Genomic DNA, 56,446 nt, shown 5'->3' on the forward strand with positions numbered 1-56,446 from the left:
GCGACTTCGAACTGCTGGCGGAGCAGAGCATTTTCATTGACTACCAGAAAATCGAGATCCAGGAGTCATTGGAGAACATCAAGGGCAACGAGCAGGCGCAGAACATAACAATTTACGTTTCAAACGACATGGTGAACAGGGTAACGGCGGGAGACAGGACGCTTTTTGTCGGAATGCTGAGGCTCTCCCATCCGGACGACAAGAAAACCATTTACGGCAGGTTCCTTGACGCAACCTATTTGGAGGAAACCCAGAAGGAATTCATGGAAGTCGAGGTTTCGCCTGAAGAGGAAAAGGAAATCAGGGAGCTTGCAAAGGATCCGAAGATTTACGACAAGCTTATTGCATCGCTTGCGCCCGGGATTTACGGCCACGAAATGGTCAAGGAAGCGATTGTCATGCAGTTGTTCGGCGGAGTCAAAAAGGTTCTGCCCGGCCAGCAGCAAATCAGGGGAAACATCCACGTCCTGCTGGTAGGCGACCCGGGCGCGGCAAAGTCGACAATACTGCTTGCAACCAACCGCATTGCGCCAAAATCTATTTACGTTGCGGGAAAGACAGCGACCGGCGCGGGCCTCAGTGCAACGGCAGTCAAGGACGAATTCGGCGAAGGCGGCTGGACTTTGAAGGCAGGCGTATTGGTTCTGGCTTCGGGTGGGTTGGCAGCAGTGGACGAGTTTGACAAGATGGAGACAGAGGACAGGAGCGCAATGCACGAAGCCCTTGAACAGCAGCAAATCAGCGTGGCAAAGGCAGGCATTGTGACAAGGTTCAAGTCCGACACAAGCGTTCTTGCCGCGGCAAACCCCAAATTTGCAAGGTTCGACCCATATCAGCCGTTCATCTCACAGATCGACCTGCCGGCAACGCTCATTTCACGGTTCGATTTGTTTTTCATGATCCGCGACGTCCTGGACAGGCAGCGCGACGAGGAAATCACGGCGCACATACTCAAAACCCATCATGCAGGCGAGGCCCTGCTGCAGGCGAAATCAAAGGGCGAATCGCTTGCAAAATCCGAGCTTGAGGAAATCGAAAAGGTTTCAACCCCGCCCATCAGCGGCGAACTGTTCAAAAAATTCGTTTCATACGCGCGCCAGACAATGTTCCCTGTGCTGTCAAAGGACGCGGTTGAAATGATTTCAGAGTTTTATGTCAATTTGAGGAGCGAAGGCAAAAAGGACGGCAGTTATACCGCAACGCACAGGCAGTTGGAAGGCCTTGTCAGGCTGTCGGAGGCATCCGCAAAAATCAGGCTGTCCGACACCGTCGACAAGGAGGATGCGGCGCGCGCAATCAGGCTGGTGCGCACAAGCCTTGAAAACGTCGTGACTGACCCGGAGACGGGCAAGATTGACATTGACATCATCACAAGCGGGCAGACGCACACAAAGCTTACGAACATGAAAAAGGTTTTGCAGATAATCAAGGAAAAGTCCGTTGACCTGGACATGGTGCCGATCGACGACATCGTTTCGGAAGCCGAAATCCAGGGAATAAGCAAGGAAAAAACAATGGACATCATTTCGGAACTGGACAAGAAAGGCGAAATCTACAAGCCGAGGCACCACTTTGTCAAGCCGACGCAGAAGAGCTGAAGGCGGGCGAAAGCGAGCCTGTTCGGTTGAGCCTATGCTCAACCGGGCGTCGAACCAGCCGGACGAAACCGGCGTGTCAAATTGCTCCAAAGGCAAAAGCCGTATTAGAGAAAAATGTTCCACTACTTCCAATACAACCGCGACAAATTCTTGAAACACTACCACGCAAGAAGCAATGTAGAAACCACGTTCATGGCCTTAAAAACCAAATTCAACGACTGCCTAAAAAGCAAAACAAAGGCCGCACAAGTCAACGAGCTACTGCTCAAAGTTCTATGCTTCAATATCGTGCAAGTAATACACGAAACAAACGAATTAGGCATAAAAACAGATTGAAACCTTATATGAACATGGCAAGAGAAACAGAACGAAAAGCAATTGAGTTCGTTCTACAATACGAGAAAGAACAGGGCAGAACCCCCAAAGAACTTAAACAAGGGCACGGATACGATGTGGATTCAAATGACCGCCAAATTGAAGTCAAAGGACAGGGCGAAGATAACCCGCAATTCGTTCTTTTGAATGAACACAACATCAAGGCAATGCAACGAGAACCAAATTGGTATCTTTACATAGTTTATGGGATAAAAAACTATAATCCAAAAATAAAGATTTTCCAGAAGCCGGAAGTTCTTGAACGTGCCAAATTTTCTATTACCTGGGAAGTTCCATTAAGGAAAGCCGATTTGCAATAGGGAATTTTTATGTCAGAAATTAAATTTGAAATAGAAGCTTCTTTTGCAAATGATTTGAAAGTCTACCTTCAAAACGAGGGTATTCGCGCTGAAACTGAATTTGAATTGTCAGAACAGGAAATTATTCGATTTGCATTAATTGCAATTGATTGGGGGCAGCGCATAGTTTTTGTGCTTTCCTTGCTTAAATGGCTCGCCGAAAAAAGAAATCAGGAAGAACACCCAAAATTTAAACTGCATTACGACGGAGAGATAATAACTGAATTTGATGCGCTCCGCGAGCATTTAAAACGCAAAGGAATCCTAAAATAACCATTGTGCAAGTATTCAAATTTCTGTATAAGCCCAAACAAGGATTTCTTACACAAAGCTGCGCAAAGCTAAAATATTAAATCCTTGAAAGCCGTTAGTTTACTGTTTTACAGATGAACAAGGAGCTTTTGGCGCGGCTTGTACTCCTGTTTGTCGTGACGCAGGCGATCGGCCTGTTTGTCGCGGGCACGCTTGTAAGGGACGATGTCAAGGCAACGTTCATCACGGACAACCCTGATGACGTGGAAAACTCCGTCGGCCTCATTGTTTACATTCTTTTTTTCACCGCCTGCCTTCTGGTCGCAATAAGGTTTTTTGCCGGGCGCATAAGGCTGCTTTTCAGAGTAATCGAACTGCTCGCGGTGTTTGGAACCTCGGTCATAGTCTTTTCGGCTTTTTTTCCGGAGGCTGCATTGCACTTCGCTTTGCTTGTGCTGGCGCTCAAGCTTGCCGTTCCGGACAGCATTGCATTGCGAAACGCGACCGCCGTTATTGCGACTGCCGGCGCCGGAAGCCTTGTCGGCGTATCATTGGGGATTCTGCCGGTAATCGTTTTCATCGCCATCCTGTCGGTTTATGACCTCATCGCGGTTTTCGGAACAAAGCACATGATTGTCATGGCAAAGGCAATGACAAAGGAAAACGTTTCGTTCACTTTCGCCTTGCCCACCAAAGAGCACACTTTCGAGCTTGGCACGGGCGACATGGTCATTCCATTGGCATTCGCTTCCTCCGTGCTTGCGGCAAACGCCAAGGCAGTTGCATTCCCGCTGTCGTATGCAATGCCTGCATTGCTTTTGCTTGCCTCGCTTGCCGGCCTGCTGTGGACGATAAATTTCATTTCAAAGCGCGTGGGCATGGCCCTTCCCGCATTGCCGCCGCAGACAGTTTTGATGCTTGCGGTTTTCGTTGCAGGCAAGGCAATAGGATTATAAAAAAGGCGAAAGCACGCCCGCGCCGGCCGGACAAAAGCAGCTTACTCGGCCGTTCGCAGCAGCGGACGGCCCTGGTTTCGGACCAGCCGGACGAAACCGGCTTTTCAAAACAGCAGGCCTTTGAGCAGGGTTACGCTGTAATAGCCGGCGTAGGCAATTATAATGTATCTGACTGTCTTGCCGCTGATTGCAAGGGCTGCGAACTTCCTGAAATCGTAGCTTATCAGGCCGGCGGCAATGCCTATGACGTCGAAGCCCAGCGGCAGCAAGGCGCCGAAGAAGATTATGGGCGCGCCCTTTTCCTTTATGGTTTTTGTCATGCCAAGGATTTTCCTGAGATGCGGCTTGTCGAACTTTTCCAGGCCGACCGAGCTGGCTTTGCCGAGAAGGTAGCCCGTGCATTCGCCCAGGCCGGCGCCGATTCCGGCGAACAGGCCCAGCAGCAATGGGCTGAAAACCCCGAGATTGTTGAAATTGAACAGCGGCGCGGACGTAAAAATGAGTATTTCAATCGGCAGCGGAAAGATTATTGTGGCATTCGCTATGAGCGATGCGAGGAAAAAGCCCGGCAGGCCGTAAGTCTGGACAAGCGATGCGAGAAATGCCTCGAGGCCCATGCAACCGGATGAAAGTTTGGCTGGAAGCATTAAAATAGGTTTTGATGCAAGAATTTTTGGTTGAGTTCTGGAAGTGCCTGCATGGAATACGAGAAAATGCTTGACCGGCTTTACATGTCATTGCCGGAAAAAACGCTGTCAAAGGAAAGGTTCGAGGTGCCCGAAGCCTCTTCTTTCATCCAGGGCGCGAAGACAGTTGTCAGGAATTATTCGCAGTTGCTGAAAATCATGCGCCGCGAGGAAAAGCATCTGTTCAGGTTCATTGCCAAGGAAATCGGCACTGCCGCGAGCGTCGAGGGCGGCAGCCTTGTGCTGAACGGAAAGTTTTCGCAGGACCAGGTCAGAAAGCTTTTCATGGACTATTTCAAGACGTTTGTGCTGTGCCCGGAGTGCGGCAAGCCTGACACGCAGGTCATAGCCTGGCAGAGCGTAAGAGCGCTCAAATGCGAGGCTTGTGGTGCAGTAACGCCGGTAAAAGGATTGTGATTTTTTCTGTTCGGGCCGTGGAACAATGTTCCATAAAATCCACCGCAGCGTTTCCGGCGAGGTTCTGGCTGTCTGCGACAAGGATTTGTCCGGCAAGACCTTGGAGTTCGGCGAAATCTTTTTTGAGGTCAGGGAATCGTTTTACGGCAAGGAGCATTTGTCCGGGGAACGGCTTGCGGAATTGCTTGCGGAGTTCGGCAACGCCAACCTTGTCGGGGAAAAATGCGTGGGCATCGCGATAAAAGCGGGCTTTGCGTCAGAGGGCAACACTATTAGGATTAAAAACGTTCCACATTTACAGATTTTCAGGATTTGACTTTCTTATTTGATGTTTTGATTTTTTGGTTTGAGGCGAAAGATTTGGCTGCTGTTCAAGAAGACGAGGAGAACGAGTTCCGCAGGATAAGGCTGCCAAGGGAGCGCGATTTGGAGCAGTTCGGCCTGGTCATCCAGCTCATGGGAACCGACCAGATCAAGGTTTTGTGCGCGGACGGAAAGGAACGGCAGTGCAGGATCCCCGGAAAGCTGAAAAAAAGGGTGTGGATCAGGCAGAACGACATTGTCATAATAAAATTGTGGGATTTCCAGCCGTCGAAAGCGGACATTGTGTGGCGGTTTTTCGGCCACCAGACCGAGTATTTGAAGCGCGAGGGCAGGCTCAAGGGGCTGCCCGTCTGATTTTACTGTTTTTTGCCCCCATTCCATTTATGCACAAAAGTTTTTCCGAGGACAAGGTAATCAGCGAGGAGTCGCTGAGAAAGGTCTTTGAAAAGGTTTTCAACGAGCGCACCATGCGCTGCCTGTATTCGCTTGCCTCAAAAGGCTATTTCCAGAGCCTTGAATTCCAGGTCAATGACGGCAAGGAAGCGCACGTTTTCAGGGCAGTGGATGCGTCGGGAACGTTCCGCGCGGTTAAGATTTACAAGGTTGAAACCGCGGAATTCAATGCAATGGCGCAATACATCGAGGGCGACAGGCGGTTCATGCGCGTCAAAAAGGACAGGCGGAGCATTGTGTTCACGTGGGCGAAAAAGGAGTTCAGGAACCTGCAATTGCTCTCGGATGCAAAAGCGGACGTGCCATATCCTACTGCAGTGAAGGAAAACGTTCTGGTCATGGAGTTCATCGGAAAGGATGGGATTGCGGCGAAAAGCGTAAAGGAAGCGCCGCCAAAAAGCATTGAAAGCTTCCGCGAGGCAATGGTTGAATTCATGGCGAAGGCGTATTCCAAGGGTTTGGTGCATTCAGACCTGTCGGAATACAATGTCCTGAACAACGACGAAAAGTTTGTCGTTATCGACGTCGGGCAGGGCGTTCTCACCTCGCATCCGATGGCGGGCGAGTTTTTCAGGCGCGACGTGGAAAACATTGCCGGCTATATTTCCAATTGCGGCGAAAAGGTTTCGGCGGAAGATCTGACTGAAGAAGTGAGACGCAGGGCCAAATCACTAGGGTAAAAAATGCTTTGGGAAATGATGTTTTAATGCCTGAAGAACAGTTCGAGTCCTTTTTCGTGCCGAAGGAAAGGGTTGCCGTCATCATCGGGAAAAACGGCGTGACGAGGCGCAAAATCGAGTCCCTGACGGGAACAAAAATTTCGGTTGAAAGCGGAACCGGCGAGGTTTCGGTTGAAAGCGAAAAGACCGGGTTAAATTTTTATAATGCTTTGAATATTATTAGAGCGATTGCCCGGGGCTTTGCGCCCGAAAAGGCGTTCACCCTTGCCGACGATTCTTTCCTGCTGGAAATAATTCCGCTTGAGGACATCCTTGGAAAGTCCAAGAGTTCGCAGATAGCAAAAAAGGGCAGGATCATCGGCAGGAACGGCGCCGCAAGGAACATTCTCGAGGAAAAAACCGGTTGTTTCATATCGGTTTTCGGGAAAACCGTTGCCATAATCGGCCGGCCTGACGGGATTGAAAGGGCGAGAAAGGCGGTTGAAATGCTCCTGGAAGGGGCAAACCATTCAACGGTTTACAGGTTTTTGGACAGCAGGGCATTGGAAGAGCACAGGTTTGAATTGTAGGTGAGGGAATGGCGGAAGCTGATGCGGGCGTGAAGGGGAAGGCCGGAAAGGTGGCGGAGGAAGCCAATGTTTCCGCCGAAGACCTTGCCAAGGAATTCAAGGAGCATTCCGTCGCCGAATTTTTCAAAAAGAACAGGCAGATGCTCGGCCTCACGGGAAAAATCAAGACCCTCACAACAGTCGTCCACGAATACGTTTCAAACAGCCTGGACGCGTGCGAGTCCGCCAACATTCTGCCGGACATAACCGTCAAGCTTATCGAACTGGAAGAAGAGCATTACGAGCTTGTGGTGCAGGACAACGGGCCGGGCCTGACCAAGGAGACTGTCGGAAAGGCTTTGGGGCAGCTGCTTGCGGGCACGAAATTCCACAGGCTCATGCAGATGCGCGGCCAGCAGGGCATAGGCGCGTCCGGGTGCACAATGCTTTCGCTTGTCACCACTGGAAAACCAATTCAGGTCATCAGCGGCACCGGCAAGGGCAAGCCGTTTTTCGCGGAGCTCACGATTGACCCGAAAAAAAACGAGCCTAAGCTCATCAAGGTCGAGGACGTCGACAAGGATTTCCGCGGGCTCACAATCAAGGCTGTTTTCAAGGACATAAAATACCAGAAGAGCGAGGGAGGGCCCCTGGAATACATCCGCCGCACTGCCATTGCGAACCCGCATGCAAAGCTTGCCTTTGTCGACCCGTTCGGGGAAAAATTCGAATTCAACCGCACAATGAAGACCGTGCCGAAAAGGCCTGTCGAAGTGAAGCCGCACCCGAAAGGCGTTACTGTTGACGAACTGCTGACAATGGCGAAGGCGACGCAGGCACGCAAGGTCGTTTCATTCATCAAAAACGATTTCGACAGGACCGGTGAAAAAGCGGTTGAAGAAGTGCAGAACGCGGTTTCGTTCGACCTCAATACCGATCCCGCAAAGCTTTCTTGGGAGCAGGCCGAGGAAATAATCAAGGCGTTCCAGAAAATAAATTTCATTGCACCGACAACCGACGGCCTGAGGCCGATCGGAGAGGACCGCGTCATCGCTTCCCTGAAGAACATCGTCGAACCGGAATTTTTGGAAGTGAACACGCGCAGGCCCCAGGTTTACAAGGGCGGCTTCGCGTTCCAGGTCGAGGTTGGCTTAGCGTACGGCGGGAATGCGGGCAAGGCGAGCGAGGAAAAAACCGAGGACGGAAAAATTGTAAGGAAAGTCGAGGTCATGAGGTTTGCAAACAGGGTTCCATTGCTGTTCGATGCCGGAGGGTGCGCGCTGCAGAAGGCAGTGAACTCCATTGACTGGAAGCGCTATGGAATAAGGGATGCCGAGACTGCGCCTTTGACGATTTTCATCCACCTTGTATCCGTGCACATTCCCTACACGGGCGCGGGCAAGCAGGCGGTTTCGGACGAAGAGGAAATAATGGAGGAACTGCGGCTTGCGTTGATGGACGTCGGCAGGAAAACCTACAGGTTTGTCGCAAACCAGAGGCGCGAGGCGGAAAAACTGCAGAAAAAGAAAATCTTTTACAAATACGCTAAACAGGTTGCAATCGGCCTGTCCGAGCTGACGGGCAAAAATGTCGAGCCGATTGAAAAAAAACTGCACGACATTGTGCTGAAGAGGCTGAAGCTTGAGGACGAGCTTGAGGCTAAGGGCGAAAAGCTTGACGAGGAGCCACCGGAAGAAGAGGAAGGGAAGGCAAAGAAAAAGGGCAAGAAGGCGAAAAAGGGCGCGCTTGAAACGGTGAACGAAGATGACGAATAAGGACGAGGCGGTCATAAAAAAGCTCGGCGAAATGGGCGAGCAGATAATCAAGCAGGTCGACAAGGGCGAACAGCCGTCAGTCGATTTGCCGGTGAGGGCATTGAGCAACATTTATTTCGACAAGAAAAGCCGCACAATCAAGCTCGGCGACAAGACTTCGGCAAGGCAGTTCCTGAACATAGCGCACACGCGCAAGTTCATGCAGACCGTGCTTGTGGCATCCGAAATAAAAAAGGTCATCGGCCAGAAAGCCACAGTCAGCATCCGTGACCTCTATTATGCGTTGAAGCACACCATCGAGGGAACTAACGAGAACACTTTCGAGGAGCAGGGCGAATCAGACCCGATAATAGAGGACATCGAATCAAGCCTCAACCTTTTGCGCGAAGAGCTCCATCTTGCCGCTTCCTCAAAGGGTGTCATTGCGGGAAACATGACAATCAAGGACGGCAAGGACACAATCGATTTGACGAGGATGGGTTCCGGCGGCTGGGGCGTTCCGTCCAATGTCGAGCCGGACAAGGTCGAAATAAAGGACATCGACGCTGAATACGTTTTGTTCATTGAAAAAGATGCCGTCTGGAAAAGGTTCAACGAGGACGCATTCTGGAAAAAGCACAAGTGCATAATCATAACCGGAAGGGGCCAGCCTTCGAGAGCGGAGAGAAGGTTTGTGCAGAGGCTAAACCACGAGCACAACCTTCCGGTCTTTGCCTTGATGGACGCGGACCCGTGGGGAATGTACATTTATTCCGTGATAAAGCAGGGTTCCATCAGCCTGAGCTATTCCGAGGAAAAGCTTGCCACGCCGGAAACCAAATACATCGGCCTCACCGTCAAGGACGTTGAAACCTACAAGATTCCGAAGGAAGTGACAATCAAATTGAACCAGCTTGACGCCAAAAGGCTCAAGGAAATGGAAGGCTACGAATGGTTCAAGAAAAAGGAATGGCAGGAAGAATTCCAGAGAATGCGTGAAAAGGCCGTGAAGCTGGAACTCGAAGCGCTTTCCAAGAAAGGCATCAGGTTCATAACCGAAGAGTATCTGCCGAACAAGATGAAGCAGAAGGACTTCCTGCCATAGGTTCCGGCCTCACGCTGCGGCGGGAATAAAACTTTAAAAGGCGGAAAGCACATTCTTTTTCTGATGCCGATTATGGTCTGCTTTGTTTCATGCCCCGGCGAAAAGGAAGCCGGAAAAATCGCAAGGGCGCTTGTTGAAAAAAGGCTTTGCGCGTGCGCCAACATCATCCCCGGCGTTTCGTCTGTTTACCGCTGGAATGGCAATGTCAAAAAATCGCGCGAGGCACTGCTTTTGCTGAAGACTAAGAAAAGCCTGCGGAAAAAGGTCGAAGGCGAAATAAAAAAATTGCATTCCTATGACCTGCCTGCAATCGAATTCTTCGAGGCGCGCACAACAGGGCTGGCGCAGAAATGGGTTTTCGGTGAAACGCTTTGAACGAAAACATCCGGCACATGGAAAAGCTGTTCGCGCCGAAAAGCGTTGCGGTCATCGGAGCAAGCGAACAGCGCGGCAGTGTTGGCAGGGCATTGCTGGAAAACTTCATAAACTCGGATTTCAGGAACAGGGTTTTTGCAGTCAACCCGTTCCATGAAAGCATTCTCGGCCTGAAGGCATTCAAAAGCGTGAAGGACATTCCGCAGGAAGTCGAATTGGCGGTCATTGCAGTGCCCGCAAAGTTTGTTCCGCAGGCGTTGAAGGAGTGCGCGGAAAAAAATGTTGCGAACGCCATAATCATCAGCGCCGGGTTTTCAGAAATAGGCGAAAAGGCGCTTACAGCCAAACTTGAAAAAATAATCGCCGACAACCCGGAGACGCGCGTTCTCGGCCCGAATTGCTTTGGCGTTTTCGACGGCAAGAGCCGGCTTAATACCACTTTTTCGGAAACAAAGAGGACAAGGCTTCCCCAGCCAGGCAATGTCTCATTCATAAGCCAGTCCGGCGCGCTTGGGGTTGCGATTCTTGACTGGATGTCGACACAGAATTTCGGCATAAGCAAGTTCGTTTCGTACGGCAATGCCATGGGCATAGACGAATCCGACCTTCTCGAATACCTCGACTACGACAAGGGCACGAAGGTAATTGCCATGTACATCGAGGGCGCAAAGCATGGCAGGAAATTTTTTGAAATCGCGAAAACCGTGTGCAGGAAAACCCCGATTGTCGCGTTGAAGGGCGGAGTCAGCGAGCAGACGCACAAGGCAACCGCTTCGCATACCGGCAGCCTTGCGGGAAGCGCGGAAGTCTACCGCGCATTGTTCAGGCAGACCGGAATAATCCAGGCAAACGACATGCTCGAACTGTTCAGTTTCGCAAAAATCCTTGCTGGCGAGCCGTTGCCGAACGGCAGCAGAACGCTCATCATAACGAATGGCGGCGGCTACGGCATAATTTCCGCGGACAGCGTGATTGGCAACGGCCTGCAGTTGGCGAAGCTTGGCCCCGAAAGCGTTGAACGACTGAGGAAAGCGTTTCCCGACCGGGTGACTATTGCCAATCCCCTTGACCTGGTCGGCGACGCGGGCAGGGAAAGGTATGCCGTTGCGATTGAAACCGCGCTGAAGGACAAAAACGTGGACATTGTAATGGTGCTGGTGCTGTTCAACACTCCCGCAATCGATGAAAGCATTGTCGAAGAGTTGGTTGGATGGAAAAAAAAGGCGAAAAAGCCGCTCACAGTGGTGTCTGTCGGCTCGGAATTCACTGAAGAGATGATGAAAAGGCTCGAACAGGGCGGCATCGTAACCTTCCGCTATCCGAATGTCGCGGCAAGGGCGCTGAAGGCGCTCGCCGACTTCGCGGAATTCAGGCGCGAAAACAACGGCAAGTCCTCGGCCAAGGCCGGCCAGAACTGATTTCCATCCGACCGAAAGCGCGTCCGAGCGAAGCGAGTCTGCACTGCAGGGGTTGCACCCCTTGCAAACCCCCGGACTCTTTAATGGAATACTCGGCATATTGCATAGCAATATGCCTTGGTTTCGGCACGCGCGGTCGAAAACGCGCCCGGACGTGACGGCGAGCCGGACGGAACCGGCTAAGCCAGCTTTTTTTCATATGCCCGCTGGACAAAGCTTATGGCGCCGTCAATGTCGTTTTCCTCAAGCAGCCTGAAAAGCTGCCTCACATCGATGCCCTTGTCAAAGCCGGCTTCCTCAAGGTTTTTTTCCAGGAGGTCCAAGCCGAGCGCGGAAACAGATTTTTTTTCCAGCTGGTTTTTGCGCAGTTCCTCGATTCTTGACCTGAACGATGCCAATGCAAAGTCCCTGTCGACCGAAAAAATCGCCTTTGCCTCGAACCCTTTCAATGCGTTTTCAACCGCAACGTCTGAAACCGAAATGCCTTTGGCAAGCGTGCCGGCAAGCTTGATCCTCACAAGGGGCTTGTCCGCAAAGTCTTGGGAAAAGATTTTTTCCAAGCCGGCACGGACGGCGGAAACAACCTGTTCGGGCCGGGCGTTCTCGAAAGAAATCTTCTCGTAAAAGAATTTTCTCTGGTCCGGCAGGGGCACTGAAGAAATCGCCTTTGTTTTGGTGTCAAAGACGAAAACCTGCTTCGGCTTTTCGCTTTCAAGCTTTTTCATCTGCGTGATTATTATCGAACCGGGAATGAGGAACCTGAAGCCCTGCTCTTCATGCCAATGGTTCCAGTGTATGTGGCCGTTGACCACAAGGTCAAAGCCCTTTTTCAGGTCGGCAAAGGAAAGGGTTGCAATGTCATCGGATTCGAACGGCAGGAGTTCCGCAACGGACTGGTGCATGACAAGAATGTTTGTTTTCCCATTTTCCGGCTGCGGGTTCCACAATGCAAAGACATCCCTCGCCTTCCTGTCCGGCACGGAGCCTATGCAGTGCAGCACTGTTTCCTCGCCGCCTTTCGACGCGAGGATTTTCGACGCATGGCTTACGGACAGAAGGCCTGCCGCCTCAAGCAGTTCCAGGGCGCTTTTCCTGTCCTTGCCCCTGAACTCGTGGTTTCCGAAAATCGCGATTACCGGAATGCCCTGCGAGTGAATGGTTCTGCTGCCGCCGTTTTTTTCAATGGAAAGCGAGACTCCGGTTGAAGGGAATTCCTTTGCAAGCGAAAAAACCTTCATCGCCCCGAAAATTGTTTCAGGCGAAGGAAGCTCGGAATCGAAAATGTCGCCCGGCACGACAATCAAGTCAACGCCCTGTTCCGCAAGAATGCGCAGGGCATTGCCTGCCTGCCGGAATGTTTCCTGGAAGCGCTCGGTTTTTTCGCCGAAACCGAAATGCGTGTCGGAAAAAAAGCCGATTTTCATCACAGCCACCCGTTCTTCAGCAGGAAATTCGGAAGGGAAGAAACGCCGGGCAACATCTTGTCTTTGCCTAGCCCCGCCTTAACAAAGTCTTTTTTCCCGGCAAAGCCTGAAAGCACTGCGACAAACTGCATGTTGTTGCCTTTTGCGGCAAGGTAGTCTATGGCGAGGTCGCCGACGTAAAGCGTTTCCTCTGCGGAAACGCCTTTTTCCCTTAACAATTTGAGCGGCTGTTCGAAAACCTTTGGGTCAGGCTTGTGCACATTGGTGTCATCGGCCGCGAAAACAAAATCGAATAAGTCCAACCTGAAGCCGTTCTGTTTCGAGCGCGGGGCAATCGACTGCCTGTCACGCGAAGTCACTATGCCCGCGAACAGCTTTTTCCGCTTTGCAAAAGCGATTGCCTCGTTTGCCCCTTCATGTAAAGGATATTCGTCACCCTCGAATTCCCGGATGTAGGCTTCGCGGTACGATTCGAACGGCTGGCCCGGCCACAGGGTCGCGACCTCCCGCTCCCATGTCATGCCCCAGATTGACCTGAATTCCTCTTTTTCCGGAACGCGCAAGCCGAGCTTTTTCGCCATTATGACGTGCCGCTCGTACGAGACGTGGCACGTTTTCCACAGCGTGTCGTCCAGGTCGAAGATCACTGCTTTCAGCTTCATTGCCCCACCAACTTAAAGAATTTGCCGCGAAAAGCCTTAAAAAAACATGGCGGGAGAAAATAAAGACGTACGGTGCAAACCGTCCGAAAGCAGATGGGTATCGAGCAAAAGCGAGATACCCGTCGTCGCTTCACGCAGCCGAAACTGCGTGCGGGCGAATCGGCTTGCGGGTGTGGCGGAACGGCTACGCAGCCGCCTGCAGCTAAGCTTTTCTTTCTTTTTGGAAAAAAGAAAGAAAACCTTAAGGCCACCAAAAGAAAGAAAAAAAGCTTTGGTGCCATTAGCAGCGAGCGGCGCAACGGGGTTCGACTCCCCGCATCCGCTAAGCCCATCGAACAAAGTGAGATGGGCTTTGCAGTGAAAATTTTGATAAAACTTTTTCCAAAAGTTTTGCTCCCGCATCCGTTTTTTGGAATAAAAAAGCGGTAAGGCAACAGGCTTTATTGCCTGCTGCCCATCATGCCGAAGCCATAGCCGCTTCCGGTGGAGTTACCCATCATCCCGAAACCGTCGCCGTTTCCGGCAGAGTTGCCCATCATCCCGCCGCGGAAGCCCGCTGCGTTATGGCAGGGCATCTCATTCCAGTGCTCCTGCATCTCTTCCTGCATTGCGTCAAAAAACTTCTGGTCTGACCAGTTTTCCTTGACTGCTTTTTCCCTTATGTCGGATATGTCATTCATGTGCTGGAACATTCCTTCAAACCAGCCATTGCCTGCTTCAGATTTTTGCGCGGATTGCGCACTGTTGGCCTGGGCAAGGGAAAAGCCCGCCATCAGCACTACCAAGAAAGCCACTGCCAAAGCAGCCAGCAAAATTTTCCTCATTCGTAAAACCTCCAAGGTTTTTGGCAAAAAAACGAATTGCCTTGAATCGGCGAAAAACGCCAAACCAAGAACAGGCTTTTTTGCCATAAGACTTATTGCACGCGGAGGTTATTGTGGGTTGCCGGTTAAACCGTTCAGAACCGAAAAAAAACAGCGGCAGGGCTATTGGGCGTTTTTGCGTTTTTTTTCCAGGAAAACCTTGTACGTTTTTCCGGTGCGTTCCCTTTGGACAAGGTTTTTCCGGTCAAGGTTTGAAAGGATTGTGGAAATTTTTGCCTTGCTCCAGCCGAGCCTGAAGCGCAGTGAATCCTGGGTTATTTCGCCGGCTTTTTCCACTTCATCCAAAACCTTTTTTTCGCCACCATTCAGTGCCTTTTTCAGGATTTCAAGTTCCTGCTCTTTTGAAATTTTCGCCTTGCGTTCCGGCGCAGGCTTTTTCCCCGCATTCGGGCCTTGCATTTCAGGTGATTCCATTATGCCGGGACCGATCTTCAGGTAATGCGCGATCGCGAATGCCGCGAGAATTGCCGCCAGGATTGAAACGGCGTTCAGCAGAACCGTGTTCTGGCCGAATGAAACAGACTGCTGCATCATTCCAATCATTGTCTGCTGCTGTGCGGATGGAAACAAAAAAGCGCTTGAAACAAAGAACACGGAAACGTATGCCACGACCGCTACTGCGGCTACGGCAAAGAGCTTGGAAAGCTTTGAAACCATAAAAGACTCTTGATTAGTCCTTTTTATTAGTTTTTGCTTTCGGCGGGATGTGCGGCAAAAGAATCAGGTATTCCCGGCAAGCTTTTCCCACAGCTCGTTTTCGATTGCAAGGCCTTTTCCTGACAGGTTTTCTTTTTCCTGCGGGTCGTTTTCAAGGTCGAACAGTTCGCGTTTTTTCAGAGTCGAATTGTAGATGAGTTTCCATTTGCCGGTGCGGATTGATTTCACGTTCGGCGCTTTCGGCGAAGGGGTTGGCCCGCCGAGGCCGCCGGTTTCGGAAAACGCAATGCGGTCGCCTTTTTCCCTGCCTTCAACCAATGGCAGCAGGCTTTCGCCGTCCATTTTTTCAAAGCCGCTTTTTGCGGAAATGCCCAAATATTCGAGAACCGTGGGCATCAGGTCAATCAGGCGCACCTGCGAAGGGATTTTTTTTGCAGGAAACCTATTGTCGGGCGAAATGAAAAGCATGAACGTCCTGAGCGTGTAGTCATAGCAGAAACTGCCGTAAACTTTTTCCCCGACCCTGTCGCCGAGGCCGATGCCGTGGTCGGAGAAAAAAATTATGAGCGAGTTCTTGTCCAGGCCTTTCCGCCGGATGAGCGCCCACATTTCCCTTATGTAAGCGTCGCAGTCTTTCAGGTACTCGTCGTATTGCCTGACGTTCTTTTCCTTGTTTTCGAACAGCTCGGGTGAAAAGTCATCGAACTTTTTCATGACGTTTTTAGTGAGAATCTGCCTGATTTCGTCGAACTGGTAGAAAACGAAAAAAGGCTGTTTCGCGTCCGCAAGCCGTTCAAGCATCTGCAAATGCGCGGCTTTCTGCTTTGCGTCCTTTTCGTAGTCGTGCACCACTGCATTGTCGAATCCCTGGAAGGGCATTATCAGCTTGTTCGCTATTTCGGCTTCTGTGCGGTAGCCTTTTTCTTTCAGGTATTGCGCTAACGTGAAAACCCTGTCTTTCCTGAATTGCAGGGTGCCGAAATAGTTGTCGACTCCGTTTTTCCTGCCGTTCATGCCGGAAAGCACTGCATGCATTGAAGGAATGGTTGAAGGCGAATAGGTTATTGAGTTGCCGAAATACGTTCCATTCTGCGCGAGCTTTTTGAATTCAGGCAGAAGCTCGGTGCGCTCAAGCCTGACACCGTCAAGCAGGATGAGGATTACATTTGGTTTTTCTTGCATGCGAACCAACAAAAATTAAGCAAAAAAAGATTTAAAGCGCACTATGGCATTTGCGCGCGGGCAGGATTTGGCGGCAACATGTCCGCATTGCCATCAGACCGCGTACCCCATTTTTCTCAGCTCTTCCCAGACTTCCTCTTCCTCCTTGCTTGAAGCCTTCTTTTCGGATTTGCCGGGCTTGAACTGGTCGGCGCCGATGTTGGCTTTTTTCACGGGATTCGAGGCGAGCCATTCCTCCGAAAACACGTCCAGGACCTTTCCCTGGAAATAGGTCGGAATCGCAAGGCCCATGCAGTAAAGTGCTGTCGGTGCGATGTCCATGTTTTTGAAATCCGCCTTGAAGCCTTTTTTCACGCCTTTTCCGCGGATGATGAAAATGCCCTTGTTGGAATGGTTTGCTGTCCACCTGATTTTGGTGGAAAAGCATTTGCCGAGGCTTTTGCCTTCAACCGAAACTTCGCCGCACAGGAAGTCTTCCTTGATAGAGGCCTCGCAGTCGGGCAGGCCGGGTTCAAGTTCGGCTATTATGTCCGGCGCGCCTTTGCCCGGATTGGGGTTTTCGCGCACCGAGGAAAATATTTTCTGGCCTGTGGCGGGGAAAACCGCGCTTTCAAGCAGGGGGATTATTTTTTTCTTTTCCTGCGCGAAATCCTTTTGGCTTACAATGCCGTGCTCTTCCCTTCCGGCAAGGTTTATTGAAACGCCGCAAACGCCATTCTCGAAATCGTTCTTGAAATACGCTTTCGTTTTCTGCCAGTCTATTTCCTGGTTGACATGCACCACGGGATTATAGTCCGGCGGGAAAAAGTCCAGAAGGCCGAGTTTCTGCAAAAAGATGTTCCAGCGAAAAAAGAGACTTGGCCGGATTTTTGAGTAAGCGTGGAAATCGCTCCTGCCGAAACCATGGTCGGACAGGACAATGATTGTGGTGTTTTCTCCCGCGCCTTTCAGGATTTCGCCCAAAAAGTTGTCCAATGCAATGTAGGCCGCGGGAATTTTGTCCACAAATTTTTCCGCTTCCTGCTTTGAAACCCCGAAAAATTGCGGCTCGAAATGCTTCCAGTGGTTGTGCTGTATCACGTTCGCGGACTGCCAGCAGACGCCGAAAAAATCCCATTCATCGGCCTTGAAAAAATGCCTGACAATGGGGGGAAGGGGAAAGTCCTGCTCGTCAAGGCCTTCAGGAAACCTTTTTTTTAGCAGGCCGCGCAAAAATTTTCCCTTGGCAGTGAAAACCGCCTGCCTGATTTTCAGGGCAAGGCCTTCCTTTGGATGGACTATGACTTTCCTGCCGGGAACGTAGGCTATGCCCGGCACAACCGTCGACCCGAGCTTTTCGTTGACGGGCCAGGTGTAAGGCCAGTTGATTACGACCGCATTGCGTCCGTTTCCCTCGACGATTTCCCAAAGCGTGTTTGTGTTCACGTTCTTGCTGTTGTAAAGGGTTTCGTTCCCTTCCTCGTCCTTGCCTCCGAAATCGGATATTCCGTGGATTTCCTTGGGCACGCCCGTAGCAAGGGTTGTCCAGGCGACGGGTGAAAGCACGGGATCCGGGCAGAAAAGGTTGCCTGAAGCTCCCTCCACAATCATGCGCCGGAAATTTTGAAGCGTTCCCTGTTCAATGAGCGGCGAGATTATTTTCCATGTGGCGCCGTCGATGCCGAAAATCAGCACCCTTTTTTTTGCGAAATTCTTTTCTGGCATTTCAACCAACAACAAGGCAATACATAGAAATTTCAAATTCTTTTAATCATTTGCTTTCCGGCCGGCGGTTTTTTTCAACCAGCATTATGGCGAGGTGCTTCAGGAGGGGGTGGATTACGAAAAACGTTTCGCCTTTTTGCGTGTCCTGCGGGGTTTCCGCGAAAAAGCCTTTTTCGGCAAAGCCCTTCACCGCCTGCACCAGAGTTTCGGCCCTAGCGTGATTGTCGAAGAAATTGTCGATGTCGGTTGTCTGCGGCAGGCCGAAGCTTTTGCGGCAGACGATGTTGCCCTTGTCGATTCCGTCAGCGAGGAAGAAGGCTGTTGCGCTCACGTCGCTTTCGGCGATGATGCTGTAATAGAAGCACGTGCTTCCCCTGAAATCCGGCAGCCTTCCCGGATGGACGTGCAGGAATTTTTTTCCGCTGGAAAGCATTTCCTTGCGTAGAATGCCTCCGCCGGAAAAGATGAAAAAATCCTGGCTTGCGAGTTTCACTGCTTCAACGGTTCCGGGCGAGTTGACGTCATGCGATGGCACTTCAAAGAAGGGGATTTTGAGTTTTTCAAGCAGTGCCTTTTCTTCCGCGTTGCTTCCTGCCTTTGCCTGCAACAGGACCGCAAATTCCGGCAGGAGTTTGTTCGCGGCAAGCGCGTTCAGGTAGGCTTTTGCCCTCGGCCCGGGAAAGACGAGAATTGCGAGGTTTTTCACCAAAGCGGAACACCTTTTTCCGGGAAGAGTTTTTGCGCCAGCTCCTTTTCAAGCAGGAGCGAGGCAAGGCAGAGCTGCGTTTCACGCACGGAAAGTTTTTGCACGTCGAGCGAGCAGATGAAGTCATTGAGTTTCAGCGCAACGTTCAGGAATTTCAGGTTGCCGGATTTTCCGAAGAACAGAAGGCATGCGAGTGAAAGCGAGGCATAGTGTTCAACGGCGTCAAACTTGCCCGCCGCTTCCGAAACCCTGAAACCGGCGCGGTATTCCGCGAAAACCTTTTTTGAGACCTCGAAGCTTTTCACGAAACCGGAAAGGCAGATGTAAACTTTTTTTTCCTCCGCTGCGCCGGCATTCTTATGTCTGCCGGACAGCGCAAGAATGCATGCCGGCAGGGCTTCTTCAGTGCGGATTGCTGCCTGCGGGAACTGCGTGAAAAAAATTTCGGGCGAAGCGTTGCCGGAAAAAAAGGTTTCCAAGCTTTCCGGCCGGAATGGTTTGGCCTTTTCCCCGGAATTTTTTTCAAGCGCGGCAATCATGCCTTTCCGCGCATGCACGAACGCATCGAGAAAAGCTTTGCCTTCAAACTTTGAAAACGAGTATTCGGGCGGCTGTTCAAGCCAGCCTTTTTTCGCGAAAGCGTAGGCAAGCATTGGCAAGAATAAGCCCGCAAAAGCTTTTTTAACTGCGCAATGCAAAAAAGCAAAAAGCCTGATTCGGGCGGCAAAAGGCAAAATAAGCCGTTTTTGGGGCATTTCAGCCAATGAACCAATAGCAATAAAAAGCCCGGGAATACCATACTGTATTACTAGTGGCATGTTTTTGGGTTGTCGATGAAGCAGAAGATTTGGATAAACAAGAGCAACGGCCAGCTTTGCGTGACCGTGCCCAAGGACTCGGGCATGAGGGACGGGATGTTTGTCGACATCAGGCAGGCCAAAATCGAAAAAGTTGTTTACACTTCGGTTGTCGCGGACCTGTTTCATTACGGCATACTCAACCTGCTGAAGACCGCGCAGGCAATGGGCGACATGCACGTCTGCGGCGTGCAGACGGACGGGGCGGCGGAACAGTACAGGGGAAAACCAGTCACTTCCCTGAAGGAACGCCTGGCAGTAATCCAGAGCCTCAACTGCGTCGACCGCGCCGTGGTGCAGAAAAGCCCGGACCCCACTGAAAATTTGCAGAAACTGCACGACGAATTTCCGGGCGCGGAAATCATACTCGTTTACGGTTCCAACTGGAAGCAGGTGCCCGGCAAGGATTTTGTCGAAAGCATCCGCGGAAAGGTGGTGCAGCCGGAATTTTACGACAAGCTGTCGGAGCCGAAAATCTATTCCTCGCTTGCGGAAAAGTACAGGCAGGCTTACGGCGATTTCAGCGATTTTACCGAAAGGTTCAGGGTAAAAAACGTGGTTTATTTCGACGACAAGGATGACAAATCCGGGCACATCATTTCAACCAAGGCGGATACGCTGCGCGCGCTCCAGCCCGCGCTGAGGCATTCGCGCATAGAAAAAACTTTCGTGTTCACGGAACAGGAATGGGAGCGGTCGCCTGGACAGGTCGTAAGGGAAATCGCAAAGGAATTCTCGGAAGGCAGGATTGTCGTGAGAAGCTCGGCCGTCAACGAGGATTCATTGCACAGGTCCGCTGCAGGCCATTACCACAGCGAACTCAACGTCAACCCGAAAAATGTCAAGCAGACCGAAGCCGCCATAGAAAAAGTGGTGAAATCCTATTCCGAAAAGGGCGACAAGAATCCGGAAAACCAGGTTCTGGTGCAGAGCCAGGCGAAAAACGTGAAAATGAGCGGCGTGATTTTCACGCGCGAAATCGGGTCGAATGCGCCGTATTACACCATAAACTTCGATGACACCACTGACAGCACTGACAGGGTCACAAAGGGCGAGGAAACCAAAGCAGTGAGGATTTCAAGGTTTTTGCCTGCGCGCGATTTTCCGCAGAAATGGTACAAATTGCTCACGGCAGTGCAGGAAATAGAATCCGTGATACCGGAAATACCGCTGGACATAGAGTTTGCCGTCGACTCGGATGAAAACGTAATAATTTTCCAGGCAAGGCCGCTGGCGGCAAACGCCACTCTCGGCACCAAGAAGGACAAAATCGTGGAAGACGCAATTGCATCGGGAAAGGCGGGCGTTGCAATGCTGTTGAAACCGCAACCGCACCTCTGCGGAAAAACCGATGTCCTGAGCGACATGTCGGACTGGAATCCGGCTGAATTGCTTGGCGACAGAACGAAACCGCTGGACTATTCGCTTTTCAGGCTGCTGATAAGCGATGGCGTCTGGCACAAGGCGAGGGAAAGCCTCGGCTACTGGAAATTCCCGGAAGACGAGGATTTGTGCCATTGCATTGCCAACAAGCCTTTTGTCAGCGCAAGAAACAGCTTCAACTCATTCTGCCCTGAAAGCCTTGCGAAAGGCGTGAAAGAAAAGCTCTGCCAGTTCAGCCTGCATAAGCTTTCACGGCAGCCGGAACTGCATGACAAGGTCGAATTCGAAGTCTATTACACGTGCCACGACCTTGGCTTCGCGAAAAGAAGCGCGGAACTGCTCGAAGAAGGATTTTCGCAGGCCGAAGTCGGCAGGCTAAAGGAAAGCCTTGCCGAACTGACAAACGCAATCGTGGCGAACCACGAAAAAACAATCTCGGATGACATGGCTGACGCGGAAAAAATGGGCAAAAAACGGGAAGCGGTTCTCGCAAGGGCCGCGAAGGAAAAGGACGCGTTCAGGCTTATCGGCTTGGCGGGCGAACTGCTTGCTGACTGCAGGGAACTTGGCACGCTGCAGTTCTCGAGGCTTGCGCGCATGGCGTTCATTGCAAAAGCCAACCTGAAGGCGCTTGCGGCAGAAAAACTCATGTCGCAAGAGCAATACAACGATTTCCTGAATTCGATTGAAACCGTGGCAACGGAACTGAACCGGGACTTCGTTTCACTGCTTGAAGGCAAAACCCCGAAGGACGAATTCCTTAAAAAATACGGGCACCTGAGGCCGGGAACATTCGACATCACGGCAACGCGCTACGACAAAAATCCATCGCTCATAAGCGACGCGGGAAACGCCGCGAAAAACGCGTTCGCGGCCGAAAAGAAAAAATTTTCAATCGATGAAAAGGCGCTCCGCAAAATTTCGGAAAGGCTGGAGGCGGATTGCCTGAAATTCTCTGCGGAAACGCTTTTCGCTTTCGCGCGCAAAAGCATCGAGGCGAGGGAAAAATCCAAGTTCGAGTTCACGAAAAACCTGAGCGCGGGCCTTGAACTTGTTGCGGAGGCCGGCGAGAAACTGGGGTTCACTAGAAAGGAAATGTCGTACCTTGAAATTGCCGAAATCACCGTGAAGGCGAAGGAAACCGCTGCGGAAAAAACCAAATCGGATTGGAAGAAAAAAATCGCGGACAGGCAGTTCGAGGAGGAAGCGTTCAGCCTTCTCAGCCTGCCGCCGCTGCTGTTCTCGCCGCTCGACATTGAAATCGTGCCAAGCTATGTGGCAAGGCCCAACTACATCACTGGCAAAAGGATTGCCGCCGAACTGTTCCATTTGTACAAGTTTGGCAGGGATTCGGTCTTCGACCTGTCCGGAAAAATCGTCGCGCTTGAAAACGCCGACCCGGGCTACGACTGGATTTTCACGAAAAATCCGGCAGGCCTTGTCACGAAATACGGCGGGGTTTCATCGCACATGTCAATCCGCTGCGCCGAATTCGGCATTCCCGCGGCAATCGGGTGCGGCGAACTGTTGTTCGAAAAAATCAGGAAAGCTGAAAGGATTTCATTGGATTGCAGGGCGAAAAGCGTGTCGTTCTGAAAAAAAAAGATTTAATGCCATTGCATGGAATAATGTGTGAAACCGATGATTTCAGCGCACTTGAGGAACCTTGCAAGAATTCGCGGGAAAATTGCATCCGGGGAACCTGTAAAAATCGGGGTTTTTTGTTCCGGCAACAGCGGAAGGTCGCCTCTTGCGGAACACGCACTGCGCGCCGAATTGCAGGCGCTGGGAATTCCCGCCGAGGTTTTTTCCTTCGGGGTCAGCGTTACGCCTTCAAGAATCATACCGACAAATGCGGGTGCATCTGAAAGGACAATAGCTTATGGCGTGGAGCACGGCTATGCTGAAATTGCAGGACACCAGCGCACTTACGTTGACGATGCAAAAAGGGACATTGCCCAAGCTGACCTGCTTTTGGGAATAAGCCCGGAGCACAGCGCAACGCTTGTGCGCAGCATAGTTGACGGCGAATCGAATCCAGGGTCGAAGGAGGCGCAGCAGAGGATTGCAGAAAGGCTTGCGCGCATCTGGACCCTTAAAGGCTTTGCCAACAGAACCGACTGGCAGGGCGCATTCGAGCCACTTGTTCGGGCGATCGCAGGAGGGGTTTCACAGAAGCGCGCTGTGCAGAACCCGGATTCTTTGCCGAAAACGCCTGAAGGAGATGCGGAATACTTGCGGATAATGCAGGACATTGAAAGAACCGCAAAAAGGGCCGCGCGAAGAATTGCCGGAAAACGCGGAAAGCCGGCAAGACCACACAGCGCGCAGCATGGTGGACGACGGTGAAAAAAATGATTTGCCTTATTTCGCAACGAAGGAACCAGAACAGGTACGGCGCGTATCTGGACGCGCTTGAAACCTCTTACGTGACTTTTTTCGAGGGCCTGGGCGTTTCGCTTGTTCCAGTTTCAAATGAAAGCGTGCGCGTCAGGAAAATGTTCGACGAATTCAAGGCGCATGGTGTCATACTGACCGGCGGGGAAAACGTCGATTCAAAGGTTTTCGGCGAACCGCCAATCAACCCGGCCGGCATCGCGGTTGAGCGCGACGCCGTTGAAAAAATACTTGTCGGGGAAGCAATGAAAAGGAAGCTGCCGGTGCTTGGCATTTGCAGGGGCCTGCAGTTTTTGAACGTGCATTTCGGCGGCAGGCTCTCGCAAAGCGTCAAGGAAGAGTTTGGCGGCCATGCCGGAACGCAGCATGAAATCATGGTCGTTGACGCAGGCTTTGAAAAATATCTCGGCAGGAAAACCCTGCGGGTCAATTCTTTCCACAACCAGGGCGTGCCGGAAAAGCTCTTGTCAAAGGAGCTTAGGGCGTTTGCGATGACCGAAAACGGGCTTGTGGAGGGCTTTTACCATCCTGCAAAAGCCGTGCTTGCAGTGCAATGGCACCCTGAAAGGAAAAGCCCGGATGTTGAGGCAAACGAAAAGATTGCCGGAATTTTTTTGGAAAAAAAGTTTTTCTGGCTTGACCGGAAGTGAAATTGGAAAAATGGCGGTGCTATGGTGAAAGCAATCATTCTTGCGGCAGGCATGGGAACAAGGCTGAGCAAATACACCAAGGATTTGCCTAAAGGCATGCTTGATTTCATGGGAAAGCCGCTTGTCAAATGGCAGGTTGACGTTTACAAAAAAATGGGCGTCGACGACGTCATTGTCATAAGGGGTTTTGCCGCAGACAAAATAAATTTTTCCGGTGTCAGGTACTATGAGAACAAGGATTTTGCCAACACGAACATGGTCGAAACATTGTTCTGCGCTGAAAAGGAACTTGAAGGAGAAGTGCTCGTTTCCTATGCCGATGTTTTGTTCGAACCGAAGGTTTTGAAGAAGGTTCTTGACTCGAACGCCGACATCGGTGTCACGGTCGACCTCGCATGGAAGGACTACTGGACCGCAAGGCTCGGCTCTTTCGAACTGGACACTGAAAGCCTGGGCTTTGACGACAGCGGCGCGATAACCGGGCTTGGAACGGACAGCCCGCCGATTGAAGAGATTGACGGAAGGTATGTCGGCCTGCTGAAGTTCTCGAAAAAAGGCGTTGAGCAGGCCAGGAAGGTCTACCATGCGGGCAGGAAAGGCTTTCTGGGAAAGCCCTGGGGGCCGTCCGGAAAGGTTTTCCAGAAGGCTTACATGACGGATCTGCTGAACAAGTGCATTGAAGCCGGAAACCGGGTTGAAGCAATAAGGATCGAGCGCGGCTGGCTCGAATTCGACACCAACGGGGATTACGAGAAAATGATGCAATTGGAAAAGGCAGGCGGGCTCAAAAGGTTTTTCGATTTGAATGCCTTGAAATGAACTTATGAAACCGGCTTGAATGCCCGTGCCCTTAAAATGAGCCTACGAAAGCGATTTGAAAAGCCGCAGGTACTTGTCAACGGTTTTTTCGATTGTGAAATTTTCAAGCACGCGCGCCCTGCCTTTTTTTCCCAAACGCCCGGCTTTTTTTTCGTCAAGCAGCAGTTCCCGCACTGCTTCCGTGAACTGGAGAGTGCTGCCGGTTTCGCAAAGTATGCCGGCATCCCCCACAACTCCGGGGATTGCCGCGGTGTTTGACGCCACAACCGGCTTTCCGCAGGCCATTCCCTCCGCAAGAATCGTGCCGAATGTTTCGTAATAGCTCGGGTGCAGGATAATGTCGCACTGATTGAGCAGTGCAGGGAGTTCCGGGTGCGGAACGCGCGGCAAGGCAATCACATCCGTTCCGAGGCGGATCGCGTTCTGTTCCAGTTTTTTCCGGAATTTTTCAAAATCGCTTCCCGCTGCAATCATGCGCAGTTCAGGAAAATCCTTCCGCAGGCTTATGAACGCGTCAACTGCTATGTGCGCGCCTTTCCTGAAGCTGTGCCCTCCGCTGAAAAAAATTGTTTTGCGCTTGCGGCCGGCCGCATTGCCTCCGGGCGAGAATTCTTTTGTGTCCACGCCGTTCGGAATGACCGTTATGGGCTTTCCGGAGAGCTTTTGCGTCTGCGCTTTTTCGCTTTCGCTGGGCACGACTATTTGCGTGCAATTTTTCATCGCCATGTTTTCGAAGAAAATGCGCGAATTGTCCTTGAGCCTGTCGAAAGCAGGCTGTTCATTGTTGCCGAGACCGCCGGCAAACCTTTGCAGCAGCATTTTGGAGGAGAAAACGCGCGGCGTTTCCGAGAAATGCTTTTCAAGCTTGAACAGCAGTGCGCCTTCAATGTCCTGCGAGTTGATTATGCCTGGTTTTTCCCTGCGGAGAACGGAAAGGCCTTTGAGGGCCAGAGGAAAAGTGCGCAGCCGGAAATCGTCGTGCGGAACGGATAGCGCCCTGAAAACCCTGATTCCGCCAACGTCGTCATTGGCGGGGCGCTTCGGGCTGCCGTTGGCGAGCACGAAAACTTCCGCTTTTTCCGCCACGCCCCTGACGATGTTGTGGATGGTCGGATAGGCGCCGAAGGACATTTTTTCCTTTTCATAGAAGAAGCTTGAAACGAAGCAGACTTTCATCGGAAAGACTAATGGGTTTTTGGCAATATTATTCTTGCGGTGCAAACACCGGAATAACCTATACATAATGAATTTGGCTTTTGTCGGCTGCGGGCAACCCGGATGAACGGCGGGGGAGGGTCAGGAGTTCCCTAGAACTGGGGAGGGGGCAAAACCCCCTCCGCGGTTCGGAATAAAACCTTTTTAAATGTTTAACCCGAATAGATGTAGTAATCGAAGCTGATTTTTGTCATGCTTTTCCGCCTTTGGGCAAATAGTGGTTTTTCATGGGTTTAAGGCCTGGAAAGTGCTATCGTAGCAAGAAGGACAGGGCGTATTCGCGCGTTGCCGTTACTGTGCACCGGCGCAACTACATCGGCGCCACGCCCGGCCTGAAGACAAGGCAGTTCAACATGGGCAACCCCCTGCGCAAGTATTCGCACCTGCTCAATCTTGTGGTCGACAGTTCCGTGCAGATAAGGGACAACGCAATCGAAAGCGCGCGCATTGCAATCAACCGCTATCTGTTCAAGAGGCTCGGCAAGGAAGGCTTTTTCATGAAAATCAGGAGCTATCCCCACCAGATCCTGCGCGAGAACAAGCAGGCGCAGGGCGCGCACGCGGACAGAATACAGCAGGGCATGTCGCACGCATTCGGAAAGCCCATTGGCAGGGCCATAAGGGTGAGGCCTGGACAGATAATCGTTTCAGTCCTTGTCGATGAAAAAGGAATTGCCGACGCAAAAAAAGCCCTGATGAGGGCGAATGCCAGAATGCCGACAGCCATGCACGTTGAAATCCGCACTGACGTTGAATCAATCGGAACCCTTCCGAAAAAGGTCCGCGACATCTCCGAGGAAGTCAAAACCGAGGAAAAAGCAGCGGAAGGCGCGGAAGCGGAAGGCGCAGAAAAGCCGGCGGAAGCGAAAGGCGGAAAGGAAGCCGCAGGCAAGAAAGGCGAAGCCAAACCCGCGGCAGCCGGCAAGGAAGCCGCTCCGAAAAAAGAGGAAAAAGGCGCTGCAAAGCCGGCCGGAAAAGCGCCGGCAAAAGGCAAGGGCAAATAATTTGCACAACATTTTCTTTGCTTTTTTTTCAATTGCCCGTATTTCGGCAATACAAAAAATTTTAAACCACAACCGCCTTCTTTTATCCGGGTTTGGTTGTGGCTGAAAAAAGCAGGGACATTCTCTGGTTTGCGGACGGCTCACGCTCGGACATACCTGTTCTTGGAGGCAAGGGCGCGAACCTCGCAGAAATGACTAATGCGGACTTCCCGGTTCCGAACGGCTTTGTGGTGACGTCGCAGGCCTATTTCAAGTTTTTGGACGAAACCGGAATCAGGCAGCAGGTCGTGAAGCTTGCCGACTCCATAGATGTCGATGACACTGCGAGGCTTGAAAGGACTGCCGAACAGATAAGGACAATCGTCAAAAACACGCCCATGTCCGAGGCGCTCAAAATCGGCATCCGGAAAGCGTACAGGCAGCTCAGCGAAAAAAAGATTGCGTGGATGAACAGTTCCGAACCCGCACTCGTTGCGGTCAGGAGTTCCGCCACGGCTGAAGATCTTCCGACCGCCAGTTTTGCGGGCCAGCAGGAAACCTACCTGAACATCCAAGGCGACCTGAGCCTGCTCAAGGCCGTGCAGAACTGCTGGGCTTCGCTGTTTACGGCGCGCGCAGTCTATTACAGGAAAAAGCAGGGCTTTTCAACGCAGAAAGTAGGCATTGCGGTTGTCGTGCAAAAAATGGTTGAGTCCGACCAGTCGGGCATAATGTTCACTGCCGACCCTCTTGGCGACAGGTCAAAGATTGTTGTGGAGGCCTGCTTCGGCCTGGGCGAGGCGATTGTCAGCGGCAGCATCACGCCCGACACTTTCACTTTGGACAAGGAGAGCCTTGACATTCTTGACAGGAAAATCTCCTACCAGGCATGGATGCTGAAAAAGTCTGGCAGGGACAACATGAAAATCGCGCTCGACAAGGCGAAAGGCGGAAGGCAGAAAGTGCCGGACGAAACGATCCAGAAAATCGCGGAACTCGGAAGGGAAATTGAAGACCATTACAACGCGCCGCAGGACATCGAATGGGCAATCGAGGGCGGAAAGATTTTCATTGTGCAGAGCCGCGCAATAACTACATTGGGCCTGGAGAAAAAGGTTGCTGCAGAAGAAACCAGGGAAAAGTCCGGCGACGCTTCCGGAAAAATCATTGTGAAGGGCCTGGCGGCTTCGCCCGGCATCGCCTCCGGAAAAGTCAAAATCGTGCCCGACGCAAGGGACGTTGAACTGGTCGGCAAAGGCGACATTCTTGTGACTGTCATGACGAACCCGGACTGGGTGCCGGTGATGCGCAAAAGCTCTGCGATTGTCACTGATGAAGGCGGAGTGACGTGTCATGCCGCAATAGTGAGCAGGGAACTCGGCATTCCATGCGTTGTAGGCGCAGGCAACGCGACATCCGTGCTGAGGAATGGAATGATTGTTACCGTGAACGGCTTTGCGGGAACAGTGCTTGAAGGCAGGGCAATTGTTCAACCGGCGCCCCAGAAAGCCGGATTCAAAAAGCCGCTGTTCGACCAAAGCGAAGTCGACGATTTTGAAAAAGCGTTGGAGGAAAAGATTGCCGCGCTGCATGCAAAGGCCAGGCAAAAAAAATCCGGGGCATTGCAGGCAAGGGAAAAAGCCGGGCTTGAAGGTGTGGAAAAGCAGGCAGGAAAATTGCTTGGAGAATTCGGAAAAATCGAAGCGGAAAAAATGCCTGAAAAGGCGCTTGTAAAAGAGGAAGCACTGCTGGAGGGCGTGCTGAGGAAAGCCGCGATCAGCGTGAAAGTGAATGTCGCATTGCCCGACGCTGCTGAAAGGGCTGCCCAGACCAACGCTGATGGGGTGGGGCTGCTGAGGGCCGAGCATATGATTACGGCGTCAGGAAAGCATCCCGCGGAATTCATCCGCGAGGGAAAAGAAAAAGAGTTGAAGGAAGCTGTCAAGGAAGGCATACTGAGGGTTGCCTCCGCTTTCAGGGGAAAGCCTGTTTGGTACAGGACATTTGACGCGCGCACCGACGAGTTCAAGGAACTGGATGGCGGGGACAAGGAACCGGAAGAGGAAAACCCTATGATCGGATGGCATGGCATTCGCCGCGATCTGGACGAGCCGGAACTCCTGAAGGCGCAGTTTTTGGCGATAAAGGAATTGCGCGAAGAAGGCTACGCGAATGTGGGGGTGATGCTGCCGTTCGTCATAAGGGCAGAAGAAGTGAGAAAGGCGAAAGAGATTGCGCAAAGCGTGGGCCTTCCTGCGGATGAAATGGAGTTTGGAGTGATGATTGAAACACCGGCGGCGGCGTGGACGATTGACGAGATTATCGGGGAAGGCATTGCGTTTGTGAGTTTTGGCACAAACGATCTTACACAACTCACTCTAGGCATCGACCGCAACAACGGCAAAATCCAGAAGCTTTTCTCCGAACTTCATCCCGCTATTCTCAGGCAGCTGGAATTCGTGATAAAAAAGTGCTCTGCGGCCGGCGTCAAAACCTCGATCTGCGGCCAGGCCGCAAGCAACCCGGAAATGGTGAAAAAGCTCATCAGGATGGGCATCGGCTCGGTTTCCGCGAACATCGACGCAGTCGAAGAGATTAGGAAGATTGCAATGCTTGAGGAGAAAAACCTGATTCTTGAAAAAAGCCGCAAAAATCAGTAAAGCCAACCCTTAAAATCTTTCCAGAATGCAAAATCATTCATGCTGGACCTCAAACTGGACCTTGAAGGCCTCTGCGCGGAACTTGAAAAGCGCAAGGCAAAAAAGGTTTTATTGCAATTGCCCGAAGGCCTCAAAACGCGCTCGAACGAAATCGTTGAAAGACTTGAAAGCCACGGCATTGTTGCAATGCTTTTTGTCGAACCGAGCTTCGGGGCCTGCGACATACGCGAGAACGAGGCGAAAGACCTCGGCTGCGACGTTGTCGTGCATTTCGGCCACAACCGCTTTTACATGGAAAAGTTTCCGACTGTTTACTGGCCCGTCGAATACGAATTCGACGAAAAAAAGGTCGCCAAGGAAACGGAAAAACTCGCCGCGTTCCTGGAAAAAAAGGGCTTGACAAAAATCGGCTTGTGCTCTGCTGTGCAGTACGCAAAAACCCTGCCCATTCTCGAAAAGGCGCTTGGAAAGCATGGCATAAAATGCTTCAATGCAAAAGGCCCGCGCACTCAAGCTGGGCAGGTTCTGGGATGCAACTGTTCGACCGTCGCGTTTGCCGATGAAAAGGTCGATGCCAACGTTTTCGCGGGCGACGGCGCATTTCATCCATTGATGATTGTTTTCGCCTCGCAGAAGCCGGTTTTCGGCTTCAGTCCGTCTGATGGCAAAATAACGGATTATTCTGGTGAACGGGAAAAGTTTTTGCGAAAGAGGTTTGCTGCAATCGCAATGGCGCAGGAAGCCAGGATTTTCGGAATCCTCGTCAGCACGAAAAAGGGGCAGAACATGATAAAAGTCGGGGAGCACGCGAAAATGGAAATCGAAAAAGCCGGAAAAAAGGCAGTCATCATTGCAAGCGACCTTGTGAAGGAAGACTATCTTGCGGGATTGAAACTTGACGCGCTCGTCGACACTGCCTGCCCGCGCATTGCACTCGACGATTCGCACCTTTTCAAACGGCCCATTGTGACGCCGCTTGAACTGGAAATAGTTCTGGGCAAAAAAAAGTTCGAAGACTATCTGGCGAACTCGTATTATTGAAAGCGGATTGCATTGCAATTCGGTTGGCTTTATTGCCGGCCAATCATCGGTTGCCTATTCTTCCGCGCTTCCGGCATTCTCGGAAACCGTTGTGCCCTTGAATTCACGGCCCCTGACTGCGGCCTCAAAGTTGTCAAGGTCGTTGCCGTTCAGGAAAATCGCATTGAGCTTTGAGCGCTTCAGTATGAGCGCCGCGGGAAGGTCCAAGACAAGGTTCTGCCCGGGCTTGGATTGCGCTACGCGCAGCAAAGAAACCAGGCTTTCGTAGTCGAGCCTGGTGTAAAGCTTTGCGTTCTCGTGCTCTTTCGGGTTCGCATTGTAAATTCCGTCCACGTCGCTCAGGTTGACGAATGTAGCGTTGAGGCTTTCAGCTATCAGGCAGCCGACCGCGTCGGTAGTGAAGCTTGGAATTAGGCCGCCGAAAACCGGGGTCTTTGCCTGCGAGAGCACGAGCTTCGCGTCTTTCGCGTCAACCAGGACTTTTGGATAAGCGTTTTGTATCAGCGGAATGAACAATGCGGCGTTCGCCCTTGTCACGGCTATGCCGATTTCATCCTGTTCGAAATTGTTGGCGCCATTCGCCTTCGCCGCCGCGACAAAATGCCTTGCCGCCTTGCCGCCCCCCACAACTATTGCGAATTTGAAGCCCTCCGCTTGCAGGCGGTTTATGCTTTCAGCAATTTTTGAAATTTTCACGGGGTCGGGCTTAGATGAGGGGCAGAAAAGCGAGCCGCCGATCGAGAGAACGAAAACGTGCGACGAATCGCCGGGCTGGCCGGAAAAGCCGGAATACTGCATTGAGGCGGCCTGCCGCGCGATGTCATCGGATTCGGTTTCCGCTTCCTTTTCGGTGCGCTCCATGAACGCGGAGATGTCGGGAAACAAGCCTTTTTCACCGGAAAAAATCAATAGATATTAATTTGTTTGTCCTTAAAAAGTATTTCTCATGGCTGAGAGGGACGAAGCGAAAGGCAACGAGGCAGAGGAAGCTGTTTTCAAGAAAAAGCTGAAAAAGCTTGAAATGTTCAAGGGCCGCGGCACAGAGCTCATTTCAGTTTACCTGCCATCAGGCGCAGACAGGAGTTCCGTGATGGGGCAGATAAACGAGGAGCTCTCGCAGTCCTCGAACATCAAAAGCCCGGCGACAAAGAAAAACGTGCAGGGCGCGTTGCGCAAGATCGACGGTTTCCTCAAGCAGATCGACTTCAGGCTGCCGGAAAACGGCCTTGTCATTTTCTGCGGCAATGTCTCGGAATCCGAGGGAAGGTCGGACATAAAGCTTTTCACGATAAAGCCGCCCAAGCCCCTGAAAGTGAAATTGTACAGGTGCGATTCGCAGTTGTACCTCGAGCCGTTGCTTGACATGGCGCAGCCGCAGGAATTTTTCGGCATAGTGACTTTGGACAAGAACGAGTCGACAATCGCGATTCTGGACGGCAAAAAGTACGAGATTCTCGGGCATTTCACTTCGGGAGTTGCGGGAAAATCGAGGGCTGGCGGCCAGTCCGCCAAAAGGTTCGAGCATTTGCGCGAGGAAGCGGCGAACGATTTTTTCAAGCGCATCGGCGAAAAAATCAACATGACTTTTCTTGAATTCGGGGACAAGCTGAAGGGCCTTGTCATCGGCGGCCCCGGCATAACCAAGAACTATTTTTTGAACAAGGACCTCATCGACCACAGGCTCAAGCCCAAAATCCTGGGAACTATTGACACGTCGTATACCGATGAGTCCGGCATCCGCGAAACAATCCAGAAAAGCGACGAACTGCTGAAAGACACTGCAATCATAAAGGAAAAGAACCAGATCAACGATTTTCTGGGCCAGGTAGTGAAAGGGAACCTTGCGACCTACGGCCAGAGGGAAGTCGAGGAAGCGATAAAGATGGGAAGGGTTTCTCTTGCAATAGTCAGCGAGGGCATCGACTGGATGGTTTACAGGTTCAAGTGCCTGCACTGCGGTTCAATTGAGGAAGTCATTGTGAAGGACGGCAGTTTCAACGTGAACTCATACAAGTGCAAGTCGTGCGGCTACCAGGATGTCGAGCTTGTAGAGGAAGCGGATTACCTTGACTGGATAATCGAGAAAGCGAAGTCGACCGGCGCAAAGGTCAAGATCATCAGCACTGAAACCGATGAGGGCGCGCAGTTTTTGCGCGGCTTCGGCGGCATCGGCGCCATACTGAGATACTGAAGCAAATTCTTACATGGCGGCAGGCGGTTTTTTGTGGTTTCTGGAAACTTTTTTTCAACCAAAAGCGGGGGCATCGGCGGCCAGCTGAAAAGGCGCTATTCGGATTTCATTGTAGAGGAAATCATGGAGAACGGCAGGGCCTGCGAAGCCACGAGGTTTCTGGGAAAAAGCGTTGCGCAAAAGCTCTCAATTCCGGGCCGCGAGGACGACAGGAAGCAGAGCCAACTGCACATGGATTTTGAGAAAATCAACAAGGACATGAATTTCTGCTTTTCCGTGCTGTCAAGGCGCATTGGCTGCAGCAGGAAAAGGTTTGGCTATGCCGGATTGAAGGACAAGCGCGGAATAACCTGCCAGCGCATTTCGGTTTTCCAGCCCGACGTGCAAAAGCTTGAATCGTTTTCCGGCCAGGGCATGGAACTCAGAAACCCGGAATGGCATCCGGATAGGATTGAAATCGGAATGCTGAAAGGCAACAGGTTCACTATAACCGTGAGGGACATTGCCTTGGAGGAAAATGAAATCCGGGGGCGCGTGGAAGCCTGCCTTGGCGAAATGGTCGCGGATGGCGTGGCAAACTATTTCGGGGAGCAGCGCTTCGGTGGAATCCGCAGGATAACGCACCTTGTCGGAAGGGAATTCGTGAAAGGCAACGTCGAAAAGGCGGTGATGCTTTACCTGACTTCGGTTGTGCCCGAAGAAGAGGAGGACGTGAAAAGTGCGAGGATTGCATTGGCGCAGTCGAATGATTTCGGCGCGGCTCTCAAGAATTTTCCGCAAAAATACAGGTACGAGCGCACCATTGCAGAGCATTTGCATTCCCATCCGAACGATTTTGCGGGCGCGTTCAGGAAACTGCCGAAGGCAATGTGCTATCTTTTCACGCACGCGTACCAGAGCTATTTGTTCAACAAAATAATCGACCGCAGGTTCGAGGAAGGCATCGGCATTTCAAAAACCGACGGAGATGTCCTGCTTGACAATGTTCCATCCGCAATGCTTGCCGGCTATGAAAGCGCTTTTGCCGAGGGAAAGGCTGGCGCGATAGAGAAAGCCGTGCTGGAAGAGCAAGGCGTTTCGCTTTCGGAGTTCAAAATCGCGAGCATGCCGGAACTTTCGTCCAAGGGTGCGCGCAAAGCCATTGCATTGTTTCCGGAAAACCCGGAAATCCTTGCCGTGGGGGACGACGAATTCTTTCCGGGCAAAAGATTCTGCACGGTTTCGTTTTCGCTTTCAAAGGGAAACTATGCAACGACAATCATGCGCGAGATAATGAAAGTGAATGCTCCGGCGTAGCCGCCACAACTTGTTATCATGAAAATAAAGCAGATGGGTATTGCAACGGCAATACCCGTCGTCGCTCCACGCAGCCGAAACTGCGTAAAGTTAAAAACATCTATCATGGACTTCTTGTACTGCCGGCTTTCCGGCTTGTTTTGCTTTTTTGAGGGAAATGGATGCTGCCTTGGGCGCTGCTGTTCGCGGTTTCGTTTGTTCTTGCGGCAATCGCTGTTTCGGTTGTCGCAAAATTCAACGCGAAAAGGAACATTGTCGGCGTTGACATAAACAAGCGTGACCAGGCAATGGTGCCTGAAAGCACTGGCATAGCCTTGCTTCCCGTGCTTTTCGCGGTTTCGTTTCTTTTCCTTGCCAAGCCGCTTGGCGGAAACATCTGGGCATGGCTTTTAACCATGGGCGCATTCACGGGGATCGGATTTGCCGGCGATTTCAGCCAGCGCGTCCTGAACAGGGAAATTCCATGGACTGTGAGGGCAGCCGCCATCGCTTTTGTGTCCTTGGCGTTCGCATTTTTTTATTCGCAGGAATTCGATCCCTGGCCGTTGTGGCTGGTTTTGTTTTCGCTTTACATTGCAGGCATTGCCTCTTTCCAGAACACTTTCGCGGGCCTGAACGGCTGGGAAGTTGGTTCGGGCTTCATCATTTCAGTTTTTGTCGCCTTGCTGCTTGCTCCGACAAGGCTTTTCTGGCCGGCGATTGCCTTGAGCGGCGCGATTCTGGGCCTGCTGTTTTTCAACAGGTTTCCGGCAAGGGTTTTTCCCGGCGACAGCGGAACCCTGCTCATGGGCTCGGCGATGGCGTCCCTGCTTTTGATGTCCCAGGACCTGGCGATAATCGTTCCCGGATTCCTGTTCTTTTTGCCGCACGCGATCGACTTTTATGTCATAAAGCTTGGAACGAACCGCGGGGACGCGACGCAGAAAAAAGCCAAGCCGTATTCAGTGGGCTTTGACGGAAAGCTTTCAGTGCCGGGCAACGGAAAATCGGGCCTCGACTTCGCCAAAGTCATCATCCGCGCATTCGGCCCGCTGGAAGAATGGAAAATCGTCGCGATAATCTGGTTTGTGGTGGCGGCAAACTGCGCGTTCTGGTTCTACGTTTTTTCCCGCATCATACTGTGAGTGCCTGCAATGGCGGCGAATGCCAGGCTTAAAAGCGTCGGAATGACTATCCTGACAACGCCGAAAACCACCATGATTGCGCCGATTTCCGCGAATGAAAGCATTGCATTTGAAAACGCGGGAACGGAAAGGTAAGCGAAGCCTGCCGCCTCCACCAGGCCGATGCCGCGCGGCAGGAACGGCGCCCGTTCAAGGATCGAGGCGATGACAAAAAGCGCGATCGCCGAGGCAAGCGGAATTGAAACGCCCACTGCAAAAAAGCTGTACAGCAAGGCGAGGAATTCAAAAAAAAGCGAGAGGGCGCTGAGCAAAAAAACCCATACAAAAAGCCGCAGGCTTATGCGCTTCAGGTAAGCAGAATAATTCGAAAAAAAATCCGCAGCCCTGGACAGCAGGGAAAATCTTTTGGATGCGTGCCTGAAAAAAGCCGCGATCGCCCGGCCGAAGCGCTCGTTAAGCGGCAGCAGGAACAAGGCGCTTGCCGCCGCGACCATGAAAAAGCCGGACAGCAGGGCAAAAAACACGAATGGCGGAAGGCTTGAATTGAAAAGCAGGGAAAACGAGACCAGGAGGGAGAGCACGAAGATTGCAAAGAATTTCATGCCCTTGACAAGCATTGACGCTGCAAGGGAATCCCTGAATGGAACGCCGAAATGCCTTTTCAGCTGCACCGAACGCAGGTAATCGGAGCCCACCTGAACCGGTGAAACCGAACCGTAGACGGACGCACAGCCCAAAAAAAAGGCTTTACGGAAAGGGGTTTTGGAGCCGTTTTTTACAAGAATGGCCCACGAAAAAACCCAGATAACCACGCTGGCGAGGAAAAAAACTGCCGCGGCAGCGAAAAAAAGCGGGTTTGTTGCCTGCAATTCGCCAAAAGCGTTGGTTAGGGTTGAAAGCACGCCCAAAAGCGCGAAAAAGACCAAAACAACCAGGACTGCCTTGCCAAAACCGCTCTTCAAGCAGCGCCACCAAGCCTTGAACCAACAGCGTTTGTCTTGTCGATTATTTCCTGCGCATTGGAAAACATTGCAAGCAGCACCAGCCTTGAAAGTTCCGGAATTTCCCGCTCATTCGAAGGCAATATCAGAATCTGGTTACCCGAAACCACAACTGCTGGATTTTGCCTTGACGCGTCCGGAAAGTCTATGACAATCCTCACGCTCCTGCCATCAGACAGCATTGCGGAGCATTCGGCAGGGGAAACGGTTTTGCTTGAATTGAAATCGCCGAAATTTGAAATGCATTCCTTTAAGGCGCCGGTTCCGGTGAAAACCTGCAAAAGCTGGGTCGTGTCCTTCCTGTTCCCGGACAGCACAACAATGAATGCATTGAGGCCGTTGCTCATGAACGTGTTAACGCCGCCGGCTTCAGCGAGCTTGGGCGAAACGACAAACGAGACGCTTTCCCCGGCTTTGCCGAAAAACGCGTTCGGGTCAACCTCATTCGAAACAAAGGCCACTTTTTCCCCGCTTTTAAGCATGCCAAAAGCCGAATACTTCGGCGCAAACAATCCCGCATACACGGCAGCGCCCGCGACAATGAAGACAAGCAGCAGAATCGAGGCAAGATTGAACTTCGAAAAAACACTGGACTTTTCAGGCATAAAAAACAACTCATACTGCAAAAAGATTAAAAAGCCGGTTTCGTCCGGCTGGTTCGACGGCAGGTATTGCTTACGCAATACCTGCAAGCATTAAAGATTTCGGGGGTTTGCAGGGGGTGAAACTCCGGCGGAAGCTGGGAAAGAAAAAATAAAAGAAAAAGAAAAGAAAAAAAAGAAAGGAAAAAGGGAAACAAGGTTTCCCCTTTTCAGACTACTTACGCCAACAGGCCGTCAAGGGCGCTTATGAGTTCCTGTGCTGCGGCAGCGGTGTCGTCAGCGGTGTAACCCGCGGCAACTATGTCGCCGTTGTTCAGGAGCTCTGCGACCTTGTCGCCTCTTGCCGTCAGGGCATCTTCCAAGGTTGTGCCGTCGTCAAGCTGGAGGCCTTTTGCCAAGGTGTTGACCTTGTAGCCGCCAACTATGATGGCGTTTCCGCTCGGATTGAAGCCTGCGTCGGTGTAGACAAGGTTTCCGGTCTTCACGATTTCGTTGTATTTTGCCGGAACTGCCACAGCTCCGCCAGCTCCGCCAGCCACTGTGTAGTTGACCTTGTCAACCGTGACTGTCGTGCCGTCGTCTGTCTTGGCTGTTGCGCCCTCTAAGACTCCGGCCAGCGTTGCGCCGCCCGAAACCTCTTCAGTCGTGTCCAGGCTTTCAACGGTCCAATAGGACTTCATCCTGGAGTTCGGAAGCACGAATGAAAGCTCCCTGCTTGCCAGTTCGACCTTTATTCCGTTGTCGTCGTATCCTTTCGTGAAGTTCGTTGAGCTGCCAGTGTATTCGCTCAGCGTTGTTATGGTTCTCTCTGCGTTGTAGTCTGCAGCGGTTGTCTTACCGGCGTAGTTTGTCTTGTTGTTGTTCGCCGTGTCGACTGTTCCCGCGTTTCCGCCTTCCGTGTCAATGTAGATTGTCCACACGCCTACGCGGACATTCGGTGCATCTCCGCCGTGGTGCGGTATGGCTGTGTTCGTGTCCAGCTCCCTTATGAAGAAGACGGCTGTCTTGTAGATTCCGCCAGCTGAACCCGCATATGTTCCGAAGTCTGCCGTGTCAGGCGCGTAGTATGAAACGCCCCTGAACGAAGCCGTCGCAACGCTTGTTTGCTGGGCCTGCGACAGGTTGTAGTCGTTCAACGAGGTTGTCACATTGTCGTTGTCGCTGACGTCTGTTCCCAGGAGGAACAGGCCGCCTGTGCTCCACTCCAATGTGTCAATGTAACCGTTGACACTGGTTGTTCCGTTTATGTCGTAACCTGCAAGGACAAGCCAAGCCGCGGAAGTCGTGGTCTTGAAGAAGTACTTGTAGGTTTTGCTGTTCTTTCCAGTTATAGTGATGAGGTTCCCGGAAGCCAGGTTGTTTATGTCACCTGTGCCGCTCCAGTTCTCGTCAGCTGTTGCGGCAGGAACATTGTCTATTCCATACGCAAAGTTGAAGTCGCCTGTTATCTGTGCGGACGTCGAGTAGGTAACCTGGCCTGGTTCCAATATGAACCTGTTGCCGGATGTTCCCGCGCCTGAGTCGCCTTTTCCGACTGCGTAGGTGTAGTCCTGGCCTTCAAACTTCAGGTTTCCGCTGATTGGCGGCTGGCCGAGCTTGATTGCCATCGGGATCTTGTGTTCAACGGACGACGTGTCCTTGTACTGGATTGCGCCGTATGTTGAGGATCCGCCTGAGATGTCGGCAACGTTCTGTCCCTTGAGGAACTTGACCGTTGTCTTCTGGACACCCTGGTCGTAGAAGCCCTTGAATTTGACGTAACCTATCGGGTCAAGACCTGAGCCCTCAAGGATTCCCGCCTTGTCAACTCCCGTGGTAACATTGCCGAGAGTGTAACCTGTTGCCGTCAATGGATTTGACGCATTCCAGATTTTCGCGTTGTTTGTCACGGCTATCGCGGTGAGCGTTGTTCCTGAGGTTGTCAGGGCCGCCTGCCACGGGTAGCTTCCCGAAGTGTTGTTCGGGTCGTACGGGAACCTGTTGCCGTTCCTGATGTCAAGCCTATCAGAGCCGACAAGGAGCGTGAAGTCGTACGTTGTCGTGTTGTCAACGGTGTTCGTTCCAACTCTCTTCATTGTTACCTTTGTCTCAAGGATTGCCTTTCCGTCTGTGTCCGAGAAGACCGTGTCAATCTGGTCGTCGTTTGTCACAGACTGGACCTGGAGCTCTGTTCCGTCGGCGTCAAGCAATGCAACCTTTGCGTAGGTTGTTCCGCTTGAAGTGTAGCCGCCCCTGAGCTCAAGGGAGTAATCCTTTCCGTCCCTGCCCTTCAACGCGATCCTGTCGCCCGTCTGGTAGACCTTTTCAGCGGATGTTGAGACAAGAACAATCTGTGTTCCTGACGTGTTGATTGAGTCCACTACGTAGGTTTTTCCGAGGAATGAGATCGGAACATAGTCGTCCGCCCCGGAATCCGTGAAGTAAGGTATGCCCGGCGAGAAAGTAACCTGGTAGTTCAGGTCGCCTGAGCTGATGTAACCCACAAGGTCTTTTACGCTGACATTTGTGGTGTCGAACAGGGCATCAAGCTTTACGCCGATGCTTTCAACAACGGTCGTAGTGTTCGTGTCGTTGTTGATTTTTATCTGCTTCGACTCGTTCTTGAAGCTCTTGAAGTAGGCGTTTCCAACGTCGGTTCTATATTCCCACTGGCTCGAGCCGCTGTTCATGTTGGCTGTCAGCAGTTCCCTGACTCCGCCGGAAACCTTTACTGTTCCGCCGACTGTCAAGTCAACTGACAGGTCTGAAACCGTCGCGCCTTCGCCTGAGCCTTCTCCGGCCTGGACTGTGACGTCCTTTTCAACTGTCGCGAGCTGCGCAACCCTTGCGGCTATGTTGCCTGCCCAGACAACGTCTGATGCTTTGGCTTTAGAGCCGACAGCAACGCCGACAATGGGCTGGCCCGTTGCCGTGTTGATTATATTTGATTTGCTAATCTGGCTTACAGAAACTGCTGAAACGATTGGCGCCAGAGCGCTGCCCACAAGGGCCGCACCAACACCAATGGCTGCAAGCCTTTTTACGTTAAGTCCCTTCATGATTTTGTTCACCTCACAATCTTACGAAGGATATTGTATGTATGAATAAAAAACAAGCCCGGCAACCCGCCCCCAAAACCACTGAAGGCAAAGGTCAGTCAGACCATTCAATACTTATCAAGTCAACTTATTTAAATACCTTTCCGTCCCAAAAAAAAGCTTAAAAAGCGCTTATTTTGGGAAAACAAGCCCAAAATTTACTGCTTTTGCAGAAGACCTGTTCGTCAATTTACGAACCATGTACCAGCAGGGACTGGCCTCTCGCACACCCACTGACCCCCGAAATCGTTAATACGCCTACTCGGCGTATTGCGCTAGCAATACGCCTTGGTTTCGCTCCGCGCAGCCGAAACTGCGCCGTTATTTCTTGTGCAACTCGCGATTGAAGCTTTCCAGCTCCTGCCGGTTCATCAATTTAGTAATATATTCAGTATAGCCTTGAACCATGTCGGACAGGTCAATCAGGCCGTCCTGCAAGTCCTGCGCCGGAAACGTTATTTTGTCCGGTTTTATGACCTCGACCGAGATTGGGCCGAAGAAAATCATGAATCGCACAAGCGCAGAGAAGGTTTTCACGGAAAAATTTACGTCAAGGAACGAAGAATAGTAGTCATTGCTTTCCATTTTTTCAATCGGCGCCTTTTCAAGCGAGTAAACAAGGTAGTTTTTGTCACTGGAAAGCGATTTTCCAAGCTTGTCGAGGTGCTCTTGGACCAGTTCTTGGGTTATTGCCTGGATTTCAACTATTCCGCGTATGCGCAGCTTGTTCGTGTCCTCTTCTTCAAGCTTTTTGCGCCTTGAAACCTCTTCCACTATGTTTCCATGCAGGGAATACCTTGTCGGCGCCCCGCCTTTGTCCGCGAGCCGCAGTTTGAGCATCATTCTCAGGGTATCGGTGACAACCGGCAGGCTTATGCTTAGGCTTTCGCTGATTTCTTCGGCTGTTCTGGGGCCTTCCCTGAGCAGGAATGCTGCTATCTGTTTCTGTTCCTTTGAAAAGCTCGGCATAATTGAGTTTGGGCGGCAAAATGTTTTAAAACGCAGGGGCTTTCGCCCCTTGCACGCTCCCAAAAACAACCTGGCTTACTCGGCTTATTGCAATAGCAACAAGCCTTGGTTTCGGACCCGGCGTGCGAGCAAAAGCGAACGCAGGGATTGCACCCCTTGCAAACCCCGAAAGCTTTAACGGAATACTCGGCATATTGCGTAGCAATATGCCTTGGTTTCGGCACACGCGATCGAAAACGCGTCCGGACGAAACCGGCTCCGAGCAAAGCGAGGCGGCGCTATGCGAGCAAAGCGAGCATAGTGCGTCGGCACACCCGCTCGAAAGCGGGTTGGAAAAGCAATAAATACTTTGCCGCACAATTCTTTTGCATGGGCCTTTTCTTGTTGCAGGCTTCCGATGCGATTGCCAATGCGGGAAGCGCTGGTTCCGCCATTGCCGAAAAGGGATTGCAGCTTGCCGGCAACCCGGCAATTCTTGTGGCGGGCGTTGTGCTCATCATTGCGGCCGTGCTCATTTTCGTTTTCCTGAAAAAGATCATCGTGAACTCGGTTGCCGGCCTGGCCGTCTGGGCAATAGTTTCATTCGTCTTCCACGTCAACCTGCCGTTCATTCCAAGCCTGGTGATAAGCATTGTTTTTGGCCTGGCGGGAATCGGCGCGCTTCTGCTGGCGAAATTCCTGGGCCTGTTCTGACAACCGGCATGCAAGCCGGCGGGGGCAGGTTTTTCTATATTTTACCCCACTAATTTATGCTGAAGTTAATCTGGCGATGCTTTGGAATCCTTTGACTGCGATTTGCATTTCCACGGCCTGTATGCCGGCGGGGTTTCAAAATTCATGACAATCCCGGTGATAGCGGATCAGGCCAAGCTGAAGGGCCTCAGCCTGGTTTCCACTGCCGACATCACTCACAGGAAATGGTTCGAACATGTCAAGGAAAACCTTGTCGAAGAGGAAAACGGCGTGTTTTCGGACAAGGCGGGAAAAACGCATTTTGTCGTTGGCACCGAGGTCGAGGATTCGAAGCGCGTGCACCATCTGCTGTTTTTTCCCGACCTTTCCTCGGCGCAGACTTTCAGGGAAAAAGTTGCGAGGTTCGGCGTACTTGACTGCGTGATGTGCGGCAGGCCAAAACTCAGGCTTTCCGCTGAAACGATTGCGGAAATCGCGGACGGCTGCGGCGGCATTTTCGGGCCCGCGCATTCCTTCACGCCTTACACCGGCATTTACGCGCATTTTGATTCATTGAAGCAGGCGTATGGCCAGATGCATGAAAAGCTTTCTTTCATCGAGCTTGGGTTGAGCGCGGACTCGTATTTTGCGGACCTGATCCAGGAAAACCATGATTATGCGTTTCTCACTGCATCGGACAGCCACAGCCCGTGGCCTTACCGGATTGGAAGGGAGTTCTCGCGCATGAAACTCAAAAAGCCGTGCTTTGACGAAATCAAAAAGGCTTTGGCCAGCCGGGGCGAAGGACTCATTGAACTGAATGTCGGCTTGGACCCGCGCGAAGGAAAATACCATGCGACTGCCTGCAATGCCTGCTTTGCAAGGTTTTCCGCGGAAGACGCGAAAAGGTTTGACTGGAAATGCCCGAAATGCAGGGGCCAGATAAAAAAAGGGGTCAAGGACCGCATACTTGAGCTTGCGTCTTTCAGCCAGGAAATCCACCCGGATTTCCGGCCGGAATACTTCCATGCAATTCCGCTCGCCGAAATAATCCAGCTCGCATTGGGGGCGAAGGATGTCAAGGCAAAGGAAGTGCAGGGCCTGTGGCTTGAAATGGTTGAAAGGCTCGGGCCTGAAACCGGAATCCTTGTCGACGAACCCATTGTTTCGGTTTCAGAGATAAACGAAAGCGTTGCCAAAAAAGTTGAAAGCTTCCGCAACGGCTGGGTCCACTACATTCCCGGCGGCGGGGGAAACTATGGCAGGCCGGTCATCTGCGATTCAAAGGAAGAGTTTGAAACAAAAAAGCTGGAACTCGAAAGGCAGGAAAAAGGCTTTGGCATGAAAGGCCAGAAAACCCTGAAAGAATTCGAGTGAGCGGGAAAACAAGGAAACTGCAGAACTGCAGACGTGTCATCGGACGTAAGTGAGGTCTTCGTCGGAATCAGCTTCGACTTCTTCCTGCTGCGCGATTTCAAGCTGCTTTGAGAGTTCCGCAAAAGCCTTTTCGATTTCCTTGGACTCTTTCTCGATGCGGCTCATGTCGACCGTGAAGCCGAACTTCTGCACAAGCAGGGCCAAAACCCTTTTAGCCGCGCCGTGGTCGCCGTAAACAAGGTTCGCGTTCGTTTCGCCCATCAGGCAGGCGCCGTCCATTCCTTTTTCCTTTGCAATGCCGAGAAGAAGGCCTGCCGCGCCGCTGATGAGGCCTTCGCGCGTGTCCGCCTTTCCGCCTACGTCAACAAAATCCTTCAAGGCCTTCTTGGAGGTTGCGGCTACAACGACTTCCGGGTCCTTGTTCATGCGCGCGCTGCCGATGTTTATTCCGGCAAGCGTGAAAATCCTTTTCACCCCAAGCTTCTGGCAGGCCCCCACAACGGTTTCCGCGAACTCGTAGTGTTCCTCTGAAAAGCCGCCGGCCATGTCAAGCGACGGCTGAACAGGCCCGGCCAAAAAAATGAAAGCCGTGCCCTTCACGTTTGACGCGAACATCTCGTCCTTGATGAGCTCGACAATGGAATCCTTTGTGTAAACGCTCGGCGGGAACGAATCGGAATAGATTTCCGCGACCTTCTCGGTTTTCAGCTGCTTCAAAAGGTAATCGACGCAGATTTTTCCGACCAGGCCTATGCCGGGCAGGCCGGTTATCATGACCGCGTTCTTGAATTTTTTCTTTTTCAGGAATTTTATGACAGTGGCCATTCCAGCATCACGCCCTCTTGAACTCAAAGCTGCCGTTGGGTTTCACAGCCGACTCGATTGCCGAAGACACCTGCTTCAATGCGTGCTCGGAAACCTTGAAATCATGCGACGTAATCTTCACGGAATACTTGCCGCCGCCCGAATAAAAGAGTTCGACCTGCACGCCTTTCGGGGAAGCGGACTCGCCTTTCAGCATCGCATTCCTGACGACGCTCACGCCGTCAGAATCAAAGCTGTGCAAAACAAAAAATCCGCCGACCGACTTTTTCGGAATCTCAATGCTTTTTTTGACAAGCTCGACAAACTGCTTGCGCACCGATGAATCGACCGATGACGCGGCTTCCTCGCCGTGAATCGCAATCTCAGGCATTGCGTCAAAAAAAGTGCCGTACTCGGCTTCAAGGGGCTTGACGATTTTCAGCTGGGCGTCGGCAATGGAAATCCCCGCCAGCCTTGCAAACTGCTCGAGGAGCTTTGCAGACCTTTTCTCCTGCTTCACGGATTCGATTTTCTGCCTCTGCTGTTCAGTTGAAACCTTTGCGAACGACAATTCGACCTGGCCTTCTACCTTGCCGCGCCCCATGACCTTTGCAGCGCGCACCTGGCCTTCCTTGACAAAATTGCGGATATTCTTAATCCAGCTCGTGGCAACCTGGGAAATGTGCACAAAGCCCTCTATGCCGGGATACTCTTCGAGTTCCACCATCACGCCGAAGTTCATTACCTTGCGGATCTTGCAGACGACTATTTCGTTGACTTCAGGCATTTTCGGCATAAAAACCAGAACAAAAGAATTGCAACAAAAACAGTATTTTAAAGGAATATGTAGCCGTCACGCCCGGCTAGTGCGAACTAAGGCTTATCATGGCAAAATCGCGATTTTGCCATGTGCCCGGAATCTTGGGATTCCGGTGCATGCCGCTGCAATAAGCCGAGTAAGCTTTTTGCAAATAAGTGGCGTTGCAACAGCAACGCCACGCAAGGGGCGTGCGAGGGGCGAAAGCCCCTGCCTGCGCGCTGTTGCGCGTGACAAACCAAACAATAGATGAGACTCGCGAAGGAAGTAGCAAGATTTTATTTTTCAACTACAAGCTTTCTTGACATAAGCAGTTCCGCGATCTTCTGCGGCAGTGGAATGACTTCGCCCTTCGAAAACGGCCCGTATTCCTTCATGTCGGTTCCGACAAAAGCAGGCACGTCCTTCAGCACGGAAAACAGTTCGCCGGAAGACGCCTCGGCAATGGAAAAGCTTTGGGTTTCACCGTCAAACAGTTCGGCAAGCGACTTCCTGTGCTCCGCCATCAGTTTGAGCAGTTCAATGAACGTCGCCTTTTCTTCGGAGGACACTTTCTGCAGGGCAACATCCCCGGTCCTTGACGCCACAAGCGCGCGGTTCAGGAGCTTTTTTTCGCGCAAGGCAAAGATTTCCTGCACCATTTTCTTGAGGTTCGAAAAATTCCTCGCCTTTGAAGTGGAAATGTCGCGCAAAGACTTCAGGTATTCCTCTTTTTCGGCTTTCATGAAGGCGTTGAGCTTTTCGAAGAAATCGTCGTCAACTTCGACAAGCTTGGAAGTGTTCTTTTCAAGCCTGTAAATGCGCCTAAGCTCGTCGTATGAAACGTTCAAAGCCAACCCCGAACAAAGAATGCTACAAAAACTGTTTAATAGATATTGCAGGGCCTAAACAGGCTTTGCCCTGCCCGAAGCGACCAAAAATATCGCAGCGGACAGCGGAAGTTCCGTTTCAGCCTTGCGCATTTCCGCAAACTTTTCCCCTTTCAGGGAAAATTCCGGCGAAAAATCCACGAAAACCTTGGCGGGCTCGCGCCCGAAAACAACCGCGTCGGAGAAAGGGTCAAACTGTTTCAGCGCATCCAATGAAACTCTTTTCGCCTGGAAGCCCGTGCCGCCATGCAAAGTGTCGGGAACGCGCAGGATCTTGCTCTTGTCAAGCGAAGTCTGCCTGTCGACATTGAATGATTCGCACAAAACCGTGAAATCGAAAATCTTTGGCCAGAAATCCTTTGTGTTCCTGCCCGAAGGCGAAACGAGGATGCCTTGCGAAAGCTTTTCAAGAAAATTGTCCCTTCCAGCCAAAAGTTCTTCGGCTTTTTTCTTGCTTATCCCGCCGATTGCCGCGACCTTTTCCGCGTTGCCCGCGCTGAAAAGGCTTTCAATGCCGGACAGGATTTTTTTCTGCCAGCCGAGGGCAATCTTCTTTTGCGGGCAATGGAATGCCTTGCCGATGCGCACAAATCCAAGTGCAGTGAGGTTGACGGAATGGCCAGTTAGATAGTCGAGCAGTTCTATGCGCCCGGCATGCGGCAAAGCGTTGATTTCCTCGCCGCGCAAATGCACGTGGTATCCGGCATTGCCCGAGAAGTTCACGTCAAAGCCTGAAAACCCGAAGTCTTCCTCAAGCGCTTTGACAAGGCGAAAAACCTGGCTTTTGGTTTCGCCAAGGCATTCGTTGCAGAACATCTGCTTTACAGAGACAGGCGAACCGCAGGACGTGCAGTTCTCCACTTTTCCCGGGCCGCTGGAAAAACATTTCGGGCACAGCCAATAGTCATGGCGCTGCTTGCAGTCTGTCTGAATGTCGTCGGCGTCGAATTCATAGACGAGGTCGGCTGAAATGAAGCCTTTTGCTTCAATCGGCCTCGCCGCCGGCATTTTGTATTTTGCGCCCGAATAGGATACGAACAGCGGCACTTCTGAGCGGAGGAAAGCGTTGAATGCGTCATGGCTTGGAAATGCAAGGTGCCTCTGCGAAATCTTCAGGCCGAAAATGCCGCAGCCGAACTCCCTTTTCTCCGGTTCGGGCGGCTGGGAAACGAAATTTTTTTCGTAAAACTGCCTGAAATGCTGTTTCAGGAAATCCTCGGCACGCATGCAAGCATTCTTTGCCTAAAAGTAATAAAAAAGGTGCCGGGCACCCAACACAAAGCAGATGGGTATTGCAATGGCAATACCCGTCGTCGAACCAGCCGGACGAAACCGGCTTCAGCCGCGCTTTGAGCCTATTATGGACGCAGATGAAAGTATTGCCGCCGACAGCACAACAAAGTTCGCTTCGGGCGAGAAACCCAGGAGCTTTGCCGCAATCGAGATTATCGCAAGGTTTATGCCGAATGAAACCAGTCCGACGACCAGAAGCACGAACGCAGTCAAAACCACAAACGCAAGAGTTCCGACGCCAAGAGAAGCCCAGAAGCCCATCAAAACCACCCCAAAAAAAGCCGAAGCTTTCAGGAAGAATGAAAAGCGGAAAAATTTTTAAACGCTGTTTTCCGTGCTTTTTGGAAGCGGGGTTGCCGCAGTGCCATCATTGGCTGCTTTTTCCACGCCATTGGCGTTGCCCGTGCCATCCGTGCCGGCCGGGGCTGGCGGGGCGTTTTTTTTGCCGGAATCCTTTTTCAGTTCGCGCTGGTAAAACGAGACGGGATGGGAAACATTGCAGTCTTTTCCTTTCGGGCAAAAGCCGTATTCCCTGACTTTTTTGCACGCCGGCGCGGACATCTGCTTTCCTACAATCCTCTTGACCTGGTATGCGGTCATCTTGCGGCTGAAATTCGGGGTTTTCGAGTAAAGCTCGACTATGTCCTCTTCGGGCATGCCGATTGACGACAAGAAGGCGGCAATGAAAAACCTGCCCATGTGCGGAACGTTTTTCCCTTCCAGCAAATCAGAGTAAAGCGATGCCATGCAGTCCGGAAAAAGGTTGGGGTCGATTTTGCCCGACAGCTTGAGCTCGAAATCGCGTTCGCGCAAAGAGTTGAGGTGCGAGGAAACCTGCGACGCAATGCGCTTGAACGCGTTCGGCACTGCCGGCTGTTGGCCGGAAACGGATTCGAAAACGTTCCAGTAAACCTTTTCCGCCAGGAAATGGCAGAACCCATTCTCGTCGAAAAAAACCCTGCCATCGGAAACCTTCTGGTTGACAAGCTTGAGGCTTTCGTCCCTGAAGCCTATGGACAGAAAATCCGGCAATGCAACTGAAACGAAAAAATCGGGGGAATCGGAAAGCGATGCGCTTATGCCAAGTTCGCCTGCAAGCTCCTGCGATGCCTTGCCGCGGTCCGGCTCATCCTGCAAATTCTTAAACGTGTTTTTTGCGGTCCACGAGGCGAACTTCTTGTCCGCCTGCCCGTTTTTCATCTGCCCGAGAATGATTTTGGCGGCCGGAAAAGCCATTATTTCGCGTTCAAGGATTTCCTCCGATGAAACGTGTTCCAGGGGCTGCTGCTTGTCCTTCCACGCGCTCACGATCATGAAGACCGCGCGCTCTATTACGGGCCTGTTCTCGGCGGTTTCGTCAAGCGAAACATTGCTGTCCTTCAGTATGCGCATTGCGGCTGAGGAAAAAGGGTATTTCTGCGCGAACAAAAGATCCTGCGAAACCGGCATACAGGGAAGAATGCCTGAAAAACAATAAATAACCATCCCGGACGCTAAAAGCTTAAAAGCCGGCAGACGAAAATGCTTATGGCCGAAAGGCGAAAACCTGAACGTGGAAGAAATGCCAGCAAGAACAGAGAGAAACGGAAACAGAAACGGGCGGCCGGAAAAGCCAAAGCCGGCAAGACTCGGATTTTTTTTGCGAAGGAAAGCGGTTTCCGCCGAAAGAAGACTTTCAGCACAGGTGGCCGATGTTCAACTGCTGGAAAAGCGACTTGCCGGGGAAGAAAACGACGACAAGCGCAACGCCCTGCAGGCAATGCTTGGCTTGCGCCGGAAACAAGCTGCTTCGGCAATCCGCAGGGAAATGCCCGCACTCGAAGAAATGGCGGGAAGGCTCGAAGGCCTGCAGTCGGAAGAAGCGGAGCGCATTGCGCAAAAAATCAGGCAAATCATTGAATTCGGGCAGAATTGAAAACAAAAAAAAACGGTCAGAGTATCATGTGCGCCAGGTAAAAGTTTATTTCGGAGTCGCCGATCGGATACGAGATTTTCATCGGCGAATCGGTCTTGAGCTCAAGCAGGATTTTTTTGTCCGCGTCGGCCTCGCGCACGATGTTCTGCAAAAAATTCAGGGAATACTTGCTTTGGGTGTCGGCCGAGCTTTTCACGGAAACGCTTTTCCCGTTCGACTGGTCGCTGCGCATAGTTCCCTGGCTGCCCTTCGCCTCGATTGAAAGCTTGCCTTTTTTCACGTTTATGACGGCTGCGCTGCCGAACAAGGCAGCGTCTTTCAGGACTTCCCTGAAAATGCGCGCATTGATCTCGATGTGCGAGTCGAAGCCCACCTGCGGAACCTTCGGCTCTTCCTCGGAAACGTCTATGAGCGGCAGGCTGAATTTTCTCACCAGGTCGCCTTCAAAGGTCAAAGCCATCTCGTTTTCCGTAAGGTCGAGAACCATCCTGTCGCCGGGCAGTGCGCGCAGCATTATTTTGGACAGCTCGGAAATGTCGACTCCTGCAAAAGCCGGCTCGACAGCATACCTGTCAAAAATCTTTTTGTCAAGGAAAAGGTCGACCAGCACAATCTGGCTTGGGTCGATTGCCCTGAACAAAACGCCCTTGTCGGAAAAATGGAAATTGCCCTCCGAAATGAACGATGAAATCGCCTGCACCGCCTTCTGCCACGAATCAAGCTTTTTGAGTTCAATCGCCATTCAAGTCAGAGATAAGTAAAGCAAAATATTGTTTAAATTGTTTTGCTGGCAACCATCTGCATGAAATCAGGCGTTTTCGCGTTTTTTATGCTGATGCTGGCACTTTCGGCATGCGTTGCGCCCGCCCAAAACAAATCAACAGCCGCAGGCGCCTGCCTTGAAAACGGGAAATGCATTGACATCAGGATTGCGGATTCCGCTCAGGAACGGGAGCAGGGCTTGATGTTCGAAAAAAGCCTGCCGGAAAGCGGAGGCATGCTGTTCGTTTTCGAAAACGAAGGCCCGCACGCTTTCTGGATGAAAAACACGCTGATTCCCCTTGACATCATCTGGCTTGACACAGAAGGCAAAATAGTTTTCATGAGAGAAAACGCTTTGCCGTGCAGGGAAGAGCCATGTGAAACATTTTTCCCGGACGCAAACGCCAGGTTCGTTCTGGAAACCAATTCAGGCTTTGCGGAAAAAAACGGCCTGGAAAAAGGGCGGAAAATTTCAATCAGCATTGGCTGAGCCCTGCGCTTTCAGGCACGCGCCTATCGCGGTTGCGATTCCTGCGTTTTTAGGAAAAACCAGATTTTTGCTGTAATAGCCGGCAACGGTCTGCATGCGTTTCCTGAACCCTTTGACTTCAGGGGTTTTCCCGACAACGACAATTTCATCCAAGCCTGCCGCGCGGCTGGCAAAAATTATCGAGACCGCGTTCACTTCAGCAACCATCTTCACGAGCGCTGCCGCAGCGTCCTCTTTTTTGGATGATGAAAGCTTCGCAAAATTCGAGCCTGTCGCGCCGACCGGAACAACGCCTATGCCTTTGCCCATGATGTCGCCGACTGACAAATCGATTTTTTGCGCTCTGCCTTTTGCCGCAAGCGCCTCCAATTCAAAAACGTTTTTGGCGCCAAGCAGAAGACTTGCGAGGCCGAGCAGCGTTCCGCCGCCAACTCCGGTGCCGCCAAAATGCCTTGACTTCCCGTTCCGCATTTCAACTATGCAGGTGCCCGTGCCGAGGCTTGCAACCAAACAGCTCTTTTTGCCCGCAAGGAACGCGCCGCCCAGGCCGATCGCATCGATTTCGGAAACGTGCCTGACAGGAACGCCGAAAACCTTTTTGCCGTGCAATTGCATTGACCTTCCGCCGGTGACCGCAACCGCCCGTATTTTTTCAAACGGCATGCCGAGCGATTTCAGGAATTTTTGCATGCCGCGCACGGGCATTGCAGGAAAACTCCACGAACGCACGATTTTTCGTTTGCCGAACAGCACTATGTCAGTCGTCGAAGCGCCGAAGTCAATTCCCAAGACAAATAGTTTGCCCATTTATCAGTTTCAGCCCTTTACGCATTTTCCTGCACGAACTGCACCAGGAGCCTCACGCCGAATCCCGTCGCCCCGACCCAGGAGTATTGTTTCGGCGCCTTTTCGTTCCACGCAGTTCCCGCAATGTCCAAATGCACCCACGGCGTTTCGCCGACGAATTTTGAAAGGAAGCCCGATGAGACGATCATGTCCGCAAACATGCTTTTGCCCAGATTTCTTACATCCGCAACGTCGCTTTTCGTCTGCTCCTTGTATTCGTCATACAACGGCATTCTCCAGACGCGCTCGAAAATCTCCTGGCCGGTTTCAAACATTTTTTCCGCGAACTTGTCGTTGTTCGAAACCATGCCCGCGACAAAATCGTCGAAAGTGCCGATGCAGCTTCCCGTGAGGGTTGCCGCGTCAACAATGAGCTTGGGCTTGATTTTTTCCGACGTGAACGCAAGCGCGTCCGCGAGAATAAGCCTTCCCTCGGCGTCAGTGTCAGCCACTTCGACGGTTTTGCCGGAATAAGACTTGATTATGCTGCCCGGCTTGTAGGATTTCGCGCCGACCGCGTTTTCGACTATCGGCAAAACCGCGACGACGTTCACTTTCGCCTTCAGCTCAGCCAGGGATTTCACCGCCGCAAACATTGTTGCCGCGCCGGCCATGTCAAGCTTCATGTCCTTCATGTCCCTTGTCTTTATGTCCAAGCCGCCTGTGTCGAATGTTACCCCTTTGCCGACCAGAGCAATTTTGTCCTTTTTTGACTTGTTGCCGTTGTATTCCAATATGAGCATTCTTGGCGGGAATTCCGCGCCCTTGCCCACTGCAAGAATGAGGTTGAAGCCCTGCTTTGCAAGCTGTTGCGCCGTGAGTTCCCTGCATGAAACCCTCGCCCTTTTCGCCAAAGCCTTTATCTGCCTTGAAAACGTTTCGGTGTTCTTCTGCCAGGGGCTCTCGTTGACCATGTCGCGCACAAGGCAGACGTTGCTGCACACTATCGCGGTTTCCTTCACCGCCCTTTGCGCGGCGGCAATGTCCCCGGACTTCAGGATGACGGTAAAGGTTTTCACGTTGGAGCGCTCCTTCGCATCCTCAAGCAGATATTTGTCGAAACTGTAATGGCCGAGAATGGCGCCTTCAGTGATTGCCTGCAGTTCCTTTCCCTTTCCCTCGCCGAAGCCCTCAAGCGGGAACGCAACGGACGGATGCTCTATGCCGAGGCTTCTGCATGCCCTTGCAACGATTGCCGAAGCCTTGCGCAGCTTTTCAAGCGACAGCTCCTTCCTCTTGCCGAGGCCGAGCAAAAAAACGTTTTTTATTTTAGGAAGCGGTGCATTCGGAATGAGAAAGGCCTGGCCGTCCTTTCCTTCAAAGCCCTTTTTCGGAAGCGCCGCCTTGAACCTTGAAAAAAAGCCGTTGCCGGATTTTTTGAGTTCCTTCAGCTTTTCCTCTGAAACAAAAATTGCAAGCAGTTCAGTTTCCGCTTTTTCAAAATCCCCGGACTTGACGCGAACCTCGACCATCCAATACCACCTTCAAAAAAAGAAAGCCGCACATTTTTAAAAGCCAACATCATGCGGGAACGGAAACGGCAAGGTTGTCTATGAGCCTTGTCTTTCCGATGCGGCACGCGCAAAGCAAAACAGCCCCGCCTCGGATTTCCTTCAGCTCCGACAAATCCTTGGCATCGCGCACGGCGAAATACTCGGGCTTTGCCAGCGGCTCTTTCCCAAAAAAGCCTTTTGCAAAACCTTCAACCTCTGCGGGGCTTTTTTCGCCCGCCAGAATTTTTTCCTTTCCAGCGTTGAGCGCGCGGAACAAAACAGTTGCCGCTTTCCTCTCCCGCGCATCCAGGCGCGCGTTCCTGCTCGAAAGTGCCAAACCGTCTTTTTCGCGCACTGTCGGGCACACGACAACCGTGACAGGCAGGCTATGCGCGCGGACCATTTCTTTGACAACCAAAAACTGCTGATAATCCTTATGGCCGAAGTACGCCTTGCCCGGAGAAACAATTTCGAAAAGCCTTTTGACGACCGCGCACACGCCCGCAAAATGCCCCGGCCGGAATTTTCCCTCAAGCGTTTCCGCAACGGCGGGCGGCTTTACATCGGCATTGGTGCCGTGCGGATAGATTTCCTTTTCGGTTGGCGCGAAAACAAAATCAACTTTTTCCTTTTCCAGCAGGCCGAGGTCTCTTTGCAAATCGCGCGGATAATTTTTCAGATCGCTCTTGTCGTTGAACTGCATCGGATTCACAAAAATCGACACTACGCAAAAATCGTTTTCCTGCCGGCATTTGCGCACCAATGACAAATGGCCTTCGTGCAAGGCGCCCATTGTGGGAACGAAGCCGACGCTTTTTCCCGGCTCATTCAGACGGGCGGCAGCCGCACGCATTTCCTGCGCGGATTTTACGACCTGCATGGAATAAAGCTTGCGGAAAAAGGATTTTTTAATAGCTGTATTTTTTGCTTGGAAATTTCCCGCTTTTTACCTGATTGCCGAATTTTTCCGCTGCGCCGGAAATCTTTCCCCCGAGGTTGTCGAACCGCTTCACGAATTTCGGCTGGAAATCCGGCAGCAGGCCGAGAATGTCGTGCAGCACCAAAACCTGTCCATCACAGTGCCTTCCCGCGCCGATGCCGATTGTCGGAATGGCAAGGCAGTTAGTGATTTTTTTTGCGAGGCCGGACGGAACGCATTCCAGAACAAGCGCGAAACAGCCTTCCCTTTCAAGGCAGAGCGCGTCCTGCATAATTTTTTCCGCTTCTTCGGCATTCCTGCCTTTCACGGAAAAGTTTTCCGCTGTCTGCGGAGTCAGGCCGAGATGGCCGATGACCGGAATGCCGGCATCGCGGATGGCTTTTGCTATGCCATCGGAAAAGCCTTCAATTTTCACGCAATGGCAGCCTGCTTCCGAGAATTTTTTCGCGTTCTCGCCTGCAAGGTTTGAGTTCGTGAAAGAGCCGAACGGCATGTCCCCGATCACAAAGGATTTTTTGCACGCCCTTGCGACAGCCGCGGAATGCCGGAGCATTGTTTCCATTGAAACCGTCGAGGTTTTCGGCTCGCCGTAAACCACGTTGTTCAGGGAATCTCCGACAAGCAGGGCGTCAACCTTCGCGTCGACAAGCCGTGCAAAGGCATGGTCGTAGCAGGCAAGCACGGAGATTTTTTCGCCGGACTTCTTCATTTCGGCAAACTTTTCGGAAATGTGCATGAAAAGCTTGTGCTGGAACAATTTGAAAAAGCTATTTGTCCCGCTCACTCTGATTCTATGCGCGGCGCAAGGAAATAGGTTATGTCGGCCTTGCCGACCTTGTAGTTGACCTGGATGGGCGCGTTTGTTTTGAGGAAAACCTTGACTTCGGTGTCAGAGGAAGCGGTTTTGAGCATGTCGGAAAGGTAGTCCAACGGGAACATGCTTTTAGCCTCGTCTTTCACTTTCATTTCGGTTATCGCCTTGTCGTCCTTCTGGGTTTCGCTGTTCAGTTCGCCCTTGCTTGAATGCGCCCTGACAAAAAACTTTTTGTTCTCGATGCCCAACGAAACGTGCGTTGAAATGAGCGCGGAATCCTTGAGCGCGTCCTGCAGGACCGAAGCCTTCATTGAAAGTTCCGCGTCGAAGTCTATGCGCGGACTCGGCAATTCGGAAGCGGAAATGTCTATCAAAGGCATGGAAAATTTTCTCACGGAAGAGCCCTTGAACGTGACGCTCAGATAGTTCTTGTCGTCCTCCAATGCCAGGTGCAGTTCGTCGCCGGCCTTCGACCTGGACATTATCTGGCCCAGGTAATCGAGGTCCAGGCCGAGCTTGGTTTTGCCGTCCAAATCGAATTTTTTGAAGGAATCCTTTTTGAGCGAGAAGTCGACCATTGAAATCTGGCTTGGGTCGGTCGCCCTCAATGACAAACCATTGGCGTCGAAGATGAATTCGGCCTCGTCGATCAGGACCGCGATTGAGTCGATGCATTTCTTGAAATCGTCGGCCTTTTCGAGCACTACGTCCATGAACAGATTTTACGGGAAGAGGTTTTAAAAAAAGAACTTAACCTCGTGGCAAAAATCTACCCCGCAGGCACATGCATACTCGGCGTGCCGCACAGCGGCACGCCTTGGCTCCGAACCAGCCGCAGTTGCGAAGCCAGCGCCATGCAATGCATGGTGCGCGTACCAGCCGGACGAGACGGCTGCGGACGGAAGCGGCTCAGCAAATCAGGTCGTAGTCCGCCGGCAGCCTTCCGGTCGAAGCGAGGCCGAGCAGGTTGTCGAAAATCCAGAGCTTTGCGCAGCCGAGCACAGGGATCTGGAAGATTGCCTTGCCCTGCACTTGAGAGGCGTTGACCGGATAGAGCGTGATGCATGCCTGCTGTGAAACGCCGTTCACGATTTTGCCGCAGTCCGCGTCAAGAGTGTAATTCTGCTCGCTGTCGCCTTTTGTCAGGAGAAACGTTCCATCATTTGCAGCGAGTTTTGCCACGACGCGGTGGATTATCGGCCTGCCTGACGGGACAGCCGTGTAAACGACAATCGACCCGGTCTTTTCAACCGGAATTGTTTTGCCGTCCTTGAAAACGATTTTTTTCGCCTGCGGAATGCCATTCTCCATTTCAAACCTCAGCGACGCGAAATCGGAAAAAGGCGTGTTCGAAAGGCTTTGGCTTGGCATGGAAACTTCCGTTGCCTTGATGCCGTCCGGTCCGGCGCCGGCAAGCATTATGATGTCGCCGCGATGGTACAACGGTTTCATGGAGCCGGAAACGACTATCATGAAAGGCGATTGCGTCTGCAGGATCATGCCCGCAATAGTGTATGCGAGCCAAGCGAAAACGAATGCGGAAACGATGTAAACTATTGTCGAGATTGCCGCGTTGTTTTTCGGGTTGACTGCCGGCATGACAAAGAGGTCGACGTAGTGGAACGGATCGAGCCATTTCAGCTTCTGCAGGATTGCATGGAATGGGCTTTGCTTGGCCGGCATTTTTTCACGTCGGGCAGCCGGAAAGGCTACTTCGCCTTCTTTATTTCTTTCTTGAATTCGTCAAGCTTTTCGTCGACCCTTTTCAGGGCGTCGGAAAGCGCCTTTTTCGCCTGCTTGCCTTCCGTCTTCACAATGAACCTGCAGTCGTGGTCCATTGGATGATTGAGGGAATACGCCGCAAAGGACACTTTCTCGTCTTCCAGTAGGGCTTCCCTCAGGAGATTGGGGAAAGTGTGCCTTTCGCCCTTGATTATGAATTCGGCAGAATTGTCCGAAGAATTCAGCACTTCAAGTTCCATTTATCGCACCTCATTTCAAAATATAATCTGAAGAAATTTTCCGCTGCTGCGTTGAGCCGCATGACAGGCATTTCAGGCCCTGGCCGAAAAGATGCAGCGGCTGCCTGCATTCCGTGCAGTAAGCCTTTATCACGCCCAGTGAATCGTCATTCGTGCTCACGTCGATCGCGAAAGGCGAGACCATTTCGGCTTTCCCCTTGACAAGGTCGCCTATCCTGAAAAAGTCTTTCAGGCTTTTCACGTATTCGCGCGCTACCATCCTGACCGGAATCATTGCAACGCCGATGTGAACTGCCTTCTTTTTGCCGTCCTTTTCAGCCGAAATGATGTCAATCAGCACGGATGAGTCCTTGACAAGCCTGACTTTGCCGTAAACTATCGAGCCCCTGTCAAGCAATGCAACTTCGCGCTTTTTTTCGACGTTGACTTCCTTGAACCTTTGGTCAAACGAGACAAGGCCGATGGAATTGGACAGGATTTCGCCCTCGCATTCAAAGACGTTGCTGCCGGGAACGAATTCCTCGGCCGTCGACACGGCTTCGCCCGGCACGACGGGCTTTTGAGCATGTTTTTGCATTGTATAACCCC

General features: G+C 51.9%; 57 protein-coding genes and 1 tRNA gene (1 of these 58 cut by a window edge). 28 read left to right on the forward strand and 30 right to left on the reverse strand.

What is annotated here, in order from left to right:
- The 4 genes from HY394_05625 to HY394_05640 all read left to right on the forward strand — a co-directional run.
- On the forward strand, window positions 1-1,598 hold the 3' portion of the coding sequence (locus HY394_05625) for a minichromosome maintenance protein MCM (protein MBI4053484.1). It extends 523 nt beyond the left edge of the window; only the last 1,598 of its 2,121 coding nucleotides appear in the window; the start codon falls outside the window, past its left edge; it ends in the stop codon at window positions 1,596-1,598.
- Between the two features lie 344 nt (window positions 1,599-1,942).
- Entirely contained in the window at window positions 1,943-2,293 is a 351-nt protein-coding gene (locus tag HY394_05630) for a DUF3883 domain-containing protein (GenBank protein ID MBI4053485.1), read from the forward strand.
- A gap of 9 nt (window positions 2,294-2,302) precedes the next feature.
- On the forward strand, window positions 2,303-2,605 hold the full coding sequence (locus tag HY394_05635) for a hypothetical protein (protein ID MBI4053486.1): 303 nt from the start codon (window positions 2,303-2,305) through the stop codon (window positions 2,603-2,605).
- A gap of 113 nt (window positions 2,606-2,718) precedes the next feature.
- Window positions 2,719-3,540, forward strand: coding sequence for a hypothetical protein (locus HY394_05640; GenBank protein ID MBI4053487.1), 822 nt, complete (start codon window positions 2,719-2,721; stop codon window positions 3,538-3,540).
- 104 nt (window positions 3,541-3,644) lie between these two features.
- On the opposite strand, the gene HY394_05645 is transcribed toward HY394_05640, so the two are convergent.
- Window positions 3,645-4,187, reverse strand: coding sequence for a VTT domain-containing protein (locus HY394_05645; GenBank protein MBI4053488.1), 543 nt, complete (start codon window positions 4,185-4,187; stop codon window positions 3,645-3,647).
- A 51-nt stretch (window positions 4,188-4,238) separates the two neighbouring features.
- Between HY394_05645 and HY394_05650 the strand changes: the two genes are divergently transcribed.
- The 9 genes from HY394_05650 (at window position 4,239) to HY394_05690 (ending at window position 11,300) form a co-directional block, all read left to right on the forward strand.
- Window positions 4,239-4,643 carry a translation initiation factor IF-2 subunit beta gene (locus HY394_05650; GenBank protein MBI4053489.1) on the forward strand — a complete coding sequence of 135 codons (405 nt, stop codon included), beginning with the start codon at window positions 4,239-4,241 and terminating at the stop codon, window positions 4,641-4,643.
- A 25-nt stretch (window positions 4,644-4,668) separates the two neighbouring features.
- On the forward strand, window positions 4,669-4,959 hold the full coding sequence (locus HY394_05655; GenBank protein ID MBI4053490.1) for a DUF424 family protein: 291 nt from the start codon (window positions 4,669-4,671) through the stop codon (window positions 4,957-4,959).
- 44 nt (window positions 4,960-5,003) lie between these two features.
- The gene (eif1A, locus tag HY394_05660) at window positions 5,004-5,321 is read left to right on the forward strand and encodes a translation initiation factor eIF-1A (protein ID MBI4053491.1); all 318 of its coding nucleotides are present in this window, start codon (window positions 5,004-5,006) and stop codon (window positions 5,319-5,321) included.
- Between the two features lie 29 nt (window positions 5,322-5,350).
- Window positions 5,351-6,100: a serine protein kinase RIO gene (locus HY394_05665; protein MBI4053492.1), complete on the forward strand. Its 750-nt coding sequence runs from the start codon at window positions 5,351-5,353 to the stop codon at window positions 6,098-6,100.
- A 26-nt stretch (window positions 6,101-6,126) separates the two neighbouring features.
- Window positions 6,127-6,669 (forward strand): RNA-processing protein, encoded by a 543-nt coding sequence (locus HY394_05670; protein MBI4053493.1) that lies wholly within the window; start codon window positions 6,127-6,129, stop codon window positions 6,667-6,669.
- A gap of 8 nt (window positions 6,670-6,677) precedes the next feature.
- Window positions 6,678-8,423: a DNA topoisomerase VI subunit B gene (gene top6B, locus HY394_05675; GenBank protein ID MBI4053494.1), complete on the forward strand. Its 1,746-nt coding sequence runs from the start codon at window positions 6,678-6,680 to the stop codon at window positions 8,421-8,423.
- The gene (locus HY394_05680) at window positions 8,413-9,507 is read left to right on the forward strand and encodes a DNA topoisomerase IV subunit A (protein ID MBI4053495.1); all 1,095 of its coding nucleotides are present in this window, start codon (window positions 8,413-8,415) and stop codon (window positions 9,505-9,507) included. Before top6B ends, HY394_05680 begins: the two co-directional genes overlap by 11 nt.
- A 63-nt stretch (window positions 9,508-9,570) precedes the next feature.
- Window positions 9,571-9,882 carry a divalent-cation tolerance protein CutA gene (locus HY394_05685; protein MBI4053496.1) on the forward strand — a complete coding sequence of 104 codons (312 nt, stop codon included), beginning with the start codon at window positions 9,571-9,573 and terminating at the stop codon, window positions 9,880-9,882.
- Window positions 9,879-11,300 (forward strand): CoA-binding protein, encoded by a 1,422-nt coding sequence (locus HY394_05690; GenBank protein ID MBI4053497.1) that lies wholly within the window; start codon window positions 9,879-9,881, stop codon window positions 11,298-11,300. Before HY394_05685 ends, HY394_05690 begins: the two co-directional genes overlap by 4 nt.
- A 179-nt stretch (window positions 11,301-11,479) precedes the next feature.
- Here HY394_05690 and HY394_05695 read toward each other — a convergent pair whose 3' ends face one another.
- Complete coding sequence (locus HY394_05695; protein ID MBI4053498.1) at window positions 11,480-12,724, reverse strand: DNA repair exonuclease; 1,245 nt, start codon at window positions 12,722-12,724, stop codon at window positions 11,480-11,482.
- Window positions 12,724-13,386 carry an HAD-IA family hydrolase gene (locus HY394_05700; protein ID MBI4053499.1) on the reverse strand — a complete coding sequence of 221 codons (663 nt, stop codon included), beginning with the start codon at window positions 13,384-13,386 and terminating at the stop codon, window positions 12,724-12,726. Before HY394_05700 ends, HY394_05695 begins: the two co-directional genes overlap by 1 nt.
- 166 nt (window positions 13,387-13,552) lie before the next feature.
- Between HY394_05700 and HY394_05705 the strand changes: the two genes are divergently transcribed.
- Window positions 13,553-13,710 (forward strand) — tRNA-Cys (locus tag HY394_05705).
- A 116-nt stretch (window positions 13,711-13,826) separates the two neighbouring features.
- On the opposite strand, the gene HY394_05710 is transcribed toward HY394_05705, so the two are convergent.
- The 6 genes from HY394_05710 to HY394_05735 all read right to left on the reverse strand — a co-directional run bounded on the left by HY394_05710 (window position 13,827) and on the right by HY394_05735 (window position 19,172).
- Window positions 13,827-14,210 carry a hypothetical protein gene (locus HY394_05710; protein ID MBI4053500.1) on the reverse strand — a complete coding sequence of 128 codons (384 nt, stop codon included), beginning with the start codon at window positions 14,208-14,210 and terminating at the stop codon, window positions 13,827-13,829.
- Window positions 14,211-14,372: 162 nt separating this feature from the next.
- Window positions 14,373-14,927, reverse strand: a complete 555-nt coding sequence (locus HY394_05715) for a hypothetical protein (protein ID MBI4053501.1) — start codon at window positions 14,925-14,927, stop codon at window positions 14,373-14,375.
- Between the two features lie 63 nt (window positions 14,928-14,990).
- Window positions 14,991-16,109, reverse strand: coding sequence for a sulfatase-like hydrolase/transferase (locus HY394_05720; GenBank protein ID MBI4053502.1), 1,119 nt, complete (start codon window positions 16,107-16,109; stop codon window positions 14,991-14,993).
- Between the two features lie 93 nt (window positions 16,110-16,202).
- On the reverse strand, window positions 16,203-17,822 hold the full coding sequence (locus HY394_05725; protein ID MBI4053503.1) for an alkaline phosphatase family protein: 1,620 nt from the start codon (window positions 17,820-17,822) through the stop codon (window positions 16,203-16,205).
- Between the two features lie 37 nt (window positions 17,823-17,859).
- Complete coding sequence (locus HY394_05730; GenBank protein MBI4053504.1) at window positions 17,860-18,522, reverse strand: hypothetical protein; 663 nt, start codon at window positions 18,520-18,522, stop codon at window positions 17,860-17,862.
- On the reverse strand, window positions 18,516-19,172 hold the full coding sequence (locus HY394_05735; protein MBI4053505.1) for a hypothetical protein: 657 nt from the start codon (window positions 19,170-19,172) through the stop codon (window positions 18,516-18,518). Before HY394_05735 ends, HY394_05730 begins: the two co-directional genes overlap by 7 nt.
- 180 nt (window positions 19,173-19,352) lie before the next feature.
- Between HY394_05735 and HY394_05740 the strand changes: the two genes are divergently transcribed.
- The 4 genes from HY394_05740 to HY394_05755 are packed head-to-tail and all read left to right on the forward strand — an operon-like array spanning window position 19,353 to window position 24,625.
- Window positions 19,353-22,355, forward strand: coding sequence for a hypothetical protein (locus HY394_05740; GenBank protein ID MBI4053506.1), 3,003 nt, complete (start codon window positions 19,353-19,355; stop codon window positions 22,353-22,355).
- A gap of 45 nt (window positions 22,356-22,400) precedes the next feature.
- A complete protein-coding gene (locus tag HY394_05745; GenBank protein MBI4053507.1) occupies window positions 22,401-23,108 on the forward strand; it encodes a hypothetical protein in 708 nt (235 codons plus the stop codon).
- A 5-nt stretch (window positions 23,109-23,113) separates the two neighbouring features.
- Window positions 23,114-23,806 (forward strand): gamma-glutamyl-gamma-aminobutyrate hydrolase family protein, encoded by a 693-nt coding sequence (locus HY394_05750; protein MBI4053508.1) that lies wholly within the window; start codon window positions 23,114-23,116, stop codon window positions 23,804-23,806.
- Between the two features lie 21 nt (window positions 23,807-23,827).
- Window positions 23,828-24,625, forward strand: a complete 798-nt coding sequence (locus HY394_05755) for a phosphocholine cytidylyltransferase family protein (protein MBI4053509.1) — start codon at window positions 23,828-23,830, stop codon at window positions 24,623-24,625.
- A 42-nt stretch (window positions 24,626-24,667) separates the two neighbouring features.
- Here HY394_05755 and HY394_05760 read toward each other — a convergent pair whose 3' ends face one another.
- Window positions 24,668-25,801: a glycosyltransferase family 4 protein gene (locus tag HY394_05760; GenBank protein ID MBI4053510.1), complete on the reverse strand. Its 1,134-nt coding sequence runs from the start codon at window positions 25,799-25,801 to the stop codon at window positions 24,668-24,670.
- A 266-nt stretch (window positions 25,802-26,067) separates the two neighbouring features.
- On the opposite strand from HY394_05760, the gene HY394_05765 reads away from it, so the two are divergent.
- The 3 genes from HY394_05765 to dph2 all read left to right on the forward strand — a co-directional run bounded on the left by HY394_05765 (window position 26,068) and on the right by dph2 (window position 30,524).
- The gene (locus HY394_05765) at window positions 26,068-26,844 is read left to right on the forward strand and encodes a 50S ribosomal protein L16 (protein ID MBI4053511.1); all 777 of its coding nucleotides are present in this window, start codon (window positions 26,068-26,070) and stop codon (window positions 26,842-26,844) included.
- Between the two features lie 92 nt (window positions 26,845-26,936).
- Window positions 26,937-29,483 (forward strand): phosphoenolpyruvate synthase, encoded by a 2,547-nt coding sequence (gene ppsA / locus HY394_05770; GenBank protein MBI4053512.1) that lies wholly within the window; start codon window positions 26,937-26,939, stop codon window positions 29,481-29,483.
- Window positions 29,484-29,522: 39 nt separating this feature from the next.
- Window positions 29,523-30,524: a diphthamide biosynthesis enzyme Dph2 gene (dph2, locus tag HY394_05775; protein MBI4053513.1), complete on the forward strand. Its 1,002-nt coding sequence runs from the start codon at window positions 29,523-29,525 to the stop codon at window positions 30,522-30,524.
- Between the two features lie 54 nt (window positions 30,525-30,578).
- Here the strand turns inward: dph2 and pyrH are convergent, their stop codons facing one another.
- Complete coding sequence (gene pyrH, locus HY394_05780) at window positions 30,579-31,433, reverse strand: UMP kinase (GenBank protein MBI4053514.1); 855 nt, start codon at window positions 31,431-31,433, stop codon at window positions 30,579-30,581.
- Window positions 31,434-31,470: 37 nt separating this feature from the next.
- On the opposite strand from pyrH, the gene prf1 reads away from it, so the two are divergent.
- The 3 genes from prf1 (at window position 31,471) to HY394_05795 (ending at window position 35,135) form a co-directional block, all read left to right on the forward strand.
- A complete protein-coding gene (gene prf1 / locus HY394_05785; GenBank protein MBI4053515.1) occupies window positions 31,471-32,715 on the forward strand; it encodes a peptide chain release factor 1 in 1,245 nt (414 codons plus the stop codon).
- A gap of 33 nt (window positions 32,716-32,748) precedes the next feature.
- Window positions 32,749-34,011 carry a tRNA pseudouridine(13) synthase TruD gene (gene truD / locus HY394_05790; GenBank protein MBI4053516.1) on the forward strand — a complete coding sequence of 421 codons (1,263 nt, stop codon included), beginning with the start codon at window positions 32,749-32,751 and terminating at the stop codon, window positions 34,009-34,011.
- 161 nt (window positions 34,012-34,172) lie between these two features.
- The gene (locus tag HY394_05795) at window positions 34,173-35,135 is read left to right on the forward strand and encodes a hypothetical protein (protein ID MBI4053517.1); all 963 of its coding nucleotides are present in this window, start codon (window positions 34,173-34,175) and stop codon (window positions 35,133-35,135) included.
- Here the strand turns inward: HY394_05795 and HY394_05800 are convergent.
- From HY394_05800 to HY394_05815, 4 genes are all read right to left on the reverse strand, one after another.
- On the reverse strand, window positions 35,108-36,097 hold the full coding sequence (locus tag HY394_05800) for a flippase-like domain-containing protein (protein ID MBI4053518.1): 990 nt from the start codon (window positions 36,095-36,097) through the stop codon (window positions 35,108-35,110). The genes HY394_05795 and HY394_05800 overlap by 28 nt on opposite strands.
- The gene (locus tag HY394_05805) at window positions 36,094-36,741 is read right to left on the reverse strand and encodes a hypothetical protein (protein ID MBI4053519.1); all 648 of its coding nucleotides are present in this window, start codon (window positions 36,739-36,741) and stop codon (window positions 36,094-36,096) included. The genes HY394_05800 and HY394_05805 overlap by 4 nt, the downstream gene beginning before the upstream one ends.
- A gap of 215 nt (window positions 36,742-36,956) precedes the next feature.
- On the reverse strand, window positions 36,957-39,776 hold the full coding sequence (locus HY394_05810; protein MBI4053520.1) for an S-layer protein: 2,820 nt from the start codon (window positions 39,774-39,776) through the stop codon (window positions 36,957-36,959).
- A gap of 360 nt (window positions 39,777-40,136) precedes the next feature.
- Entirely contained in the window at window positions 40,137-40,784 is a 648-nt protein-coding gene (locus HY394_05815; protein ID MBI4053521.1) for a hypothetical protein, read from the reverse strand.
- A 369-nt stretch (window positions 40,785-41,153) separates the two neighbouring features.
- Between HY394_05815 and HY394_05820 the strand changes: the two genes are divergently transcribed.
- Together HY394_05820 and HY394_05825 are read left to right on the forward strand one after the other, a co-directional pair.
- Window positions 41,154-41,477, forward strand: coding sequence for a hypothetical protein (locus HY394_05820; GenBank protein MBI4053522.1), 324 nt, complete (start codon window positions 41,154-41,156; stop codon window positions 41,475-41,477).
- Window positions 41,478-41,558: 81 nt separating this feature from the next.
- Window positions 41,559-42,833, forward strand: coding sequence for a phosphotransferase (locus tag HY394_05825; GenBank protein MBI4053523.1), 1,275 nt, complete (start codon window positions 41,559-41,561; stop codon window positions 42,831-42,833).
- A 36-nt stretch (window positions 42,834-42,869) separates the two neighbouring features.
- Here the strand turns inward: HY394_05825 and HY394_05830 are convergent, their stop codons facing one another.
- The 6 genes from HY394_05830 to HY394_05855 all read right to left on the reverse strand — a co-directional run bounded on the left by HY394_05830 (window position 42,870) and on the right by HY394_05855 (window position 48,065).
- Window positions 42,870-43,658, reverse strand: a complete 789-nt coding sequence (locus HY394_05830) for a PAC2 family protein (protein MBI4053524.1) — start codon at window positions 43,656-43,658, stop codon at window positions 42,870-42,872.
- 7 nt (window positions 43,659-43,665) lie between these two features.
- Window positions 43,666-44,433, reverse strand: a complete 768-nt coding sequence (locus tag HY394_05835; protein ID MBI4053525.1) for a S1 RNA-binding domain-containing protein — start codon at window positions 44,431-44,433, stop codon at window positions 43,666-43,668.
- Window positions 44,434-44,732: 299 nt separating this feature from the next.
- Window positions 44,733-45,290: a DNA replication complex GINS family protein gene (locus HY394_05840; GenBank protein MBI4053526.1), complete on the reverse strand. Its 558-nt coding sequence runs from the start codon at window positions 45,288-45,290 to the stop codon at window positions 44,733-44,735.
- Window positions 45,291-45,338: 48 nt separating this feature from the next.
- Complete coding sequence (locus tag HY394_05845) at window positions 45,339-46,550, reverse strand: hypothetical protein (protein ID MBI4053527.1); 1,212 nt, start codon at window positions 46,548-46,550, stop codon at window positions 45,339-45,341.
- Between the two features lie 111 nt (window positions 46,551-46,661).
- The gene (locus tag HY394_05850) at window positions 46,662-46,877 is read right to left on the reverse strand and encodes a hypothetical protein (GenBank protein MBI4053528.1); all 216 of its coding nucleotides are present in this window, start codon (window positions 46,875-46,877) and stop codon (window positions 46,662-46,664) included.
- Window positions 46,878-46,934: 57 nt separating this feature from the next.
- The gene (locus HY394_05855) at window positions 46,935-48,065 is read right to left on the reverse strand and encodes a hypothetical protein (GenBank protein ID MBI4053529.1); all 1,131 of its coding nucleotides are present in this window, start codon (window positions 48,063-48,065) and stop codon (window positions 46,935-46,937) included.
- Between the two features lie 112 nt (window positions 48,066-48,177).
- Between HY394_05855 and HY394_05860 the strand changes: the two genes are divergently transcribed.
- Window positions 48,178-48,531: a hypothetical protein gene (locus HY394_05860; protein ID MBI4053530.1), complete on the forward strand. Its 354-nt coding sequence runs from the start codon at window positions 48,178-48,180 to the stop codon at window positions 48,529-48,531.
- A gap of 16 nt (window positions 48,532-48,547) precedes the next feature.
- On the opposite strand, the gene HY394_05865 is transcribed toward HY394_05860, so the two are convergent.
- Window positions 48,548-49,273 carry a hypothetical protein gene (locus tag HY394_05865; protein MBI4053531.1) on the reverse strand — a complete coding sequence of 242 codons (726 nt, stop codon included), beginning with the start codon at window positions 49,271-49,273 and terminating at the stop codon, window positions 48,548-48,550.
- Between the two features lie 60 nt (window positions 49,274-49,333).
- On the opposite strand from HY394_05865, the gene HY394_05870 reads away from it, so the two are divergent.
- Window positions 49,334-49,783 carry a DUF192 domain-containing protein gene (locus HY394_05870; GenBank protein MBI4053532.1) on the forward strand — a complete coding sequence of 150 codons (450 nt, stop codon included), beginning with the start codon at window positions 49,334-49,336 and terminating at the stop codon, window positions 49,781-49,783.
- Here HY394_05870 and HY394_05875 read toward each other — a convergent pair.
- From HY394_05875 to HY394_05910, 8 genes are all read right to left on the reverse strand, one after another.
- Complete coding sequence (locus HY394_05875) at window positions 49,766-50,590, reverse strand: hypothetical protein (protein ID MBI4053533.1); 825 nt, start codon at window positions 50,588-50,590, stop codon at window positions 49,766-49,768. The two genes, HY394_05870 and HY394_05875, sit on opposite strands and share 18 nt — an antisense overlap.
- A gap of 17 nt (window positions 50,591-50,607) precedes the next feature.
- Window positions 50,608-52,101 carry a leucyl aminopeptidase gene (locus HY394_05880; GenBank protein ID MBI4053534.1) on the reverse strand — a complete coding sequence of 498 codons (1,494 nt, stop codon included), beginning with the start codon at window positions 52,099-52,101 and terminating at the stop codon, window positions 50,608-50,610.
- A 49-nt stretch (window positions 52,102-52,150) separates the two neighbouring features.
- Entirely contained in the window at window positions 52,151-53,002 is an 852-nt protein-coding gene (locus tag HY394_05885; protein ID MBI4053535.1) for a pantoate--beta-alanine ligase, read from the reverse strand.
- A 28-nt stretch (window positions 53,003-53,030) separates the two neighbouring features.
- Window positions 53,031-53,798, reverse strand: coding sequence for a 3-methyl-2-oxobutanoate hydroxymethyltransferase (panB, locus tag HY394_05890; protein ID MBI4053536.1), 768 nt, complete (start codon window positions 53,796-53,798; stop codon window positions 53,031-53,033).
- A 44-nt stretch (window positions 53,799-53,842) separates the two neighbouring features.
- Window positions 53,843-54,589: a proliferating cell nuclear antigen (pcna) gene (pcn, locus tag HY394_05895; protein ID MBI4053537.1), complete on the reverse strand. Its 747-nt coding sequence runs from the start codon at window positions 54,587-54,589 to the stop codon at window positions 53,843-53,845.
- 196 nt (window positions 54,590-54,785) lie between these two features.
- Window positions 54,786-55,559: a hypothetical protein gene (locus HY394_05900; protein ID MBI4053538.1), complete on the reverse strand. Its 774-nt coding sequence runs from the start codon at window positions 55,557-55,559 to the stop codon at window positions 54,786-54,788.
- A gap of 26 nt (window positions 55,560-55,585) precedes the next feature.
- Window positions 55,586-55,858, reverse strand: coding sequence for a DNA-directed RNA polymerase subunit L (locus HY394_05905; GenBank protein ID MBI4053539.1), 273 nt, complete (start codon window positions 55,856-55,858; stop codon window positions 55,586-55,588).
- A gap of 10 nt (window positions 55,859-55,868) precedes the next feature.
- Entirely contained in the window at window positions 55,869-56,435 is a 567-nt protein-coding gene (locus tag HY394_05910) for an exosome complex RNA-binding protein Csl4 (protein ID MBI4053540.1), read from the reverse strand.
- Between the last annotated feature and the right edge of the window lie 11 nt (window positions 56,436-56,446).

The organism is Candidatus Diapherotrites archaeon, assembly GCA_016205145.1.
In the GTDB taxonomy this organism is placed as follows: Archaea; Iainarchaeota; Iainarchaeia; order Iainarchaeales; family JACQJH01; genus JACQJH01.

Coding starts and splice junctions, on each gene's coding strand:
- HY394_05630 (MBI4053485.1), top strand. CDS start 1,943: ATGAACATGGCAAGAGAAACAGAACGAAAAGCAATTGAGTTCGTTCTA.
- HY394_05635 (MBI4053486.1), top strand. CDS start 2,303: ATGTCAGAAATTAAATTTGAAATAGAAGCTTCTTTTGCAAATGATTTG.
- HY394_05640 (MBI4053487.1), top strand. CDS start 2,719: ATGAACAAGGAGCTTTTGGCGCGGCTTGTACTCCTGTTTGTCGTGACG.
- HY394_05645 (MBI4053488.1), bottom strand. CDS start 4,187: ATGCTTCCAGCCAAACTTTCATCCGGTTGCATGGGCCTCGAGGCATTT.
- HY394_05650 (MBI4053489.1), top strand. CDS start 4,239: ATGGAATACGAGAAAATGCTTGACCGGCTTTACATGTCATTGCCGGAA.
- HY394_05655 (MBI4053490.1), top strand. CDS start 4,669: ATGTTCCATAAAATCCACCGCAGCGTTTCCGGCGAGGTTCTGGCTGTC.
- HY394_05665 (MBI4053492.1), top strand. CDS start 5,351: ATGCACAAAAGTTTTTCCGAGGACAAGGTAATCAGCGAGGAGTCGCTG.
- HY394_05670 (MBI4053493.1), top strand. CDS start 6,127: ATGCCTGAAGAACAGTTCGAGTCCTTTTTCGTGCCGAAGGAAAGGGTT.
- top6B (MBI4053494.1), top strand. CDS start 6,678: ATGGCGGAAGCTGATGCGGGCGTGAAGGGGAAGGCCGGAAAGGTGGCG.
- HY394_05680 (MBI4053495.1), top strand. CDS start 8,413: ATGACGAATAAGGACGAGGCGGTCATAAAAAAGCTCGGCGAAATGGGC.
- HY394_05685 (MBI4053496.1), top strand. CDS start 9,571: ATGCCGATTATGGTCTGCTTTGTTTCATGCCCCGGCGAAAAGGAAGCC.
- HY394_05695 (MBI4053498.1), bottom strand. CDS start 12,724: ATGAAAATCGGCTTTTTTTCCGACACGCATTTCGGTTTCGGCGAAAAA.
- HY394_05700 (MBI4053499.1), bottom strand. CDS start 13,386: ATGAAGCTGAAAGCAGTGATCTTCGACCTGGACGACACGCTGTGGAAA.
- HY394_05710 (MBI4053500.1), bottom strand. CDS start 14,210: ATGAGGAAAATTTTGCTGGCTGCTTTGGCAGTGGCTTTCTTGGTAGTG.
- HY394_05715 (MBI4053501.1), bottom strand. CDS start 14,927: ATGGTTTCAAAGCTTTCCAAGCTCTTTGCCGTAGCCGCAGTAGCGGTC.
- HY394_05720 (MBI4053502.1), bottom strand. CDS start 16,109: ATGCAAGAAAAACCAAATGTAATCCTCATCCTGCTTGACGGTGTCAGG.
- HY394_05735 (MBI4053505.1), bottom strand. CDS start 19,172: ATGCTTGCCTACGCTTTCGCGAAAAAAGGCTGGCTTGAACAGCCGCCC.
- HY394_05740 (MBI4053506.1), top strand. CDS start 19,353: ATGAAGCAGAAGATTTGGATAAACAAGAGCAACGGCCAGCTTTGCGTG.
- HY394_05745 (MBI4053507.1), top strand. CDS start 22,401: ATGATTTCAGCGCACTTGAGGAACCTTGCAAGAATTCGCGGGAAAATT.
- HY394_05750 (MBI4053508.1), top strand. CDS start 23,114: ATGATTTGCCTTATTTCGCAACGAAGGAACCAGAACAGGTACGGCGCG.
- HY394_05755 (MBI4053509.1), top strand. CDS start 23,828: ATGGTGAAAGCAATCATTCTTGCGGCAGGCATGGGAACAAGGCTGAGC.
- HY394_05760 (MBI4053510.1), bottom strand. CDS start 25,801: ATGAAAGTCTGCTTCGTTTCAAGCTTCTTCTATGAAAAGGAAAAAATG.
- HY394_05765 (MBI4053511.1), top strand. CDS start 26,068: ATGGGTTTAAGGCCTGGAAAGTGCTATCGTAGCAAGAAGGACAGGGCG.
- dph2 (MBI4053513.1), top strand. CDS start 29,523: ATGCTGGACCTCAAACTGGACCTTGAAGGCCTCTGCGCGGAACTTGAA.
- prf1 (MBI4053515.1), top strand. CDS start 31,471: ATGGCTGAGAGGGACGAAGCGAAAGGCAACGAGGCAGAGGAAGCTGTT.
- HY394_05795 (MBI4053517.1), top strand. CDS start 34,173: ATGCTGCCTTGGGCGCTGCTGTTCGCGGTTTCGTTTGTTCTTGCGGCA.
- HY394_05805 (MBI4053519.1), bottom strand. CDS start 36,741: ATGCCTGAAAAGTCCAGTGTTTTTTCGAAGTTCAATCTTGCCTCGATT.
- HY394_05810 (MBI4053520.1), bottom strand. CDS start 39,776: ATGAAGGGACTTAACGTAAAAAGGCTTGCAGCCATTGGTGTTGGTGCG.
- HY394_05815 (MBI4053521.1), bottom strand. CDS start 40,784: ATGCCGAGCTTTTCAAAGGAACAGAAACAGATAGCAGCATTCCTGCTC.
- HY394_05820 (MBI4053522.1), top strand. CDS start 41,154: ATGGGCCTTTTCTTGTTGCAGGCTTCCGATGCGATTGCCAATGCGGGA.
- HY394_05830 (MBI4053524.1), bottom strand. CDS start 43,658: ATGGCCACTGTCATAAAATTCCTGAAAAAGAAAAAATTCAAGAACGCG.
- HY394_05835 (MBI4053525.1), bottom strand. CDS start 44,433: ATGCCGAAAATGCCTGAAGTCAACGAAATAGTCGTCTGCAAGATCCGC.
- HY394_05845 (MBI4053527.1), bottom strand. CDS start 46,550: ATGCGTGCCGAGGATTTCCTGAAACAGCATTTCAGGCAGTTTTACGAA.
- HY394_05850 (MBI4053528.1), bottom strand. CDS start 46,877: ATGGGCTTCTGGGCTTCTCTTGGCGTCGGAACTCTTGCGTTTGTGGTT.
- HY394_05855 (MBI4053529.1), bottom strand. CDS start 48,065: ATGCCGGTTTCGCAGGATCTTTTGTTCGCGCAGAAATACCCTTTTTCC.
- HY394_05860 (MBI4053530.1), top strand. CDS start 48,178: ATGCCAGCAAGAACAGAGAGAAACGGAAACAGAAACGGGCGGCCGGAA.
- HY394_05865 (MBI4053531.1), bottom strand. CDS start 49,273: ATGGCGATTGAACTCAAAAAGCTTGATTCGTGGCAGAAGGCGGTGCAG.
- HY394_05870 (MBI4053532.1), top strand. CDS start 49,334: ATGAAATCAGGCGTTTTCGCGTTTTTTATGCTGATGCTGGCACTTTCG.
- HY394_05875 (MBI4053533.1), bottom strand. CDS start 50,590: ATGGGCAAACTATTTGTCTTGGGAATTGACTTCGGCGCTTCGACGACT.
- HY394_05880 (MBI4053534.1), bottom strand. CDS start 52,101: ATGGTCGAGGTTCGCGTCAAGTCCGGGGATTTTGAAAAAGCGGAAACT.
- HY394_05885 (MBI4053535.1), bottom strand. CDS start 53,002: ATGCAGGTCGTAAAATCCGCGCAGGAAATGCGTGCGGCTGCCGCCCGT.
- panB (MBI4053536.1), bottom strand. CDS start 53,798: ATGCACATTTCCGAAAAGTTTGCCGAAATGAAGAAGTCCGGCGAAAAA.
- pcn (MBI4053537.1), bottom strand. CDS start 54,589: ATGGACGTAGTGCTCGAAAAGGCCGACGATTTCAAGAAATGCATCGAC.
- HY394_05900 (MBI4053538.1), bottom strand. CDS start 55,559: ATGCCGGCCAAGCAAAGCCCATTCCATGCAATCCTGCAGAAGCTGAAA.
- HY394_05905 (MBI4053539.1), bottom strand. CDS start 55,858: ATGGAACTTGAAGTGCTGAATTCTTCGGACAATTCTGCCGAATTCATA.
- HY394_05910 (MBI4053540.1), bottom strand. CDS start 56,435: ATGCAAAAACATGCTCAAAAGCCCGTCGTGCCGGGCGAAGCCGTGTCG.